General features: G+C 71.6%; 58 protein-coding genes (2 of these 58 running past the window's edge). 38 read left to right on the top strand and 20 right to left on the bottom strand.

The genetic code is table 11. The annotated features are described in order from the left end of the window. A protein-coding gene (locus H288_RS0119410; protein WP_020094244.1) for an MFS transporter crosses the window boundary here: on the bottom strand, positions 1–1294 show its 5' portion. 35 nt of this gene lie to the left of the window's left edge; the window shows 1294 of its 1329 coding nt (coding positions 1–1294); its start codon is at positions 1292–1294; its stop codon lies beyond the left edge, outside the window. Positions 1295–1513: 219 nt separating this feature from the next. Between H288_RS0119410 and dnaN the strand changes: the two genes are divergently transcribed. Next, complete coding sequence (dnaN, locus tag H288_RS0119405; RefSeq protein ID WP_012319207.1) at positions 1514–2635, top strand: DNA polymerase III subunit beta; 1122 nt, start codon at positions 1514–1516, stop codon at positions 2633–2635. A gap of 220 nt (positions 2636–2855) precedes the next feature. Next, complete coding sequence (gene recF / locus H288_RS0119400) at positions 2856–4010, top strand: DNA replication/repair protein RecF (RefSeq protein WP_020094243.1); 1155 nt, start codon at positions 2856–2858, stop codon at positions 4008–4010. A 6-nt stretch (positions 4011–4016) separates the two neighbouring features. On the opposite strand, the gene H288_RS0119395 is transcribed toward recF, so the two are convergent. Beyond that, positions 4017–5708, bottom strand: a complete 1692-nt coding sequence (locus H288_RS0119395) for a methyl-accepting chemotaxis protein (RefSeq protein WP_026605098.1) — start codon at positions 5706–5708, stop codon at positions 4017–4019. Between the two features lie 399 nt (positions 5709–6107). On the opposite strand from H288_RS0119395, the gene H288_RS0119390 reads away from it, so the two are divergent. After that, positions 6108–6503 carry a VOC family protein gene (locus H288_RS0119390; protein ID WP_020094241.1) on the top strand — a complete coding sequence of 132 codons (396 nt, stop codon included), beginning with the start codon at positions 6108–6110 and terminating at the stop codon, positions 6501–6503. Positions 6504–6547: 44 nt separating this feature from the next. Then, a complete protein-coding gene (locus H288_RS0119385) occupies positions 6548–7135 on the top strand; it encodes a histidine phosphatase family protein (protein ID WP_020094240.1) in 588 nt (195 codons plus the stop codon). On the opposite strand, the gene H288_RS0119380 is transcribed toward H288_RS0119385, so the two are convergent. From H288_RS0119380 to H288_RS0119360, 5 genes are all read right to left on the bottom strand, one after another. Further along, the gene (locus H288_RS0119380; protein ID WP_020094239.1) at positions 7136–7852 is read right to left on the bottom strand and encodes a hypothetical protein; all 717 of its coding nucleotides are present in this window, start codon (positions 7850–7852) and stop codon (positions 7136–7138) included. Between the two features lie 61 nt (positions 7853–7913). Then, positions 7914–8906, bottom strand: coding sequence for a nickel/cobalt transporter (locus H288_RS0119375; protein ID WP_026605097.1), 993 nt, complete (start codon positions 8904–8906; stop codon positions 7914–7916). Further along, a complete protein-coding gene (locus H288_RS0119370; RefSeq protein ID WP_020094237.1) occupies positions 8897–9571 on the bottom strand; it encodes a DUF1007 family protein in 675 nt (224 codons plus the stop codon). The genes H288_RS0119375 and H288_RS0119370 overlap by 10 nt, the downstream gene beginning before the upstream one ends. Before the next feature lie 111 nt (positions 9572–9682). Beyond that, positions 9683–10588: an amino acid ABC transporter substrate-binding protein gene (locus H288_RS0119365; protein WP_020094236.1), complete on the bottom strand. Its 906-nt coding sequence runs from the start codon at positions 10586–10588 to the stop codon at positions 9683–9685. A 124-nt stretch (positions 10589–10712) separates the two neighbouring features. Beyond that, entirely contained in the window at positions 10713–11993 is a 1281-nt protein-coding gene (locus tag H288_RS0119360; RefSeq protein ID WP_026605096.1) for a dicarboxylate/amino acid:cation symporter, read from the bottom strand. 242 nt (positions 11994–12235) lie between these two features. Here H288_RS0119360 and H288_RS0119355 point away from each other — a divergent pair, with 242 nt between their 5' ends. From H288_RS0119355 to H288_RS0119310, 10 genes are all read left to right on the top strand, one after another. Next, positions 12236–13153, top strand: coding sequence for a branched-chain amino acid ABC transporter permease (locus tag H288_RS0119355; RefSeq protein ID WP_020094234.1), 918 nt, complete (start codon positions 12236–12238; stop codon positions 13151–13153). Then, positions 13153–14547, top strand: coding sequence for a high-affinity branched-chain amino acid ABC transporter permease LivM (livM, locus tag H288_RS0119350; RefSeq protein ID WP_020094233.1), 1395 nt, complete (start codon positions 13153–13155; stop codon positions 14545–14547). Before H288_RS0119355 ends, livM begins: the two co-directional genes overlap by 1 nt. Further along, the gene (locus tag H288_RS0119345; protein ID WP_020094232.1) at positions 14547–15437 is read left to right on the top strand and encodes an ABC transporter ATP-binding protein; all 891 of its coding nucleotides are present in this window, start codon (positions 14547–14549) and stop codon (positions 15435–15437) included. The genes livM and H288_RS0119345 overlap by 1 nt, the downstream gene beginning before the upstream one ends. Beyond that, on the top strand, positions 15434–16231 hold the full coding sequence (locus H288_RS0119340; RefSeq protein WP_020094231.1) for an ABC transporter ATP-binding protein: 798 nt from the start codon (positions 15434–15436) through the stop codon (positions 16229–16231). Before H288_RS0119345 ends, H288_RS0119340 begins: the two co-directional genes overlap by 4 nt. Positions 16232–16403: 172 nt before the next feature. After that, positions 16404–16772, top strand: coding sequence for a DUF6867 family protein (locus H288_RS0119335; RefSeq protein ID WP_026605095.1), 369 nt, complete (start codon positions 16404–16406; stop codon positions 16770–16772). 49 nt (positions 16773–16821) lie between these two features. After that, positions 16822–17943 carry a branched-chain amino acid ABC transporter substrate-binding protein gene (locus H288_RS0119330; protein ID WP_020094229.1) on the top strand — a complete coding sequence of 374 codons (1122 nt, stop codon included), beginning with the start codon at positions 16822–16824 and terminating at the stop codon, positions 17941–17943. 391 nt (positions 17944–18334) lie between these two features. Continuing rightward, entirely contained in the window at positions 18335–19258 is a 924-nt protein-coding gene (locus H288_RS0119325; RefSeq protein WP_020094228.1) for an amino acid ABC transporter substrate-binding protein, read from the top strand. Positions 19259–19347: 89 nt separating this feature from the next. Then, complete coding sequence (locus H288_RS0119320; RefSeq protein WP_020094227.1) at positions 19348–20070, top strand: amino acid ABC transporter permease; 723 nt, start codon at positions 19348–19350, stop codon at positions 20068–20070. A gap of 56 nt (positions 20071–20126) precedes the next feature. Beyond that, positions 20127–20819, top strand: coding sequence for an ABC transporter permease subunit (locus H288_RS0119315; protein ID WP_020094226.1), 693 nt, complete (start codon positions 20127–20129; stop codon positions 20817–20819). Positions 20820–20971: 152 nt separating this feature from the next. After that, positions 20972–21700 carry an amino acid ABC transporter ATP-binding protein gene (locus H288_RS0119310; RefSeq protein ID WP_026605094.1) on the top strand — a complete coding sequence of 243 codons (729 nt, stop codon included), beginning with the start codon at positions 20972–20974 and terminating at the stop codon, positions 21698–21700. Between the two features lie 10 nt (positions 21701–21710). Here the strand turns inward: H288_RS0119310 and H288_RS0119305 are convergent, their stop codons facing one another. Next, positions 21711–22730, bottom strand: a complete 1020-nt coding sequence (locus H288_RS0119305; RefSeq protein WP_020094224.1) for a DapH/DapD/GlmU-related protein — start codon at positions 22728–22730, stop codon at positions 21711–21713. A gap of 167 nt (positions 22731–22897) precedes the next feature. On the opposite strand from H288_RS0119305, the gene H288_RS0119300 reads away from it, so the two are divergent. Both H288_RS0119300 and H288_RS0119290 read left to right on the top strand, forming a co-directional pair. Next, positions 22898–23365: a molybdenum cofactor biosynthesis protein MoaE gene (locus H288_RS0119300; RefSeq protein WP_020094223.1), complete on the top strand. Its 468-nt coding sequence runs from the start codon at positions 22898–22900 to the stop codon at positions 23363–23365. Between the two features lie 348 nt (positions 23366–23713). Continuing rightward, entirely contained in the window at positions 23714–24859 is a 1146-nt protein-coding gene (locus H288_RS0119290) for an AI-2E family transporter (RefSeq protein ID WP_020094221.1), read from the top strand. A 42-nt stretch (positions 24860–24901) separates the two neighbouring features. Here the strand turns inward: H288_RS0119290 and H288_RS0119285 are convergent, their stop codons facing one another. Next, a complete protein-coding gene (locus H288_RS0119285) occupies positions 24902–26134 on the bottom strand; it encodes an amidase (RefSeq protein ID WP_020094220.1) in 1233 nt (410 codons plus the stop codon). Between the two features lie 111 nt (positions 26135–26245). Here H288_RS0119285 and H288_RS0119280 point away from each other — a divergent pair, with 111 nt between their 5' ends. The 5 genes from H288_RS0119280 (at position 26246) to H288_RS0119260 (ending at position 30999) form a co-directional block, all read left to right on the top strand. Continuing rightward, positions 26246–27241 (top strand): extensin family protein, encoded by a 996-nt coding sequence (locus tag H288_RS0119280; protein ID WP_026605092.1) that lies wholly within the window; start codon positions 26246–26248, stop codon positions 27239–27241. A 203-nt stretch (positions 27242–27444) separates the two neighbouring features. Continuing rightward, positions 27445–27906 carry a hypothetical protein gene (locus tag H288_RS0119275; RefSeq protein WP_020094218.1) on the top strand — a complete coding sequence of 154 codons (462 nt, stop codon included), beginning with the start codon at positions 27445–27447 and terminating at the stop codon, positions 27904–27906. A 2-nt stretch (positions 27907–27908) separates the two neighbouring features. After that, positions 27909–28583 (top strand): ribonuclease T2, encoded by a 675-nt coding sequence (locus H288_RS0119270; protein WP_020094217.1) that lies wholly within the window; start codon positions 27909–27911, stop codon positions 28581–28583. Between the two features lie 66 nt (positions 28584–28649). Further along, positions 28650–29498: a 23S rRNA (adenine(2030)-N(6))-methyltransferase RlmJ gene (rlmJ, locus tag H288_RS0119265; protein WP_020094216.1), complete on the top strand. Its 849-nt coding sequence runs from the start codon at positions 28650–28652 to the stop codon at positions 29496–29498. A gap of 223 nt (positions 29499–29721) precedes the next feature. Next, positions 29722–30999, top strand: coding sequence for a porin (locus H288_RS0119260; RefSeq protein WP_020094215.1), 1278 nt, complete (start codon positions 29722–29724; stop codon positions 30997–30999). A 111-nt stretch (positions 31000–31110) separates the two neighbouring features. On the opposite strand, the gene H288_RS0119255 is transcribed toward H288_RS0119260, so the two are convergent. Then, on the bottom strand, positions 31111–31650 hold the full coding sequence (locus tag H288_RS0119255; RefSeq protein ID WP_020094214.1) for a GNAT family N-acetyltransferase: 540 nt from the start codon (positions 31648–31650) through the stop codon (positions 31111–31113). A gap of 191 nt (positions 31651–31841) precedes the next feature. Here H288_RS0119255 and H288_RS0119250 point away from each other — a divergent pair, with 191 nt between their 5' ends. Further along, on the top strand, positions 31842–33335 hold the full coding sequence (locus H288_RS0119250; RefSeq protein WP_026605091.1) for a peptidoglycan DD-metalloendopeptidase family protein: 1494 nt from the start codon (positions 31842–31844) through the stop codon (positions 33333–33335). 136 nt (positions 33336–33471) lie between these two features. Here H288_RS0119250 and H288_RS0119245 read toward each other — a convergent pair whose 3' ends face one another. After that, a complete protein-coding gene (locus tag H288_RS0119245; protein ID WP_020094212.1) occupies positions 33472–33813 on the bottom strand; it encodes a YidB family protein in 342 nt (113 codons plus the stop codon). A gap of 163 nt (positions 33814–33976) precedes the next feature. On the opposite strand from H288_RS0119245, the gene H288_RS0119240 reads away from it, so the two are divergent. Beyond that, positions 33977–34249, top strand: coding sequence for a hypothetical protein (locus H288_RS0119240; RefSeq protein WP_020094211.1), 273 nt, complete (start codon positions 33977–33979; stop codon positions 34247–34249). A gap of 9 nt (positions 34250–34258) precedes the next feature. Here the strand turns inward: H288_RS0119240 and H288_RS0119235 are convergent, their stop codons facing one another. Beyond that, on the bottom strand, positions 34259–34651 hold the full coding sequence (locus H288_RS0119235) for a YidB family protein (protein WP_020094210.1): 393 nt from the start codon (positions 34649–34651) through the stop codon (positions 34259–34261). 126 nt (positions 34652–34777) lie between these two features. On the opposite strand from H288_RS0119235, the gene H288_RS0119230 reads away from it, so the two are divergent. From H288_RS0119230 to H288_RS0119205, 6 genes are all read left to right on the top strand, one after another. Next, positions 34778–35659 carry an alpha/beta hydrolase gene (locus H288_RS0119230; RefSeq protein WP_020094209.1) on the top strand — a complete coding sequence of 294 codons (882 nt, stop codon included), beginning with the start codon at positions 34778–34780 and terminating at the stop codon, positions 35657–35659. Between the two features lie 131 nt (positions 35660–35790). After that, positions 35791–36123, top strand: coding sequence for a preprotein translocase subunit YajC (gene yajC / locus H288_RS0119225; protein ID WP_020094208.1), 333 nt, complete (start codon positions 35791–35793; stop codon positions 36121–36123). A gap of 56 nt (positions 36124–36179) precedes the next feature. Then, positions 36180–37784 (top strand): protein translocase subunit SecD, encoded by a 1605-nt coding sequence (gene secD, locus H288_RS0119220; RefSeq protein ID WP_020094207.1) that lies wholly within the window; start codon positions 36180–36182, stop codon positions 37782–37784. Positions 37785–37906: 122 nt separating this feature from the next. After that, a complete protein-coding gene (gene secF, locus H288_RS0119215) occupies positions 37907–38848 on the top strand; it encodes a protein translocase subunit SecF (RefSeq protein WP_020094206.1) in 942 nt (313 codons plus the stop codon). Positions 38849–38861: 13 nt separating this feature from the next. Beyond that, positions 38862–39260, top strand: coding sequence for an MTH938/NDUFAF3 family protein (locus H288_RS0119210; protein ID WP_020094205.1), 399 nt, complete (start codon positions 38862–38864; stop codon positions 39258–39260). After that, positions 39260–40138, top strand: coding sequence for a phytoene/squalene synthase family protein (locus tag H288_RS0119205; protein ID WP_020094204.1), 879 nt, complete (start codon positions 39260–39262; stop codon positions 40136–40138). The genes H288_RS0119210 and H288_RS0119205 overlap by 1 nt, the downstream gene beginning before the upstream one ends. A gap of 102 nt (positions 40139–40240) precedes the next feature. On the opposite strand, the gene H288_RS0119200 is transcribed toward H288_RS0119205, so the two are convergent. From H288_RS0119200 to H288_RS0119180, 5 genes are all read right to left on the bottom strand, one after another. Then, positions 40241–40888, bottom strand: a complete 648-nt coding sequence (locus H288_RS0119200) for a methyltransferase domain-containing protein (RefSeq protein WP_020094203.1) — start codon at positions 40886–40888, stop codon at positions 40241–40243. Continuing rightward, entirely contained in the window at positions 40885–41649 is a 765-nt protein-coding gene (surE, locus tag H288_RS0119195; protein WP_020094202.1) for a 5'/3'-nucleotidase SurE, read from the bottom strand. Before surE ends, H288_RS0119200 begins: the two co-directional genes overlap by 4 nt. Beyond that, on the bottom strand, positions 41649–42995 hold the full coding sequence (gene serS, locus H288_RS0119190) for a serine--tRNA ligase (RefSeq protein WP_026605089.1): 1347 nt from the start codon (positions 42993–42995) through the stop codon (positions 41649–41651). The genes surE and serS overlap by 1 nt, the downstream gene beginning before the upstream one ends. Positions 42996–43095: 100 nt before the next feature. Next, the gene (locus H288_RS0119185; RefSeq protein WP_020094200.1) at positions 43096–43461 is read right to left on the bottom strand and encodes a nuclear transport factor 2 family protein; all 366 of its coding nucleotides are present in this window, start codon (positions 43459–43461) and stop codon (positions 43096–43098) included. Between the two features lie 97 nt (positions 43462–43558). After that, positions 43559–44002: an OsmC family protein gene (locus H288_RS0119180; RefSeq protein WP_020094199.1), complete on the bottom strand. Its 444-nt coding sequence runs from the start codon at positions 44000–44002 to the stop codon at positions 43559–43561. A 167-nt stretch (positions 44003–44169) separates the two neighbouring features. On the opposite strand from H288_RS0119180, the gene H288_RS0119175 reads away from it, so the two are divergent. Further along, the gene (locus tag H288_RS0119175; RefSeq protein ID WP_020094198.1) at positions 44170–45045 is read left to right on the top strand and encodes an ATP-binding protein; all 876 of its coding nucleotides are present in this window, start codon (positions 44170–44172) and stop codon (positions 45043–45045) included. A 157-nt stretch (positions 45046–45202) separates the two neighbouring features. Here the strand turns inward: H288_RS0119175 and dut are convergent, their stop codons facing one another. Both dut and H288_RS0119165 read right to left on the bottom strand, forming a co-directional pair. Further along, a complete protein-coding gene (gene dut / locus H288_RS0119170) occupies positions 45203–45673 on the bottom strand; it encodes a dUTP diphosphatase (RefSeq protein WP_020094197.1) in 471 nt (156 codons plus the stop codon). Next, on the bottom strand, positions 45670–46551 hold the full coding sequence (locus tag H288_RS0119165) for a CoA ester lyase (protein WP_020094196.1): 882 nt from the start codon (positions 46549–46551) through the stop codon (positions 45670–45672). The genes dut and H288_RS0119165 overlap by 4 nt, the downstream gene beginning before the upstream one ends. A gap of 113 nt (positions 46552–46664) precedes the next feature. On the opposite strand from H288_RS0119165, the gene H288_RS0119160 reads away from it, so the two are divergent. The 3 genes from H288_RS0119160 (at position 46665) to H288_RS0119150 (ending at position 48746) form a co-directional block, all read left to right on the top strand. Further along, complete coding sequence (locus H288_RS0119160) at positions 46665–47408, top strand: DUF429 domain-containing protein (protein ID WP_020094195.1); 744 nt, start codon at positions 46665–46667, stop codon at positions 47406–47408. A 112-nt stretch (positions 47409–47520) separates the two neighbouring features. Further along, on the top strand, positions 47521–48036 hold the full coding sequence (locus H288_RS0119155; RefSeq protein ID WP_020094194.1) for an NUDIX domain-containing protein: 516 nt from the start codon (positions 47521–47523) through the stop codon (positions 48034–48036). 44 nt (positions 48037–48080) lie between these two features. Continuing rightward, on the top strand, positions 48081–48746 hold the full coding sequence (locus H288_RS0119150) for a carbonic anhydrase (protein ID WP_020094193.1): 666 nt from the start codon (positions 48081–48083) through the stop codon (positions 48744–48746). A gap of 219 nt (positions 48747–48965) precedes the next feature. Here H288_RS0119150 and H288_RS0119145 read toward each other — a convergent pair whose 3' ends face one another. Beyond that, a complete protein-coding gene (locus H288_RS0119145; RefSeq protein ID WP_020094192.1) occupies positions 48966–49667 on the bottom strand; it encodes a DUF4142 domain-containing protein in 702 nt (233 codons plus the stop codon). Between the two features lie 262 nt (positions 49668–49929). Between H288_RS0119145 and H288_RS0119140 the strand changes: the two genes are divergently transcribed. From H288_RS0119140 to nudC, 5 genes are all read left to right on the top strand, one after another. Continuing rightward, a complete protein-coding gene (locus H288_RS0119140; RefSeq protein ID WP_020094191.1) occupies positions 49930–51138 on the top strand; it encodes an acyltransferase in 1209 nt (402 codons plus the stop codon). A gap of 27 nt (positions 51139–51165) precedes the next feature. Further along, a complete protein-coding gene (locus H288_RS0119135; protein WP_020094190.1) occupies positions 51166–52029 on the top strand; it encodes a universal stress protein in 864 nt (287 codons plus the stop codon). Between the two features lie 133 nt (positions 52030–52162). Beyond that, the gene (locus tag H288_RS0119130; RefSeq protein ID WP_020094189.1) at positions 52163–52768 is read left to right on the top strand and encodes a hypothetical protein; all 606 of its coding nucleotides are present in this window, start codon (positions 52163–52165) and stop codon (positions 52766–52768) included. 77 nt (positions 52769–52845) lie between these two features. Further along, a complete protein-coding gene (locus tag H288_RS0119125) occupies positions 52846–53265 on the top strand; it encodes an HIT family protein (protein ID WP_020094188.1) in 420 nt (139 codons plus the stop codon). A gap of 7 nt (positions 53266–53272) precedes the next feature. Continuing rightward, positions 53273–53566, top strand: partial view of an NAD(+) diphosphatase gene (gene nudC / locus H288_RS0119120; protein WP_020094187.1) — the 5' portion only. It continues 609 nt past the right edge of the window; only the first 294 of its 903 coding nucleotides appear in the window; it begins with the start codon at positions 53273–53275; its stop codon lies beyond the right edge, outside the window.

Raw genomic sequence — 53566 nt, 5'->3', positions numbered from 1 at the left:
CGAGGAAGCTGAGGATCGCGGCCCCCGCTAGGTAGAACCCGACGAAGCCGATGCCGCCGTAGGCCGCGAGCTGCTGCGCGATGTAGGGCGCCCCCGAGGCCCCCAGGATCCCCGCGAGGTTGTAGGTCACCGAGGCGCCCGTGTAGCGCACCCGCGTCGGGAACAGCTCGGGCAGGACGGCGCCCATCGGTCCGAACACCCACCCCATTGTCAGGAGGCTGAGGCACAGGAAGCCGAGAACCGGCGGCCAGGTGCCGGTGCCGGCGGCGTGGCCCAGCATCGGCCCCATGAGGAAGCCCAGCAGGAACGTCACAGCCATGCCGGAGAGCAGCACAGGCCGGCGGCCGAAGCGGTCGGCTGCGGCCCCCGACACGACGGTGCCGAGCGCCATGAAGCAGACCGCGATGCACTCGAACAGCAGGAAGGTCGGCCGGCTGTAGCCGAGGGTGCCGGTGCCGTAGCCCAGGGCGAAGACGGTGGAGAGATAGAAGACCGCGTAGACCGCCACCATCGCGAAGGTGCCGACCAGGACGGCGTGTCCGTGCTGGGTCAGCATGGTGGCGAAGGGCACGCGCTCCGGCCGGGCCTGGCTGAGCGCCGCCTTGAAGGCCGGCGTCTCGGTGAGCTTCAGGCGCACGTAGAGCCCGACGCCGACGAGCGCCGCCGAGGCCAGGAACGGCAGGCGCCAGCCCCAGGCCTGGAAGCTCTCGGGCGTCAGGCCGAAGCTGAGGGCGAGGAAGCCGAGATTGGCCAGGACGAAGCCGACCGGCGCCCCGAGTTGCGGGAAGATGCCGTACCACGCGCGCCGGCCCGGCGGCGCGTTCTCGACCGCCAGCAGCGCCGCGCCGCCCCACTCGCCGCCGAACCCGATCCCCTGCCCGCAGCGCAGGATGCACAGCGCCGCCGGCGCCCACCAGCCGACCGACGCGTAGGTCGGCAGGCAGCCGATCAGCACCGTGGAGATGCCCATGATCAGCAGCGACGCCACCAGCGTCGCCTTGCGGCCGACCCGGTCGCCGAAATGCCCGAACAGGGCCGCGCCGACGGGCCGCGCGATGAACGCGATGGCGAAGGTCGCGAAGGCGCTGAGCTGCTGCACGCCGGGCGCGCCGGCGGGGAAGAAGACCGGGCCGATCACCAGGGCGGTGGCGGTGGCGTAGATGTAGAAGTCGAAGAACTCGATCGCCGTCCCGACGAAGCTCGCGGCGAGGATCCGCCGAGCACTCGGGGGGGCGCTCGGGGTGGCCTGCGAGGGGTCTGCGGTGTTGCCTGCGGGGTCGATGGTCTGCAGCATGATCGGGATGGGGGGATCCGGGTCGGTCGCGGCGCTTTCGCACGGGCCGCCGGGGGCCGATACCCCGCTCCGGACATGGGCATCCGCCCTGGACGCGGAGGTCGCTGTGCGGTGCACCGACGGCGGCCTTGCGTTCCCCTGTCCCCTTCGCCAAGCTGAACGGCCATATTCCGCGACGGTCGCCGGCCGCGGCGCCGTCCCTATCACTTGAGTATTGCGATGAGAGTCACTGTCGAGCGCGCGGCCCTGCTCAGGTCGCTCGGCCACGTGCACCGGGTCGTCGAGCGCCGCAACACGATCCCGATCCTGTCGAACGTGCTCCTGCGCGCGGAAGGGTCGGGTCTCCAGCTCCGGGCGACGGATCTCGACATCGAGGTGACCGAGAGCGTGCCGGCGGACGTGGCGGATGCGGGCGCCACGACCGTGCCGGCGCACGTGATCTACGACATCGTGCGCAAGCTCCCCGACGGCGCGCAGGTCTCCCTGGAGACCGGCGGCGAGTCCGGCCAGATGACGATCCGGTCCGGACGCTCGCGCTTCGCCCTGGGCGCCCTGCCGGAGGGCGACTTCCCGGACCTCGCCGCCGGCGAGATGCCGCACGGCTTCGAGATCGCCGCCGCCGACCTGAAGCGGCTGATCGAGAAGACCCAGTTCGCGATCTCCACCGAGGAGACCCGCTACTACCTGAACGGCATCTACCTGCACACGCTGGAGACCGAGAACGGCCCGGCGATGCGGGCGGTGGCAACGGACGGCCACCGGCTCGCCCGCGTCGAGATCCCGGCCCCGCAGGGCAGCGTCGGCATGCCGGGCGTGATCGTGCCCCGCAAGGCGGTCGCCGAGATCCAGAAGCTCCTCGACGACGGCGGCGAGACCGTCGCGGTCGACCTGTCGCCCGCGAAGATCCGCCTGCGCTTCGCCGGCGGCCTGACGCTGATCTCCAAGCTGATCGACGGCACCTTCCCGGATTACCAGCGGGTGATCCCGGCCAACAACGACAAGCGGCTGACCGTCGAGCGCGACGCCTTCGCGAAGGCCGTGGACCGGGTCTCGACGATCTCGTCGGAGCGCGGGCGCGCGGTGAAGCTCGGGCTCGCCGAAGGGCGCCTCGCGCTCTCGGTGAACAACCCGGATTCCGGTAGTGCCACCGAGGAACTCGACGTCGACTACGAGGCGGCCGGCCTCGATATCGGCTTCAACGCCCGCTACCTCCTCGACATCACCGCGCAGCTCGAGGGCGACACCGCCCTGTTCAAGCTCGCGGATCCCGGCTCGCCGACCCTGATCCAGGACCGCGAGGGCGCGCCGGCGCTGTACGTGCTGATGCCGATGCGGGTGTGAGGCGGCCGCGCGGATCCCGGTCCCGCCCTCGTCCCGAGGTGCCGGATCGCAGCGGGGGCCGCGCGGGAGGTCCCCGGACGGCGATGTGGTTTCTGGAGCCCGCCCGCGCGGCCCGCTGACGCGGGCGCCTCGGGGCGAGGTGGTTGGATGGGATGTCAGACAGCAAGGGACGGTTGAACGCGGCGCGTCTCGGCCCCTCGGTTCACCCCTCGGTTCACCGATGAGCGACATCCGCGATCCGCGGGACGAGCCCGACGGGTCGAGCCTGCGCGTCACCCGCCTGATCGCCCGCGATTTCCGCAACCACGCGGACCTCGAACTGACGCCCGAGGCCCGCTTCGTCGCGCTGGTCGGGGAGAACGGCGCGGGCAAGACCAACCTGCTCGAGGCGCTCTCGCTGTTCGTACCGGGCCGGGGCCTGCGCCGGGCGGAGTTCGCCGCCATGGCGCGCAGCGGCGGCCCGGGCGGATTCGCGGTCTCGCTCACCCTCGACCGCGACGGCGCCGAGCACCGGCTCGGCACCGGGCTCGAGCCGCCGGGTCCCGACGGGCGCGCGAGCCGGCTGTGCCGGATCGACGGCGCCACCGCGGCCTCGCCGGTGGCGTTCAGCGAGTTCCTGCGGGTCGTCTGGCTGACCCCCGACCTCGACGGCCTGTTCCGCGGGGCGGCCGGAGACCGGCGACGGTTCCTCGACCGTCTCGTGCTGGCGGTCGACGCCGCCCACGGCGCCCGGGTCTCCGCGCTGGAGCGGGCCCTGCGCTCGCGCAACCGCCTGCTGGAGGAGCGGCCCGACGACGACCGCTGGCTCGACGCGGTGGAGCGGGAGGTCGCGGAGCTGGGCGTCGCCGTGGCGCTCGCCCGGCGCGAGACCGCCGAGCGCCTCGACCGGCTGATCGCCGAGACCCGGGACGACGCGCAGCCCTTCCCCTGGGCGGCCATCCGCCTCGAGGGCGACCTCGACGATCTGGTCGCGGTCTGGCCGGCCCTCGAGGCCGAGGACCGCTACCGCATGGCGCTCCGCAACGGCCGCAACCGGGACCGGGCCGCCGGCCGCACGCTGATCGGGCCGCAGAGCAGCGACCTCGTGGTCCGCCACGGCCCGAAGGACGTGCCGGCCGGGACGGCGTCCACGGGCGAGCAGAAGGCGCTGCTCATCGGCCTCGTCCTCGCCCACGCGCGGCTGGTGCGGGCCATGAGCGGCATCGCCCCGCTGATCCTCCTGGACGAGGTGGCGGCCCACCTCGATCCCCGCCGCCGGGCCGGCCTGTTCGAGGCCCTCGAGGCCCTGCCGGGGCAGGTCTGGATGACCGGCGCCGACCCGGACGCCTTCGCGCAGGCCGGCACCCGGACGCAGGTCCTGCGGATCGGTGGCTGATCGGCCTCAGGCCGCCCGGACCGACCCGAGGAAGCGGGAGACCTCGACGCCCAGATGCTCGGACTGGCGCGACAGCTCGCCGGCCGCTCCCAGAACCTGGGCTGCCGCGGCGCCGGTCTCTTCCGAGGCCCGCGCCACGCCGGCGATGTTGCTCGTCACCTCGTCGGTGCCGGCCGCCGCCTGCGAGACGTTGCGGACGATCTCCTGCGTGGCCGCGCCCTGCTCCTCGACCGCCGCCGCGATGGTGGCGGCGACCGCGTCGATCTCGCGGATCCGGGCGGCGATCGTGTCGATGGCCGATACCGCCTGGCCGGTCACACCCTGGATCTGGCCGATCTGCTGGCTGATCTCCTCGGTGGCCCGGGCGGTCTGGCCGGCGAGCTCCTTGACCTCGGCGGCGACGACCGCGAATCCGCGGCCGGCCTCGCCGGCCCGCGCCGCCTCGATCGTGGCGTTCAGCGCCAGCAGGTTGGTCTGGCCGGCGATGTTCGCGATGAGCCCGACCATGTCGCCGATGCGCGTCGCCGCCTGGCTGAGCGCCTGAACGAGGTGCTGGGTCTCGTCCGCCTCGCCGACCGCCGCCTGCGCGAGGTTGGCCGAGCCGAGGACCTGCCGGCCGATCTCCTGCACGGAGGTGCCCAGCTCCTCGGCGGCGGCCGCCACGGTCTGGACGTTGGCGGAGGCCTGCTCGGCGGCGGCCGCCACCGTGGTGGACTGGCTGGCCGTCTCGGTCGCGCTCGACGTCATGGTCTGCGCCGTGGCCTGCAACTCGGTGGCCGAGGACGAGACCATCCCGACGATGTTCCCCACGGCCCGCTCGAACCCGTCCGCGAGTTCCACCATGGTCCGCCTGCGCGCGGCCGCTGCCGCCTCGTCGGCGCGGCGCTTCATCTCGGCTTCCTCGGCGGCCTTTCGGGCGACCATGACCTTGATGCCCTCGACGGCCTTGCCGACGGCGCCCACCTCGTCCCTTCGGGCGGCCTCGGTGATCTCGGCCTCGACCTCGCCCTGCGCCATCCGCTGCAGGACCTTGACCAGCCGGTCGAGCGGCCGCGTGATCCCGACCGTGGCGATGAACACCGCCGCCAGCAGCCCCGCCAGCATGCCGAGACCGCTGACGATCATCAGCGTCCGGCGGGTCTCGTTGGTCTGATCGGTCAGGTCGCCCGAGCCCCTCTGCATGTACGCATCGATGTCCTCGGCCATCCGGTTGCCGTCGGTCAGCAAGCCGGAGAACGTCGGATCGATCGCCGTGTGGATCAGCGCGATGGCTTGCTCGTTCTGATTGGCAGTGCCCAGCCGGCGGACCTCGCTCACGTCCCTGAGATAGCGCTCGATCCGCGCGGCCTGCTCATCGATGCGCGCGGCGAAGGTCGGCGCGTGCGATCGGAGGCTCGGAAGGAGCGCCCTCACCGCGGGCAGCGCGGCCTCGAAGCCCCTGTTGGCGGCCTGCATCTGGCCCTGATCGGTCTCCGCGATGATCCGGTAGACCCAGTAATTCAACTCGATCACCAGGCGGTTCAGCCTGCGTGCCTCCGCCACCGCCGTCGCCTCGCGGGCGAGGAACTCGCTGTAGCGGTCGTCGATAACCGTCATCCGCGCCTGAGCGCACCAGATACATCCGCCGACAATCACGCTTATCAGCGCGATGACGGCAGCAATTTTTGGAAGTATATTGATATTTGATAAGCGTATCACTGTCTTGAAATCCCTTCACTTGATCGATGATCGGCCTCATGATCTCATGGGATTCACTTTGGTCGTCGAGGGCGATAAAGCGTTGGAAGCGCGATTGTGTCAATGAGAAATATCATTTTGCGGTTTGATTTTGTGTCTCCGAGCCTTTTGCGATATCTTATATCAGCATGGCTCCTCATATATTGACTCCAATACACTGCTTGGAACGATTTAAAGAACAGATATTGATCTAGGATATGCAATATGGGATCGGTCTATAAGGGCCGGGTTCTTCGACAGCTCGTGGCCGACGTCCCGGGGCGCGACCCCGGCGCCGCGCCACCGGCCTTTTCGCGGCTGCGGATCGCGCCACATAGGGGGCGCTGCACGCCGCCGGCGTGCCCACGGAAATCCGCGCGCATGTCCAAGCCCGTCCACGCCATGATCCGCGTCCTCGAGGAAGAGCGCGCGCGCGACTACTATGCCCGTGCCTTCGGTCTCGCGGTGTCCGGCCGGTTCGACTTCCCGGACTTCACCCTCGTCTACATGCGGGATCCGGACTCGCCGTTCGAGCTGGAGCTCACGGTGAACAAGGGCCGCGACAAGCCCTACGATCTCGGCGACGGCTACGGGCACATCGCCTTCGTGGTCGACGACGTGGAGGCCGAGCACGCCCGGCACCGGCGCGAGGGCTTCACGGCCACCGACGTCAAGACCCTCAAGCACGGGGACGACGTGCTCGCGCGGTTCTTCTTCGCCACCGACCCGGACGGCTACAAGATCGAGGTCATCCAGCGCGGCGGCCGCTTCGCGTGACCGGTCCGGTCCGCCATTCCCTCTCCGGAACGTCTTCGAGATCCATGCAGGACAAGACCCGCATCGTCTGCATCCGCCACGGGCAGTCGACCTTCAACGCCGCCCACCGGCACGGGGGCGGCGATCCTGGCCTGCCCGACGCCCGCCTGACCGAGCTGGGCCAAGCCCAGGCCCGGGCGGCGCGGGAGCGGCTCCGGCCGATCCCTTTCGATCTCGTGGTGGTCTCGCCCCTGACCCGCGCCATCGAGACCGCGGCGATCCTGTTCGGCGAGCATCCGAGCCGGCCGCGGGTGCTGGTCGAGGTGCTGCACCGCGAGTGCCAGGAGAGCAGCTGCGATGTCGGCCGGGCCGCCTCGGAGATCGCCGCGGACTTCCCCCACCTCGATGTCGGGCACCTGCCCGAGGTCTGGTGGCACGCGGAGCCGGGCTGCGAGGTCGGCGGCTACCCTGTGGAGCCCCGCCCCCTGTTCGACGCCCGGGTCGCGGCGTTCCGCGACTGGCTGCGGGCCCGGCCGGAGACCACCATCGCGGTGGTCGGCCACGGGACGTTCTTCTACCACCTCACCGGCACGTTCCTGGAGAATTGCGGCACCATCGACTTCGATCTCGACGCCGCGCCCGCGGCGGCCTGATCAGGCCGGCACCCGGGCGCGCGCCGCGTCCATGCGCTGTCGGGCGCCGGCGACGGCGATCTCCGGCGCCTGCCGGCCGATGGCGAGGGTCTCCGCGAGGATCGTGCAGGCCTCGGCCCAGGTTCCGGTCAGGAACGGCGCCGCCCCCTCGGCCACCTCGGCGGCGCAGCGCGCGTCCTCGCCGGCGCGTTCCGCCGCCGTCGCGGTGCGGGACACCGCCGCGGTCAGCGCGCCTTCCCGCCAGCGCCGCGCCTGGGCCGCCGCCTGCGCGCGTGCCCCGCCCCGCCACGCGGCCGCGCGGGCCGCCGCCAGGGCCGCGGGCCAGTCCGGCGCGCCGGAGCAGGCTTCCGCGTCCTCGACCATCCCGGCGACCGCGCAGAGCGGCGCCAGGATGCGGCGGACGCTCTCCAGCGCCAGCTGCCGGGTGCGGGCGGCCTCGATCTCCGCCGTGTCGGCGCTGCCCGACAGGCGCAGGACGAAGGCCATCAGCTGCGGCCGCGCCTCGTCCGGCATGGCGTCGTTGAGCCCGAGGGCGTAGGCGGCGGCCGGCCGCGAGAAGCAGGGTGGGCAGTCCGCGCTGGAGCGGATCGCCCGGTAGGGCAGGCCCGCGGCCACCATCGCGGCCTCGTTGATGCAGGTCCCGCCGTCTGGCCCGGGGAAGGGATGCGATCCGGCGAGCAGACGCCAGTTCAGGATCGTCGCGAAGTCGGGATGCATCGGCGCGCGCTCCGTCTCGGTCGCGCAGCGTGGCACGCCGCGCCCCGGAAGGCGAGGCCCTTCAGCCGCCGAGGCCCGGGGCGAGGCCCGAGAGCATCGCGGCGCCCAGGACCAGCACGAAGGCGGCAGCGACGAGTTCGAGGCCACCGAGCGCCAGGAGGCCGGCCTGTCCCCGTCCGCCCGCGAGGCGCAGCGCCATCCGCTTGGCGAAGACCGCGAGGCAGGCCAGGGCCGTCGTGGTCAGCGCGGTGCCGAGCGCCATCGCCAGAACCGCCAGCACGCCCGCGCCGGGCACGCCCTGCGACACCGCGAAGACGAGGACCAGCACGGCGCCGGCGCAGGGTCGTGTCCCGGCCGCCAGCACCACCCCGGCCCGCTCGCGCCACGTGTCGAGGGTGTCGAGGGCCTGCGGTTCCGGCAGGTGGCTGCAGCCCGGGCCGCAGCCCGCGCCGAGATTGGCGAGGCGACCGGCTTTGCGCCACGTCAGGACCAGCCCGATCAGGGCGACGAGGGCGAAGCTCACGGTCTCGATCAGGGTGCCGGCCCGGGTGATGCCCGCCGCCGTGGCGTTGAGGACCAGCGTGCCGAGGCCGACGATCGCCCCGGCCACGCAGGCCTGGAGCAGCGCGGCGCACACGCTCAGCGCGGCGCCGCGCCGGAGCGCCCGCTCCCCCGCCAGGATGTAGCCGGCGATCACCGCCTTGCCGTGGCCCGGGCCGGCGGCGTGGAACACGCCGTACGCGAAGGCGAGGCCGATCAGAGGGGTCCAGCTGCCGCCGCCCCGCAGCGCGCTCACCGCGGCGTTGAGGCTGCGGGAGAAGCTCGCCTGCAGCGCCAGGATGACGCCGCCGAGACCCGTGGCGGCCGGCGCGGCCTCGCGGAAGCCGATCCCGAAGGGCGAGCGCGGCGGCGGCGCGGCGAGGCCGGGCGCGACCAGCCACGCGATCGCGGCCGCGAGAAGCGCGGCCAGCGCGATGGCCGCGGCCATGAGGCCGAGCCTCAGCCCCAGCCGTCCCGCCCCGGCGGGGGCGACGATCCCGATGCCTACGGACATGCCACGAGAACCCGGCTGGCGAACTGCACCCCGTAGGTCGAGGCGGCGGTGAGCGCCTCGAAGAAGGCCTCGGTCATGCCCGGCGACCCGGCATCGGCCGTCTTCGGCTGCTCGGTCTTCGGCCGGGTGACCGTGGCGGCGCAGCCCTGGGGCGCACCCGCGAGGGTGGCGGCGTCCGCGCCCTCGGCGAACGAGAAGGCGACGAAGTAGGTCGGGTCGTAGACCTCCAGCGCGGCGACCCCCCGCCCCTGCTGGACCGGGGTCTTCAGGGGCAGCAGGAAGGTCATGACCAGCGCCCGGTCGTCCATGTGCGCCGCCGGCTCCTTCGGATCGCCGAAGGCCTGCTCCTTGCCGCCGACCTTCAGCTTCGTGAAGTAGCCGAACTCGGCGAGGTTGGCGGTGTTCTCGGCGGCGAGCCCGGCGAGTTCCTCCGGGCTGAGCTTGCCGTCCTTGTTGGTGTCGAGGCCCTGCGTGACGAAGGCCGTGTACTCGGGATCGAAGCTCCACGTGTCGCGGACGCCGACGAGCTTGCCGTCCGCGTAGACGAGCTGCGCCTTGGCGGTCACCCAGACGTGCGGGTGGGCGGTGGCCGCCGAGGCGGCGCAGCCGAGGGCGGCGGCCAGCGCCAGGGCGAGCGGTTTCGGACAGGGCGCGGCGATCAGCATGGACGGTGGCACGCTCGCGGCGGGAGGGAAGCGATCAGGTCGCGTCTTCCTCGCGTGCCGGTTGGGCGAAAGCGAGGCGCCGTCCGGTCGTCGCGCCTGTCCCCGCGCCGGTCACTCGCCCCCGTCGAGGCCCATCAGCTGGAAGCTGACCCGCAGGTCGTTCGACATCGGGATGTCCAGGCGTTCGCCGTTGGGCAGGCGCTTGAGGAACCAGCGCTCGTAGGTCCAGCGCAGCGCCCGCGACTCGGCGAGCCGCGTGAAGGTCTGCTGCACGAGGCCGGCGAGTTCCGGATCGTCCTTGCGGAACATGATGCCGTAGGGCTCGTAGGAGAGCTTGTCGGGCAGCACCGTGTAGTTCGCCCCGTCCTTCGCGTCCGTGGCGATCAGCCCGTAGAGCAGCACGTCGTCGGTGGCGAAGGCGTCGGCCTTGCCGGCCTTGACCATCGCGTAGGAGGCGGCGTGGTCGGGCGCCGTCACCACCTGCGCGTCGATCTTCAGGCGGGCGAACTGGTCGCGCACGGCCTTCTCGTTGGTGGTGCCGGCCGTGACCACCACGGTCTTCCCGCCGAGATCCCGGTAGGAGGCGATGCCCGATCCGCGCTTCACCAGCAGCTGCGTCGCGCTGATGTAGTCCACGGGCGAGAACGCGACCTGCTTGCGGCGCTCGGCATTGGCGGTGGTCGAGCCGCACTCGAGGTCGATCTTGCCGGAGGTCACCGCCTCGATGCGGCTCTCGGCCGTGACCGGTGCGTAGCGGATCTTCACCGGCCGGCCGATCGCCGCCTGGATGTCGTCCGCGATCTCGCCGCAGAGGTCGATGGCGTAGCCGATCGGTCGGGGGCTCCCGTCCGACTGCTTGCCCTCCACGAAGGAGAACGGCACCGAGCTCTCCCGGTAGCCGAGGACGATCTCCCCGCGCTCGGCGACGCTCCTGAGCGTCCCGGTGAGCACCTCGACGGCGGAGGCGGGCGTCGCCGCCAGCGCCAGCGCCAGAACCGCGACGAGCCGCATCGTCATCACTCCGCCTCCGAAGGGCACCGAACAAGCCACGCCGCGATTCAGGGCACCCGTGAGAGCGCTCATGAGAGCGGCCGTCCTGCGCCCGCCATCGCGGCGCGCGCAGATTTCGCCGGACCGGCCCCTATTCCGCGGGCGAGGCCACCGTGCCGACATGGTCGAGGCGCTGGTCGGTGGTGCTGAGCTGGCCCTCCCACTTGGCGACCGCCACGGTGGCGACGCTGTTGCCGAGCACGTTGGTGGCCGACCGGCCCATGTCGAGGAACTGGTCGATCCCGATGATCAGCAGCAGCCCGGCCTCCGGGATGTTAAAGTGCGACAGCGTCGCCGAGATCACCACCAGCGAGGCGCGCGGCACGCCGGCCATGCCCTTCGAGGTCACCATCAGCAGGAGCAGCATCGTGAGCTGCTGGCCCCAGCTCAGCGGGATGTTGTAGGCCTGCGCGATGAACATCACCGCGAAGGTGCAGTACATCATCGAGCCGTCGAGATTGAACGAGTAGCCCATCGGAAGCACGAACGAGGTGATCCGGTTCGGCACCCCGAACTTCTCCAGGTTCGAGAGCATCTTGGGGTAGGCGGCCTCGCTCGACGCCGTCGAGAAGGCCAGCACGAAGGGCTCCTTGATCAGGTTGAACAGGCGCATGATGCCGCCGCCCCCGAGCAGCAGGAAGCCGACGCCCATCAGCAGCGTCCAGAGCACGCCGAGGCTGATGTAGAACTCCACGAGGAACTTGCCGTAGGTCACGAGCACGCCGATGCCCTGCGTGGTGATCGTCGCCGCGATGGCGGCGAACACCGCAACGGGGGCGAACATCATCACGTAGCCCGTCACCTTGAGCATGACGTCGGCGATGCCCTCGATGCCCTGCGCGAGCAGGCGGCCCTTCTCGCCGAGGGCGGCGAGGCCCACGCCGAAGAAGATCGAGAAGACCACGATCTGCAGGATCTCGTTGTTGGCCATCGCCTCGACAGCGCTCTTCGGGACGAGGTGCGTGACGAACTCCTTGAGCGAGAGCGAGGCCGCCTTGAGCCCGGTGCCGGCCCCGGCATCGGGCAGCGGCAGGTTCAGGTTGTGGCCGGGCTGCATCAGGTTGACCATGATGAGGCCGAGCATCAGAGAGCAGAACGAGGCGCCGACGAACCAGAGCAGCGCCTTGCCGCCGACCCGGCCGACGGAGGCGGTATCCCCGAGATGGGCGATGCCGACGACCAGCGTGGAGAAGACCAGCGGCGCGATGATCATCTTGATCAAGCGGAGGAACACGTCGGAGACCAGCGCGATGTAGCCGGCGATCTCCTTGGCGGTCTGCGGATCGGGCCAGGTGATGCTGCAGGCGTAGCCGACGGCGATGCCGAGGAGCATGCCGATGAAGATCATCGTCGTGAGTCGCGACCCTGCCATCGGTACTGCTCCTCGCCTGGGCCCGGGATGATCGAGCATTGCAATTCGTTAACGTGTCGCAGGAACTGCGCCACACGCAAGCCCGGCCAGGGGGCGTTACTGGCGTGGTCGACTGTTTTCACGCGACGCTCGGGCGGCGATGAAACCGGTGGCCGGTGTGCTACGGCTGCGGTACGAGACTTGCCCCGCCAAGCTGCCTGCGCTCTCCGTAGGCGGCCCAAGCAACCTGCGCGCGAGAGTTCATGGACGTCTTCGTACAGCAGCTCATCAACGGGCTGACGCTCGGCTCGATCTACGGCCTGATCGCGATCGGCTACACGATGGTGTTCGGCATCATCGGCATGGTGAACTTCGCCCACGGCGACGTCTTCATGGTCTCCTGCTTCATCGCGCTCATCACCTTCCTGCTGCTGACGGTCTGGCTCGGGGTCAGCTCCATCGCGCTGGCCTTCCTGGTGGTGCTGGTGGTCGCCATGGTGCTGACCGCCCTGTGGGGCTGGGCGATCGAGCGGGTGGCCTACCGGCCGCTGCGCGGCTCGTTCCGCCTCGCGCCGCTGATCTCGGCGATCGGCGTCTCGATCTTCCTGTCGAACTTCGTGCAGGTCGTGCAGGGCGCGCGCAACAAGCCGACCCCGCCGATGCTGTCGGGCGGCATCACGCTGTTCGAGCGCGACGGCTACGCGGTGTTCCTGGCCTGGAAGCAGGTGCTGATCATGGCGGTGACCGCCGTGCTGCTCACCGGCTTCTGGTACCTCGTGCAGCGCACGCCCTTCGGCCGGGCGCAGCGCGCCTGCGAGCAGGACCGCAAGATGGCGGCTTTGCTCGGCATCGACGTGGACCGCACGATCTCGCTGACCTTCGTGCTCGGCGCCGCGCTCGCGGCCGTCGCGGGAGTCCTCTACCTCATGTACTACGGCGTCGTGTCCTTCTCGGACGGGTTCGTGCCCGGCGTGAAGGCGTTCACGGCGGCGGTGCTCGGCGGCATCGGCTCGCTGCCCGGCGCCGTGCTCGGCGGCCTGATCATCGGCCTGATCGAGACCTTCTGGTCGGCCTATTTCTCCATCGAGTACAAGGACGTCGCCGCCTTCTCGATCCTGGCGATCGTGCTGATCTTCATGCCGTCGGGCATCCTGGGCCGGCCCGAGGTCGAGAAAGTCTGATGGCCGCCTCGCAGAACGCTCTCCCCGGCTCCGCGATGGCCGGCATCCTGCGCGACGCCGCCCTCTACGCCCTCGTCACCTTCGGCCTCTGCGTCCCGATCATCGCCTACCGGACCGATCCCGGGCCCGGGAGCGAGCTGGTGCTCGTGCCGCGCTGGGGGCTGGTGGCGGCGCTCTGCGCGGCGATCTTCGTGCTACGCCTCGTCCAGCGCCTCGTGCTGCTGCGCCGCGACGCGCGGCGGGCGCTGACCCCCTCCCCGGCCCAGGCCACCGAGGCGGTGCACGGCGAGCCCGACGCCGGGCAGAAGACCTCGAAGGTCGGTCTCTGGCTGTTCATCTTCGTCGCGCTGACCCTGCCGATGATCTCCGCGCTGGCGACCGGCGGCCTGTCCTCGGCCCGCTACTGGATCGACCTCGGCATCCTGATCCTGACCTACGTCATGCTCGGCTGGGGCCTGAACATCGTGGTCGGCCTCGCGGGCCTGCTCGACCTCGGCTACGTCGCCTTCTACGCGGTCGGGGCCTATTCCTACGCGCTGCTGTCGACGACCTTCGGCCTGTCGTTCTGGGTCTGCCTGCCGCTGGCGGGCCTGTTCGCCGGCCTGTGGGGCATGATCCTCGGCTTCCCGGTGCTGCGGCTGCGCGGCGACTACCTCGCCATCGTCACCCTGGCCTTCGGCGAGATCATCCGCCTGGTCCTGATCAACTGGACCGACGTCACCGGCGGCGGGGCCGGCATCTCGTCGATCCCGCGGGCGACCTTCTTCGGCATCCCGTTCACGGCGGGCGAGGGCGGGTTCGCCGCCACCTTCGGCATCCCGTACGACTCGATGCACCGGCTGATCTTCCTGTACTACCTGATCCTCGGGCTGGCCCTGATCACCAACTTCGTCACCCTGCGCCTGCGCCGCCTGCCGATCGGGCGGGCCTGGGAGGCCCTGCGCGAGGACGAGATCGCCTGCCGCTCGCTCGGCATCGACACCACCGCCACGAAGCTCACGGCCTTCGCGCTGGGCGCGGCCTTCGGGGGCTTCGCCGGCTCGTTCTTCGCCGTGCGCCAGGGCTTCATCAGCCCGGAGAGCTTCAACTTCTTGGAGAGCGCCATCATCCTGGCGATCGTCGTCCTCGGCGGCATGGGCAGCCAGGTCGGCGTCGCGATCGCCGCGGTGGCGATGGTCGGCGGGCCGGAGATGCTGCGCAATCTCGGGTTCCTGAAGGCCGTGTTCGGCGAGGGCTTCGACCCCAGCGAGTACCGGCTGCTGCTGTTCGGGCTCGCCATGGTCGCCATGATGGTCTGGCGGCCGCGCGGCCTGATCTCGGAGCGGATGCCGTCCGTGTCGCTCGGCCAGCGGCGCGCGGTCTCGGGCGCCCATGTCAGCGAGGGGCACGGCTGATGGCGACGTCCCCCCTCCCCCCGCCGGTGCTCACGGTCGAGCACCTGACCATGCGGTTCGGCGGGCTCACCGCCGTCTCCGACCTGTCCTTCGAGGCGCGCCGCGGCGACATCACCGCGCTGATCGGCCCGAACGGGGCCGGCAAGACCACGGTGTTCAACTGCATCACCGGCTTCTACAAGCCCACCGAGGGCATGCTGACGCTGGCGCACGCCGACGGCACGGCGCACCTGCTGGAGCGGCTTCCGAACCACAAGGTGAACCGCACCGCGCGGGTCGCCCGCACCTTCCAGAACATCCGCCTGTTCCAGGGCATGACCGTCCTGGAGAACCTGCTCGTCGCCCAGCACGCGCCGCTGATGCGGGCCTCGGGCTACACGATCCTCGGGCTGCTCGGCCTCAAGACCTACCGGGACGCGCAGGCCGCGGCGATCGAGCGGGCCAAGGCCTGGCTCGAGCGCATCGACCTGATGAAGCGGGCGGATGATCCGGCGGGCGCCCTGCCCTACGGCGCGCAGCGGCGCCTGGAGATCGCCCGGGCGATGTGCACCGACCCGGTCCTGCTCTGCCTCGACGAGCCGGCGGCCGGCCTCAACCCGCGGGAATCGGCTGAGCTGAACGGCCTCCTGCGCCACATCCGCGACGCGCACGACACCTCGGTGCTGCTGATCGAGCACGACATGTCGGTGGTGATGGAGATCTCCGACCACGTGGTCGTGCTCGATTACGGCGTGAAGATCGCCGACGGGTCCCCCGCCGATGTGCGGGCCGACCCGAAGGTGATCGCCGCCTATCTCGGCGTCGAGGACGAGGAGGTCGAGGCCGTGGAGGCCGAGGTCGGGATCACCGTGCCGCACGGGGACGCGGCGCACACGGGAGCGTCGGCATGAGCGTCGCCGGCATCAACGTCCTCGTCGAGGAGACGCGGGCGATCCAGGCGGGACGGAAGCCGCCGCTCCTCGCGGTGCGCGACGTCTCGACCTATTACGGCAGCGTCGCGGCCCTGCGCGGGGTCGATCTCGACGTGGCCGAGGGCGAGATCGTCACGCTGATCGGCGCCAACGGCGCCGGCAAGTCGACCCTGATGATGACGATCTTCGGCAGCCCCCAGGCGCGCTCGGGGACGATCACCTATGACGGGCGCGACATCACCCGGCTGCCGACCCACGCCATCGCCCGGCTCGGCATCGCCCAGTCGCCGGAGGGGCGCCGGGTCTTCCCGCGCATGACCGTCTACGAGAACCTCCAGATGGGCGCCGCGCTCCATGACGGGCGCTTCTTCGCCGAGGATCTGGAGAAGGTCTGCACCCTGTTCCCGCGGGTGAAGGAGCGCCTCAACCAGCGCGCCGGCACCATGTCGGGCGGCGAGCAGCAGATGCTGGCCATCGCCCGGGCGCTGATGAGCCGTCCGCGGCTGCTGCTGCTCGACGAGCCGTCGCTCGGCCTCGCGCCGCTCGTGGTGAAGGGCATCTTCGACGCGATCCGGGAGCTGAACCGGACCGACGGCATGACGATCTTCCTCGTCGAGCAGAACGCCTACCACGCCCTCAAGCTCGCCCATCGCGGCTACGTGCTGGTCAACGGTCGGGTCACGATGAGCGGGACGGGTCGGGCGCTGCTCGACGACCCGAACGTCCAGGCCGCCTACCTGGAGGGGGGCCATTCCGGCCCGGTCGGGGCATGATGCCGTTTTCGGTTGATGCCATTGGCATCCCCGTCTTTGCGAGCGGAGCGAAGCAATCCAGGGCGGCGCCCCACCTTTCGAGGTTGCGCTGCCCCAGGTCACCTCGCTGCGCTCGCGATGACGGCGAGGGGCGCGTTAACCGAAGCAATCGACCGGACATCACATGAGCATGCTGCAGGGGATCCTGTACGAGGAGCCGTCGGCTTGGCTGTTCCTGCTGGTGACCGTCGTGATGGGCGGGTGGGCCGGATGGATGGCCGCCCGCGGCATCGCCCGGGGCTGGCGGCCGTTCTGGCAATGCGCCCTGGCGCTGCTTCTGGTGGCAGCCGCCGTGCGCTTCATTCACTACGCCCTGTTTTCGGGCACCCTGCTGTCGCTGCACTACTATGCGGTCGACGCGGTCATCGTCATGATCATCGGCGCTGCGGGCTTCCGCTACACGCGGACGCGCCAGATGACGAGCCAGTACCGCTGGCTCTACGAGAAGACCTCACCGCTGACATGGCGCGCACGGGCGCCCGCGGCCGGCGAGGTCCGATGAGTGCGGCCGGATCCGCACGTGCGGTCCTGACACTTAGGGGAAGTACGCGATGAGATCGATTCTGCTGGCCGGGCTCGCCCTCGGCGCCATGGCGGCGGCCGCGCAGGCCGCCGAGGTCAAGCTCGGCGTCGCCGCGCCGATCACGGGCAACAGCGCCGCCATCGGCGCGCAGCTCAAGAACGGCGCGAGCCAGGCGGTCGAGGACCTCAACAAGGCCGGGACGCTGAAGGGCACGACGCTGACCGTGACGGTCGGCGACGACGCCTCCGACCCGAAGCAGGGCGTCTCGGTGGCCAACAAGTTCGCCAGCGACGGCGTGAAGATGGTCGTCGGCGACTACAATTCCGGCGTGTCGATCCCGGCCTCCGACGTCTACCTCGACGCCGGCATCATCCAGGTCACGCCGGCCTCCACGAACGTGAAGTTCACCGAGCGCGGGATGTGGAACACGTTCCGCACCTGCGGCCGCGACGACCAGCAGGGTGCCGTCGCCGGCAACTACCTGGCCGATCACTTCAAGGGCAAGAAGGTCGCCTTCGTCCACGACAAGACCCCCTACGGCAAGGGGCTGGCCGACGAGACGCTGAAGGCCTTCAAGGCCAAGGGCGGCAAGGAGGTCATGTCCGAGGGTATCAATCCGGGCGAGAAGGACTACTCGGCGCTCGTCTCCAAGCTGAAGTCCGCCAACGTCGACGTCGTCTATTTCGGCGGCTACTACACCGAGGCCGGGCTGATCCTGCGCCAGATGCGCGATCAGGGTCTGAAGGCGCCGATGATGGGCGGCGACGGCATGGTCGACCGCGAGCTGGTGGCGATCGCCGGTCCCGCGGCCGAGGGCACGCTGACCACCTTCCCGCCGGACGCCCGCAAGAACCCGAACGCCAAGGCGGCGCTCGCCGCCTTCAAGGCCAAGAACATCGATCCCGAGGGCTACACGCTCTACTCCTACGCGGCCGTGCAGGTCCTGGCCAAGGCGATGGCCGAGACCGGCTCCAGCGACGGCAAGAAGCTCGCCGAATGGCTGCACCAGGGCAAGCCGGTGGACACGGTGGTCGGCCCGATCGCCTACGACAAGAAGGGCGACATCACCCGGCCCGACTACGTCATGTACGAGTGGAAGAAGGGACCCGACGGCAAGATCGACTACAGCGGCAATGAGCTGACGAAGTAAGCCGCGGTCACGAACCGGGATTTCAGTCCGACGCCGCCTCCCGATACCGCGGGGGGCGGCGTCGTCGTTTTCTATACCGTGGATTCGTCAGCTTTCCGGGCGGATCCGTCCTCCGCACCGCGTGCGTACGCCTAAGAAGTGTGCATGATGCCGCCGGCGCGAGCGTGAGGCCGGCTCAGCGCTTGGGAGGAGGCCATGAGGACGGCAGGGACCGCATCTGCGGACGTGCGCAGAGGCTTGGCCGCAACTTGTCCGTACTCAGCCGCAGGCTCGCGCGGCGCATCGCGCTTTCTCCCGGCACCATCATTGCAAAGGCGTCGCCCGAGCGGGCGGGCCCGCGTACCCCGCCGCCGGCCGATGTCGTTCGGCCCGATCCAGGAGTTCCGTACCGATGCAGTCTGATATCGCTCGCCGCGGCGCCGCCGCGGCGCTGGGCCTGACCCTCGCCCTCGCTCCGATGAGCGTCGGGGCGCAGGAGCTGACCGGCACCCTCAAGAAGGTGAAGGACGCCAACGCCATCGTCATCGGCTACCGCGACGCCTCCGTGCCGTTCTCGTATCTCGGCGCCGATCAGAAGCCGATCGGTTACGCGATGGACATCTGCTACAAGATCGCCGACGCGGTGAAGGCCAAGCTCAACCTCCCGAACCTCGAGGTGAAGCTCAACCCGGTCACCTCCGCCACCCGCATCCCGCTGATGGCGAACGGCACGATCGATCTCGAGTGCGGCTCGACCACCAACAACGCCGAGCGCGAGAAGCAGGTGTGGTTCACCAACTCGCACTTCCTGACCGCGACCCGCTACGTCTCGAAGAAGTCGGCCAACCTGCACACGATCGAGGACCTGAAGGGCAAGACCGTCGTGTCGACCTCGGGCACCACGAACATCAAGCAGATCAACGAGGCCAACACGGAGCGCAAGCTCGGCCTGACGATCCTGCCGGCCAAGGACCACGCCGAGGCGTTCCTGATGGTCGAGACCGGCCGAGCCGCCGCCTTCGTGATGGATGACGTGCTGCTCGCCTCGCTCGCCGCCTCGTCGAAGGACCCCTCCGCCTACGAGATCTCCACCGAGGCCCTGTCGAAGCCCGAGCCCTACGGCATCATGCTCCGCAAGGACGACACGGAGTTCAAGAAGGTCGCGGACGACGCCACCGCCAAGCTCTACACGAGCCCCGAGGGCAAGGCCCTCTACGACAAGTGGTTCACCCAGCCGATCCCGCCGCGCAACATCAACCTCAACCTGCCGATGAGCGCGGAGATGAAGAAGCAGTTCACGACCCCGATCTCGAGCCCCGATCCGGCGGCCTACTGAGACCCGTTCGGTCCGGTTTCATGCCATGATGCGCACCGCGGGCTCCGGCCCGCGGTGCGTCTCTGTAAGTTCACAGTAGAAGCGGCGCGATGAACTACAACTGGAACTGGCGGATCTTCTTCGACGCCTCGCCTGAGGGCAACGGCACGTATCTCGACATGCTGCTCTCGGGGCTCATGTGGACGGTCACGACCGCGCTCTGCTCCTGGGTGATCGCCTTCTTCCTGGGCTCCCTGGTCGGCGTGATGCGCACCCTGCCGTCGAAGCCCGCGAACGCGATCGGCACGGCCTATGTCGAGCTGTTCCGCAACGTGCCGCTGCTGGTGCAGATGTTCCTCTGGTACTTCGTGCTGCCCGAAGTGGTCCCGACCCGGATCGGCGACGCGATCAAGCAATTGCCGGACGCGCCGTTCTACACGGCGGTGGTCTGCCTCGGCTTCTTCACCGCGTCCCGCGTGGCCGAGCAGGTCCGCGCCGGCATCCAGTCGCTGCCGCGGGGCCAGCGCATGGCCGGCACCGCCATGGGCTTCACCACCTATCAGACCTACCGCTACGTGCTGCTGCCCAACGCCTACCGGATCATCCTGCCGCCGATGACCTCGGAATTCCTCAACAATCTCAAGAACACGTCGGTGGCGCTGACCATAGGTCTGCTGGAGCTGACCGCCCGGGCCCGCTCGATGCAGGAATTCTCGTTCCAGGTGTTCGAGGCGTTCACGGCCGCGACGATCCTCTACGTGATCATCAACCTCGTGGTCGTCACGGCGGCGACCTTCCTGGAGAAGGCGGTCGCCATCCCCGGCCAGCGCTGAGGGCCGCCCGCTTCCGCTCCGCCACCCCGCCCGACGGCCACCGGTAACAGGCCCCGATGCTCTCGAATTTCGACTTCTCCGTCATCGTCTCCTCCCTGCCCTACCTGTTCGGTCAGGGCATGGTCTTCACCGTGACGCTCACCGCCATGGCCGCCGTGGGCGGCGTCATCATCGGCACGCTGCTGGCGATGGCGCGCCTGTCGGGCATTCCCGGCCTGTGGCACCTCGCCAAGGCCTACGTCGAGCTCTGCCGCTCGCTGCCGCTGGTTCTGGTGATCTTCTGGTTCTACTTCCTAGTGCCGTATATCGGCGCCTACCTGACCGGATCCTCGACGCCGATCCAGGTCGGCGCCTTCCCGTCGGCCCTGATCACGTTCATGGCCTTCGAGGCGGCCTACTTCTCGGAGATCATGCGCGCCGGCATCCAGTCGATCCCGAAGGGTCAGACGGCCGCCGCCCAGGCCCTCGGGATGAACTACTGGCAGACCATGGGCAACGTGATCCTGCCCCAGGCCTTCCGCAACATGCTGCCGCTGCTGCTGACCCAGACCATCATCCTGTTCCAGGACACGTCGCTGGTCTACGTGCTCTCGCTCACCGACTTCATGGGCGCCGCCTCGAAGGTCGCCCAGCGCGACGGCCGTCTCGTCGAGATGTATGTCTTCGCCGCCGTGGTCTATTTTGCGATCTGCTTCTCGGCCTCGTACCTCGTGCGCCGCCTGCAGCGCCGCGTGGCCATCATCCGCTGACCGACACTGGAGACCGTGTCATGACCTCGTCCCCGATGCCGGCCCCCACCGCCGCCGAACCCGTCGCCGATGCCAGCCACGCGCCGAAGGATGCGGGCCTGCAGCCGGGCAGCCTGATCTCCGGCGCCCAGGCGGTGGCCCCCGGCGAGACGATGATCGCCATCGACAACATCAGCAAATGGTACGGCGACTTCCAGGTGCTGACGAACTGCAGCACCCAGGTCGCCAAGGGCGAGGTCGTGGTCGTCTGCGGTCCCTCGGGCTCGGGCAAGTCGACCCTGATCAAGTGCGTCAACGCCCTGGAGCCCTTCCAGAAGGGCCAGATCACGGTGGCCGGCACGAAGGTCGCCGACAAGGCCACCAACCTGCCGAAGCTCCGCTCGCGGGTCGGCATGGTGTTCCAGCACTTCGAGCTGTTCCCGCACCTGTCGATCACCGAGAACCTCACCATCGCCCAGCGCAAGGTGCTCGGCCGCGGCGCCGAGGACGCGAAGAAGCGCGGCCTCGACCTGCTCGCCCGCGTCGGCCTGGGCGCCCACGCGAACAAGTTCCCGGGGCAGCTCTCGGGCGGGCAGCAGCAGCGCGTCGCCATCGCCCGGGCCCTCGCCATGAACCCGGTGGTGATGCTGTTCGACGAGCCGACCTCGGCGCTGGACCCCGAGATGGTCGGCGAGGTGCTCGACGTGATGGTGGAGCTCGCCAAGGAGGGCATGACCATGATGGTCGTGACCCACGAGATGGGCTTCGCCCGCAAGGTCGCCGACCGGGTGATCTTCATGGATCGCGGCGAGATCGTCGAGGACGCCCGGAAGGACGAGTTCTTCGGCAGCCCCCGCTCCGAGCGCGCGCAGACCTTCCTGTCGAAGATCCTGCAGCACTGACGGCGGGCCGTCAGGCCAGCGCCTCCTGCGCGGCCCGGTATTCCCGGCCGTGCCGGCAGTAGCCCTCGACGATGCGGATCATCATCGCCCGCTTCTCGGCGTCGAGGGGCCCCAGGATGCGGGCGGGGCGGCCGCCCCAGAGGTAGCCGGCCTCCAGGATCTGCCCGGGATCGGTGGTGGCCCCGGCCGCCAGCATGACGTCGTCGGCGATGAGGGTGCCGGCCGCGATCGTCGCGCCGATGCCGATCAGCGCCCGCGCCCCGATCCGGCAATCGGCGATCCGGACATTGTGGGCGATGGTCGTGTCCCGACCGATCACCACCCCGTCCGCCCGGGTGCGGATGACCGTGTTGTCCTGGATGTTGGTGTCCGCGCCGACCACGATCGGTCCGACTTCCGCGTTGAGGTCGCAGCAGAACAGCACGCTCGCGCCGGCGCCGAGGCTCACCCGTCCGCGCAGGCGGGCGGTGCGCGCCACGAAGACGCTGTCCTCGACCTCCAGCGCCTCCCCGGCCGGGAGCGCGGGCCCGTCGCCCATCCGCTCGCGCAACCGCTCGGCCCGCTCGGCGACCTCGTCGGATCCGATCGCGCGGCTGGGGCGGGCCGGGCTGCCCGCGTAGGCGAAGCCGCCGGGCAGCGTCGCCCGGGGGAAGACCGTCGCGCCGGCCTCGAGGACCGCGCCGTCGCCGACCTCGGCGCCGTCGAGGATCACCACGTCGTCCTCGACGACGACGTCGGAGCCGAGCGTGCAGGCGTGGACCACGCTGTTGCGCCCGACCGTGACCCGGTCGCCGCACCGGGTGCCGTGCGTCGCGGTGGCGATGTGCACCGTCGAGCGGTGGCCGAGCCAGAAGCGGTCGCCGAGGGTGACGGTCTGGCCGTCCGCGCGAATCACCGCCTCGTCGCCGATCCAGGCCTGCGCGCCGATCCGGGCGGCGCCGATCACCGTGCTGCCGCGGCCGCACCAGACGGGGCGACTGGCGAAGTCCGGCTGCTCGCCGTCGTAGGGCAGGATCAGGTCGGGGGTCACGCGGGTATCCTTCTCCAGCGCCGTCCGGAGCGCGCGGGGACATCCGGACGATGGCGGGCCGCGCGCCGGGCCGGCAGGGCGCGACGGACCGTGTCATATAGCGGCGGGACCGGGTGTGACAGGGACGGGGCTGGTCCGCGAAGCCGGGGCCTCCTATGGATCGGGCCATGAGCGCCCCCGTCCCGAGCGTCGGCATCCAGGCCGAGCCCTTCGACACCGCGGCCGAGATCGCCGGCCTGAGCGCCGCGCTGGGCGGCCGGGCCGGCGCCGTCGTGACCTTCACCGGCCTGTGCCGCGACGAGGGCGGGCGGCTGACCGCCCTCGAGCTGGAGCACTACCCCGGCATGGCCGAGGCCGAGATCCGGCGCGTCGCCGACGAGGCGATGGCGCGCTGGCCGCTCCAGGCCCTGCGGGTGATCCACCGGCACGGCCTGGTCCGTCCGGGCGACGGCATCGTGCTGGTGGTCACCGCCGCCAGCCACCGGGTCGCGGCGTTCGAGGCCGCGGACTTCCTGATGGACTACCTCAAGACCCGCGCCCCGTTCTGGAAGCGGGAGCACCTCGCCGACGGCACGACCGGCGGCTGGGTCGAGGCGGCGGCCCACGACGAGGCCGCGGCCGGCCGCTGGGCCTGATGGCCGTGCCCGGGGTCGCGCTCAGGCTGCCCCAGGGCGCTCGACGATCGGCGCGATGATCGGGGCCGCGCCCGCGGCACCGACGCGCGAGTCCGGGACGGACCACGCCGCCGGGCCGATGGCCGGTGTCGATGGGCCGGCCCGGGCCGAGGGGCGGACCCTGTCGGTCGCCGTCCGTGCCGACGGTGCGGCTCCCGGCGGCCGGAGCCTGCGGTCCGGCGACTTGCGCGGACGACGCGCGGACGACGCGCGGACGCGCATCCCCACCCCGGATTGCACAGAAGCCGGCCGCCGGACTTGACCCCTGAGAGCCCACGGCGTTCGTGAGCCCGCGGTTTAGGAGCGACGATGTCGGACAGCAGCCTTCAGGAACTGGACGGCCCCGTCGGGCCCTGGCGCGGGGCCGCACCGCTGGCGGCCTCGGGGATCGCCGTGGTGTGCTTCGTGGTGGCGCTGGCCCTGGCCTGGATGTCGGCCGGCACGCTCCTCTTGATCTTCGCCGGGGTGCTCCTCGGCGTGTTCCTCGACGGCCTGACCCGCGGGCTCGGCCGCGTCCTGCCCCTCCGGCGAGGATTGCGGCTGTCCATCGCCAGCCTCGCGGTCGCCGCCGCGGTGATCGGCTTCGGGAGCTACGGCGGCGCCACCATCGTCCAGCAGGGCCGCGACCTCGGGACGACGATCAAGGATCAGGCCGGAACCGTCACGGGCTGGCTGTCGGAGCGGGGCATCGACGTGCCGAGCCTCGCGCCGCAGGGCGGTGGCAAGGACGGCTCGACGGATGCGGGCCAGAGAGAGGGGGGGCTCGGCGGCCTCGCCAACGGCCTGCTGAAGGGCGGCAGCTCGATGGTGTCGGATGCCGGCAGCGTCCTGGGGCCGGCCGCGGCGGTGATCCTGGGCCTGTTCGACGCCCTCGGCAACGTGCTGGTGATCGCCTTCCTGGGGCTCGCCTTCGCGGCCGACCCGAAGGCCTACCGGGACGGGGTCGTCCGGTTCGTGCCGCCGGCGAAGCGCTGGCGGGCCAGCCAGGTCCTCGACGGGGCCGGCGAGACCCTCCGCCACTGGCTGTTCGGCCAGCTGATTATCATGGCGGTGATCTTCCTGTGCACCTGGGCCGGCCTCGCCTTCCTGGGTATCGGCGGCGCGCTGATCCTCGGCCTGCAGGCTGGCCTGCTCGCCTTCGTGCCCACGGTCGGGCCGCTGGTGGCGGGCCTCGTCATCGTCCTGGCCGCCCTGGCCTCGGGCACGAAGGCGGTGATCGGCGCGATCGGCGTCTATCTCGCGGTCCAGTGCCTGGAGAGCTACGGCCTGACGCCGTTCATCCAGAAGCGGGCGCTCGACATCCCGCCGGCCACGATCTTCGCCGGCCAGCTGATCCTGGGCGTGATCTTCGGGCTCTGGGGCATCGCCCTCGCCCTGCCGCTGATGGCGGTGATCAAGGTCCTGCTGGAGCAGCTCTACGTGGAGGACACGCTCCACGAGCAGCCGAGCAGCTGAGCGCCCCGGGCGCCCGCGCCGTCGACGGGCGCGGGCGGCCGGTCAGCCGCGCAGCGCGGCCTCGATCATCCGGGCGACCGCCAGGGCCCGGCCGTCGTCGCCGAAGCGGCCGATCACCTGGACGCCCACCGGCAGGCGGTGGCCGGGCACCGGCACGTTCACGCAGGGCACGCCCATCAGCGTCCACAGCTGGTTGAAGCGCGGGTCGCCCGTCGAGGCCAGGGTCGCGGGCGCCGGGCCCGGCGCCGAGAAGGTCAGGATCGCGTCGTAATCGGCGAAGAGGCCCTTCAGCACCCGGCGGGCGTGATGGCCGTGGCGGCGCCCGTCATCGTACTGGGCCGGGCTGATCGTCGCCCCGTCATCGAGATGGGCGCGGGTGCGCGGCGGCAGCGCGTCGACCTGCGTGTCGTACTCCCAGGCCAGCGCCAGCCGACCCTCGTAGTTCTGGATGAGGCGGTGGCGTTCCCAGGCCTGCGCCAGCTCGGTCGGCAGGGCGAGGTCGCTCACCCGCGCCCCGGACCGCTCGGCCGCCTGCCGGGCGCGGGTGAGCGCCGCCTCGGCCTCCGGCTCGGGGGTGCCGGCGAAATCCTGCCGCACCACGGCGATGCGCGGCGCCGAGCCCCCCTCCGCCCGCTCGATCTCCGGCCGCCCGGTGACGAGCGCGAGGGCGTGGGCGACGTCCGCGACCCCGGCGGCGAACAGCCCGACCGTGTCGAGGGCCCACGAGTAGGTCTTCACGCCGACCGTGGGGATCAGCCGGAACGACGGCTTCACCGCCGCGCAGCCGCAGAAGCTCGCTGGCCGGATCACCGAGCCTGCCGTCTGCGTGCCCAGGGCCAGCGGCAGCATCCCGGCGCCGACGGCGGCGGCCGAGCCCGCCGAGGAGCCCCCCGGCGTGTGGCCGGGATCGTGCGGGTTGACCGTCTCGGTCGGATCGCTGCTGGCGAAGGCCGTGGTGGTGGTCTTGGCGAGGGCGACGGCACCGAGCTGCTTCAGCCGGCTCACGACCGCGGCGTCGCCCCGGGGCTTCCAGCCCGCGTAGATCGGCGAGCCCATCTGGGTCGGCAGGCCCGCGCTGTCGATGATGTCCTTCACGCCGACCGCGATGCCGGCGAGCGGCCCGGTCTCGGGGATCGCCGGCGCCGCGTCGAGGGTGACCAGCGCGCGCAGGTCCGGCTCCCGCGCGGCGATCGCGGCGCGGCACAGGTCGATCGCGCCCGCGGGCGTCAGGGTGCCGGCTTCGATGCGGGCGCGGAGGTCGAGAAGCGAGAGCATAATGCATTCAGTCCGCGGTCCGCGGCGCTGTCAACCGAGACGCCACAGCCGACGGCATTCCCGAAACGCCGTTGACGAACGCTTTACGCGACCGTGCGCATCGTCCGGGTCATGTGGCGTGGCGTATCCCTGTTCTCGGCCCTTGCGCTGTTCGGTGCGGGCCTCACCGCGTGCTCGATCAATCATTTCGAGCGACGTGAACCGTGGCGCGATCAGGCGGAGCAGGTCTGCCTGGCCAAGAAGCTCGTCGAGCCCTCGGAGTACATCACGCCCATCGCGGCGATGGATGGCCCGGGGCCCTGCGGCATGCAGCAGCCCTTCCGGGTGACGCGGCTCGGCAGCGGCTCCGTCCTGCTGAAGCAGCGGATGACGCTGGGCTGCCCGGCGCTGGCCGAGGCCGAGGCGTGGCTCGCCGACACGATCCAGCCGGCCGCCAACCTCTACTTCGGCGTGCCGGTGGCCGAGATCAACGCCGGCTCCTATTCCTGCCGCGGCCGCAACAACCAGCCCGGCGCCAAGCTCTCCGAGCACGGTTTCGGGAACGCGATCGACGTCATGTCGATCAAGCTCGCCGACGGCCACGTGATCACCGTCAAGGGCGGCTGGCGCGGCACGGAGGCCGAGCAGGGCTTCCTGCGCGAGATCTTCCTGGGCGCCTGCCAGCGCTTCACCACCGTGCTGGCGCCCGGCTCGAACGTGTTCCACTACGATCACATCCACGTCGATCTCGCACGGCACGACCCGCGCGGTCTGCGCCGGATCTGCAAGCCGCTGATCAAGTTCACGCCGCAGCTCGGCACCGGGGCCGAGCGGCCGCTGAGCCGCCCGATCCCGCCGCAGCGCCAGCCCGCCGGCCCTCAGGCGCCGGTGGACGTCGAGGAGGACGATCCCTACGGCGTGTCGCCGATGTCGAAGGCCGGGAGCGCGACCCAGGTCGCCCGTGCGCCCGCCCGGCCCCTCGACCGTCCGGCCGCGGCCTCGGCCTACACCGCGACGGCGCCCGTGCGGCCGGCACCGCGGGTCGCCGCCGCCCACGACGAGCCCGCGCAGGAGTACGACGAGCCGCTGCAGCTCGGCGCGCCGCCGAGCGCGGAGCCGATCTACTGAGAGGCGGGCGCGACCCGCGGGGCTCGCGCCGGGCGCCGGATCCGGCCGGGCGCCGATCCCGCGCCGCGCCCCGACCGGTGACTGTAGCGGCCGCGCCGCACAGGCCGGCAAAGCGCCGGCGCGGGACTGCCGGAGCTTGACTGGCGGCGCGGCGAAGCCATCGTTCGCGGATGCAGGATCGCACATCCGTCGAGGCACGCGCCATGCGCCCGGTTCTTCACGGCTTCGCCCTCGGGCTGGCCCTTCTCGCCCTGGCCCAGCCGGCGCTCGCCCGGTCGGCCCGGGAGGACATCGAGCCCGCCGAGGAGCGGATCTTCCCGTTCGACGCGCAGATCCCGGGCTGCCAGGACCCGTCGGTGCTGGAGCGGGTCTCGACCAACTTCGCCGAGAAGGAGGCGAAGTTCTGGAACTCGTCGATGACGATCCTGTCCTTCGACACGATCGAGCGCACCGCGTGGCGGCCCTGGGGCCTCGACACCTATCCGCGCCGGTTCTGCACCGCGACCGTGACCACCTCCGACGGGGTCCGCCGCAAGGTCGACTACTCGGTGCGCGAGAGCCTCGGCATCATCGGCGCGACCTGGGGCGTCGAGTTCTGCATCCACGGCCTCGACCGGGACCTCTCCTACGCCTACGCCACCGCCTGCCGGATGGCGCGTCCCTGACCATGCGCGGGCGCGCCGCCGGCCTCGCGGGCCTGCTCCTCGCCGGGTCGGCCGCCGCCCCGGCCGCCGCCCAGGATTACGGCGGCTTCGCCCGGCGCGGCGCGCCCGGCGACTTCGACTTCTACGTCCTCGCCCTGTCGTGGTCGCCGACCTACTGCGCGGGGCCGGGCGCCCGCCGGGACGACGTCCAGTGCGCCCCCGGACGCGGCCTGGGCTTCGTCGTCCACGGCCTGTGGCCGCAATACGCGAGCGGGTATCCGCAGAACTGCTCGGCGGTGAACCGCGCCCCGACCCGGCAGGCCATGGAGGTCGCCGGACAGGTCTACCCGAGCGAGGGCCTCGCGCGGTACGAGTGGCGCAAGCACGGCACCTGCTCGGGTCTCGATCCCGCCGCCTATTTCGCGGCCGCCCGCACGGCGCGGCTCGCGGTGACGATCCCCGACGGGCTCAAGGGCGGCGCCCCGCCGCAGACCCTCGCGCCGATCGAGATCGCCCGGCAGTTCGTGGCGGCCAATCGCGGCCTGCGCCCCGACATGATGGCGGTCACCTGCACCCGCGGGCAGCTGCAGGAGGTCCGGATCTGCTTCGGCAAGGACCTGCGCGGCTTCACCCCCTGTCCCGAGGTCGCCCGCGGCAATTGCCGGGCGCCCGAGGTGAGCCTCGACGCCGCGCGCTGAGTTTTTTCCGCCTTTCGCACGCCGGCCCCTGGACCCGGCGCCCGGGATCGGCTTCAGCGCGCTGCCATGAACTATCGGCACGCCTTCCACGCCGGCAACCACGCCGACGTCCTCAAGCACCTCGTCCTGGCGCGGGTGCTCGACCACCTGCGCCGCAAGGACAAGCCGTTCCGGGCGCTGGACGCCTTCGCGGGCCTCGGCGTCTACGATCTCGAGGCCGACGAGGCGGCCCGGACCGGAGAGTGGCGGGACGGCTGGGGCCGGATGGGGGCGCCCTTCGCGCCGGAGGTGGAAGCGCTGCTGGAGCCCTACCGGGCCGCGGTGGCGGCGGTGCGCGCTCGACACGGCACCACCGCCTATCCGGGCTCGCCGGCCGTGATCCGCGAGGCGCTCCGCCCTGGCGACAAGGGCGTGTTCGTCGAGCTGCACCCGGCGGACGCCGCGACCCTGCAGGACCGCTACGCCCGCGATCCCCGCACCAAGGTGATGAACCTCGACGGCTGGACCGCGATCAACGCGCAGATCCCGCCGCCGGAGCGGCGCGGCCTCGTGCTGATCGACCCGCCCTACGAGGTGCCCGGCGAGATCGAGCGCCTCGGCGCCCATCTCGCCCGCGCGGTGGCGAAGTGGCCGACCGGCCTGTTCCTGGCCTGGTACCCGATCAAGGACGCCGCGGCCCTCGACCGGATGGTCCGCGACCTCGGGGCCGCCCTGCCCCGCCCCGCCCTGCGGCTCGACCTGCTGATCGACCGGCCGGACGACCCGACGCGGCTGACCGGCAGCGGCCTGATCGTCGTCAACCCGCCTTGGCGCCTCGCCGATGAGGCGATGCTGTTCCTGCCGGCGCTCGCAGAACGTCTGGCCCGGCAGGACTTCGGAGGATTTCGCTGCGATCCGATCGGCCCGGCCGCCTGACTCGGTAGAATTGGGGCGCCGCGCGGAAGACCTCCGGGCCTGCGCGGAAGGAAAGGGCCGGGGTTCCGATACAATTGTGGCGGCAAAGTCACATTTCCGCAACGAACGTGATCAGCGATACGGAACTGCCCAAAAATTATGCAACTGCTCTATGTTTGATTTTGTGTCAATCGCACCGCGATGTCAGCTTGGCCGTCGACGAACCCGAACGAGCTGCGACACCATGCTGAAGCGATCCACCCTGGCCGGACTGGCCACCGTGCTGCTGTCCTCGACCAGCATCCTCGCGGCCGACCTGTCGGCTCCGGCGCCGGTTCCGGTCGCGCCCCCCGCCGAGCCCTGCAAGGCCACGCTCCTCGGCCCGGCCTACGGCGGCGTGATCAAGGCCAACCCGAATCCGAGCTGCTTCTCGGCCGGACCGCTCGGCGACCTCTACGTGGGCGGCGCCATCACCGGCTACGGCTACACTCAGTCGAACCCGTTCGCGTCGTTCTCGACCCCGGCGGCGCCCAACGACCGCGACCGCGCGGCCCGGTTCGACTTCTCGAACGTGCAGGGCATCATCCAGAAGCCCGAGGGCGCGTTCCAGTTCTACATCCAGGCCGGCGGCTACTCGATCCCGCAGCTCGGCTTCCCCACCCTCAGCACCTTCACCCAGACCGACCTCCTGTTCGGCCCGGTCCCGGTCGCCTACGGCAAGATCCAGATCAACGATGAATGGTCGGTCCAGGGCGGCCGGATGTTCACCATGATCGGCACCGAGCTGCTGTTCACCTACCAGAACCTGAACATCAACCGCGGCCTCCTGTTCGTGCAGGAGAACTTCATCAACCAGGGCGTGCAGGTCAACTACAGCAGCGGGCCGCTCTCGGTGTCGGTCGCCGGCACGGACGGGTTCTTCTCCAACGAGATCTCGTGGTTCACCGGCAACGTCGCCTACAAGCTCGACGACTACAACACGATCGGCGTCAACGGCGGCCTGAACCTCGGCCGGACCAACGCCCTGGACCGCAGCCCGCGCTACCAGTTCGCGACGCCGAACCTCCAGCAGAACAGCGGCATCTTCAACATCAACTACACTTACGCGAACGGCCCGTGGATCATCTCGCCGTACTTCCAGTTCACCAACGTCGAGCGTGACCTGCGCGTCGGCATCGCCAACTCGGCCTCGACCTACGGCGGGGCGCTGCTGGCGGCCTACTCCTTCACCGACAACTTCGCCCTGGCCGGCCGCGTCGAGTACACCGAGCAGACGGGCGTCCGCGGGTCGGGCGGCACCAACCTGCTGGGCTTCGGCGCCGGCAGCAACGCCTTCTCGGTGACCGTCACGCCGACCTTCACCTTCGACCGCTACTTCTTCCGGGTGGAGTACGCCCACGTCGAGCTCGGCGGGATCACCCGCGGCAACCTCGCGGAAGGCACGCTCGGCACCGGCTTCGGCCGCACCGGCAACCGCACCTCGCAGGACCGCTACATGGTCGAGACCGGCATCACCTTCTGATCGGACCGCCCGGTCCGGCTCAGGACGCCTGTCAGCGAGCCCCCGGCCTCAGGCCGGGGGCTTTTTCGTGGCCGCGCGACACCGGTCCCGGCCCGGCACGCCTTCCCCGAGTTAGGCTCGCCTGAGCAGGCGCCGGCCCGGCCGGTGGCCTTCCTCGCCGGTGTCGCGGAAGCCGAGCTTCTCCAGCAGGCCCCAGGAGGCGACGTTGGCGGGGCGGCACTCCGCCACGACGACGCGCGCCGGGAAGCGCCCCCCGAGGAGATCGAGGATCGCCGAGACGGCCTCGTAGGCGTAGCCGCGCCCGCGGGCGGCGCCGCCGACCCAGTACCCGATCTCGATCGTGCCGGCGCCGCGCAGATGCGTGCCGAAGACGCCGACGAGCGCGCGCCCGGGCGGATCGGGCGCGCCGTCCCGCGTCCAGGCGCCGAGGAAGCAGTCCCGGCCCCGGGCGCAGCTGCGAATCAGGTCCTCGGCATCTTGCAGGGTGAACGGCGTCGGCAGGAAATCCACCGCCGCGGTGATGGCCGGATCGTCGGTGAGCGCGCGGACGGCCGGCGCGTCGGCAGGCCGGAGGGCGGCGATCGCGAGGCGCGCCGTCTCGAGCGCCGGCAGGTCGGCCAGGGTGTCGCGCGCGCCGCGGATGGTAAACATGGATGCGATGTGGGGTGCCGGCCGGTTACGAAAAGGGACGATCCCGCGAGCGGGAATCATCCTCTGGGCCGCGCGAAAACCTTGCACCTACCTTCGCTCCAGGGTCGCAGACCGCCGGAACGGGAACGGTTGCTTAACCTGAATCCGTCTTCATTGGCGCATCAGGTTGCGTCAGGCAAACGGGTGCGTCGATGCGGGTGCGCGGTACGGGTCAGATGTTGCGGACGCTGTCGCGCGTCGCGCTCATCGGCATCATCGGCGGTGCGGCTGCCGCCTGTTCGTCGGACGCGTCGCGTCTGACGAACCCGTTCTCGAACCCGTTCGACTCGGAACCCTCCGCGACCGGCAGCCTGCCGGACGGGAGCCTCAAGTCCGTCCCGCCGGTCCGGACGGGCCGCATCCAGTCGGAGGCGCTCGGCGCCCCCGCCGCCGCGCGGCCGTCCGCCGCCGCGACGCCGGTTCAGACCAACGCCGCCGCCCCCGCGACCCGCGTCGCCTCGACCGGCAAGGTCGGCTGGAGCGCCGAGGGTGGCACGCAGATCACCGTGTCGCGCAACGACAGCCTGAACCAGATGTCGACCCGCTTCGGCGTGCCCGCTTCGGCGATCCTGGCCGCCAACGGCCTGAGCAACGCGAACCAGATCACGCCCGGCCGCCAGATCGTGATCCCGGTCTACAACGCCTCCGGGCTGAACCCCGCCGCGTCCCCGATGACCGCCCGGCCGGCCCGGGCCGCCGAGGAGAAGCGCGAGGACGCCAAGCAGGTCGAGAACAAGATCGCGACCAAGCGAGAGGAGGCCAAGGAAGCCGCCAAGGAGGCCGCCCAGAAGCTGGCCGAGGCGAAGGCCGCCAAGGAGGCCGCGCAGAAGGCCGCCGCCGCCGAGAAGGAGGCGGAGCGCAAGGAGGCGCTCGCCCGCGACGCCGCCGCCCGCAAGGTCGCCGACGCCAAGACCCGCAAGGACGTCGCCCTGAAGGAGGGCGAGAAGCCGAAGCACGTGCGCCCGGGACAGGTCGCCAAGGCGGACGAGAAGAAGGCCGACGAGAAGAAGGCGGATCCGAAGGCCGAGGCCAAGGCGAAGGCCGAGGCGAAGGCTCAGGAGGCCAAGGCCGAGGCGAAGGCCGCCGCGAAGGCGGAGGCCGCCCAGAAGCTGGCCGAGGCGAAGGCCGCCAAGGAAGCCGCCCAGAAGGCCGCCAAGGAGGCTGCCGCCGCCGAGAAGGTCGAGAAGGTCGCCGCCAAGGAGGCGCCGAAGGCGGCCCCGGTCGCTGCCGCGCCGGCCAAGCCCGAGCCCGCCGCCACCGGCTCCGTGGCCGAGGCGACGGAGAACTTCCGCTGGCCCGCCAAGGGCCGGGTGATCTCCGGCTACGGCACCTCCGGCAACGAGGGCATCAACATCGCCGTGCCGGAGGGTACTCCGGTCAAGGCCGCCGAGGAGGGCACGGTCGCCTATGCCGGCTCCGACGTGAAGGGCTACGGCAAGCTGGTCCTCGTGCGCCACGCCAACGGCTACGTCTCGGCCTACGCCCATAACGGCGAGATCGACGTGAAGCCCGGCGAGAAGGTCAAGCGCGGCCAGACCATCGCGAAGTCCGGCGCCTCCGGAAACGTGACCTCGCCGCAGCTGCACTTCGAGATCCGCAAGGGCGGCGCGCCCGTGGATCCGATGTCCCAGCTCGCCAGCAACTGAGACGGACCGCGCGGGGCCGAGGCCGGCCCGCGCGGCACCGAACGAGAGGCAAGATGCGGCGGCGGTCCCGGACGGGGCCGCCGTTTCGCGTCGTCCGCCGTCCGGCCGCCCCGGCTCGCGACCCGCGCCGGCTGTCCTAAGCCTTCGGCGCCTGCAGCGTCCCCTCGGGGCTGTGACGGTCGACGGTCTCGGGCAGGGCCTGCGCCAGGGTCGGGAACAGCTGGTCCATCGGAACGCCGAGCTTCTCCGCCATCTGGCGCACCTGCTCGTTGTCGAGGACCTTGCGCAGATCCTCGGCTGTGATCGGCTCGTTCGGGCCGCGGCCGAGCCAGGAATTGACCTGGCTCTCGTAGCCGGAGCGCCGGAGCTGATCGAGCAGCGCGTTCAGTCCGCCGGGCAGCACCTGCTGGATCACGCCCGGCAGTGCCTTCAGCGCGATCTGCCCCAGCGAGCCGCCGAGAGTGTTGAGCAGACTCATGTGGACCCCCGTCGAATGGTCAGTGGCGCGAGTCTAGAGCAATCTCCGCGAAGCGGGAGAGGCCGGTGGTCCGCGACGCGCCGGTGTGAACCGCAATTTAGTCGACAGCGATCGGCCTTTGGTCCGGAATGCCGGCCGGGACATCGGTCCGCGGTCGGCTCTCATGAGATCCCTGGCGCTGTCATGCGTGCTCGCGGTCGCGTCCGTCTCCGCGGCCCTGCCGGACGCGGAAGCGACGCGTCCGGTGCAGGAGCGCTTTGCTCAAGAGCGCCCTCTAGCGGATGCCGTCTTCGTTCGGCCGCTCTATGGCACGTACCGCCATTGTGGCGGCTCCTGCCTGAAGAGCGGCGAACTGTCGTGGTTCTGCTTCGCCAGGCAGAGCTGCCACCTGAGCTGCGCGACCGCGCCGCCGCAGATGAAGTGCGCCGCCCCGTGAGGTGGGCGATCAGCGGACCTGGGTGCTGAAATTCGGCTGCGGCTTCAGCGTGCCGTTCTCGCTCTGGTCGGCGACCGCCGCGGGCAGGAACTCCGCCAGCACTGTGGGGACCCGCGCCTCCGGAACGCCGAGATCGTACGCGAGGCGCTCGGTCACGCCCTGCGGCAGGCAGGCCGCGATGGCGCTCTCCGGCACCGTCTGCCGCGCGCCCGAGCCGAGCCAGGATGCCACCGCCTCCCCGTGCCCGGTCTCCCGCAGGCGGTCGAGGAAGGACGGGAGGCCGCCGGGATAGAACTTCGCCAGCGACAGGGCGAGCTTGCCGCTGCCGGTCTCCTCGAGGGCCCGGTCGGCCGCCGCAACCACATCGCCGATCAGGGTCTTCGCACCGTCGAGCAGGCCCATGGTTCTCCACCGTCGCGCTTCTTCGTCGCAGGGTGAAGTCGGGCGCGAACCGGCGACGGCAAGCGCGTGCGGCAATTGCGCGGCGAACCGGCTAGGATCCCGGCGTCACGAACCCGGGAGCCATCGATGAAGCGCGTGCGGGCCGGCGTCCTGGAGGTCGCCTATCTCGAGTCCGGTCCGGCCGGCGGGCCGACGGCGGTGCTGCTCCACGGCTTCCCCTACGACGTCCACGCCTGCGCGGCCGCGGCCGCGCAGCTCGCCGCCGACGGCGTGCGCTGTCTCGTGCCGTACCTGCGCGGCTACGGGCCGACGCGCTTCCTGGATGCCGCCACGCCGCGCTCCGGCGAGCAGGCGGCGCTCGGGGCCGACCTGCTCGCCTTCCTCGACGCCCTCGGCGTCGGGAGCGCCGTGCTCGCCGGCTACGATTGGGGCGGCCGGGCCGCCTGCGTGGTGGCGGCGCTCTGGCCGGGCCGGGCCCGGGGCCTCGTCAGCTGCGGCGTCGGCTACAACATCCAGAACATCCCGGCCGCCGGGCGGCCGGCCGCGCCGGAAACCGAGTACCGCCTCTGGTACCAGTACTATCTCCACGGCGAGCGCGGCCGCGTTGGCCTCGCGGAGAACCGGGACGCCTTCTGCCGCCTGCTGTGGCAGCTGTGGTCGCCGACCTGGGCCTTCGACGCGGAGACTTTCGCGCGGACCGCCCGCGCCTTCGACAATCCCGACTTCGTCGACGTGGTGGTGCATTCCTACCGCCACCGCTTCGGCCTCGTTTCGAGCGATCCGGCGCTGGTGGCGATCGAGGGGCGGCTGGCGGCCCAGCCGGCGATCGCCGTGCCGTCGATCGTGCTGCTCGGCGCCGATGACGGCGTCGGGCCGCCGCCCGCCACGGATACCGACGCCCGCCATTTCACCGGGCCGTACCGGCGTGAGATCGTCGCGGGGGTCGGCCACAACTTTCCCCAGGAGGCGCCGGACGCCTTCGCGGCGGCGATACGCGCCCTGCTATGAGCGCGCCGCCGATGCCCGGCGGTTCGGCGTTGCTTTCGGGAAGCCCCTGGCTATAGTCCGCGCGCTTTTCGACAGGTCTGCGGGCGCCACATCCGGCGGCAGGCCTGCGCGCCATTCGCAGGAGACGCTCGTTGATCACCCCCGCCTTCGCGCAAGGGGCCGGTGCGGCCGCTGGCGGAGCGGAGATCGCCTTTCAGGTGGTCCCGTTCGTCCTGATTTTCGTGATCATGTACTTCCTGATCCTGCGACCGCAGCAGAAGCGGGTCAAGGACCACCAGGCGCTGCTCAAGTCCGTGCGCCGGGACGACACGGTCGTCACCAACGGCGGCCTCGTCGGCCGCGTGACCAAGGCTTCGGACGACCAGGCCGAGATCGAGGTCGAGATCGCCCCGAACGTGCGCGTGCGGGTGGTCCGGTCGATGATCTCCGAGGTCCGCGCCAAGGGCACGGTGAAGGCCGCCTGATTCCCGGTTGAACCGGCCGGCGCCGCGCGCCGGCCCAAAAGAGAAAAAGACGGCCGATGCTGCGCTTCTCCCGTGCGAAGATCATCGCGACACTGGGCCTGATCCTGGTGGGGCTGATGCTCGCCGTGCCGAGCTTCTTCTCGCCCGAGCAGCGCAAGAGCTTCGTCGCCAGCCTGCCCCCCTGGTTCCCCAGCTGGGTGGTGCCGACGCGCGCGATCGTGCTCGGCCTCGACCTGCAGGGCGGCTCGCAGCTGCTGCTCGAGGTGGACCAGAACGAACTGATCGCCTCGCAGGCGAAGGCCCTGCGCGACGACGTGCGCCGCGTGCTCCAGCAGGAGAACGTCCGCGCCGACGGCGGCATCGGCCTGCTGCCGCGCGGCGTGCAGGTGAAGATCGACGACGCCGCCGCCCGGGCCAAGGTCCTGCCGAAGCTCCAGGAGCTGTCGCAGCCGATCACCACCTCGATCGGCCAGACGGCGGCCCGCACCCTGGACATCGCCGAGCAGCCGGGCGGGGTGATCCGCTTGACCCTCACCGATGCCGGCATCACCGACCGCACCCGCCGGGCCGTGAGCCAGGGCATCGAGGTCATCCGGCGCCGCCTCGACTCGACCGGAACCACCGAGCCTTCGATCCAGCAGCAGGGCGCGGACCGGATCCTGATCCAGGTGCCCGGCGAGCAGAACCCGGAGCGGCTCGAGAAGCTGCTCGGCTCCACCGCCAAGCTCGAGTTCCGCATGCTCGCCGACAGCCCCTCGGGCGACGTCGACATGCTGCCCTCCAAGGACGAGAAGGGCGCCAAGGTCCCGGTGGAGCGCCGGGTCATGGCCGACGGCGGCGAGCTGACCGACGCGCAGCCGTCCTTCGACCAGCAGTCCCACGAGCCGATGGTGAGCTTCAAGTTCAACCTGCGCGGCGCGCAGCGCTTCGGACAGGCGACCTCGGAGAATATCGGCCGGCGCATGGCGATCGTGCTCGACAACGAGGTCGTGTCGGCCCCGGTGATCCGCTCGGCGATCACCGGCGGCTCGGGCCAGATCACCGGCAATTTCACCGTGCAGCAGGCCAACGATCTGGCGGTCCTGCTGCGCGCCGGCGCGCTGCCCGCGAAATTCACCGTGGTCGAGCGCCGCGTCGTCGGCCCGGGCCTCGGCCGCGACTCCATCGAGGCCGGCAAGCTCGCGACCCTGGTGGCGGCGGCCCTCGTCGTGACCTTCATGTTCGCGACCTACGGGACCTTCGGTTTCATCGCCAACATCGCCCTCATCGTCCACGTCGGGCTGATCCTCGGCCTGATGTCGGTGCTGGAGGCGACCATGACGCTCCCGGGCATCGCCGGCATCGTGCTCACCATCGGCACCGCGGTGGATTCGAACGTGCTGATCTACGAGCGCATGCGCGAGGAGCAGCGGGCCGGCCGCTCGCTGATCTCGGCGCTGCAGGCGGGCTTCGACCGGGCCTTCGCCACCATCATCGACTCGAACTCGACCATGGCGATCGCCGCCCTGATCCTGTTCTTCCTCGGCTCGGGCCCGGTGAAGGGCTTCGCCGTGGTCTTCATCCTCGGCATCCTCACCACGGTCATCACCGCGGTGACGCTGACCCGGATGATGATCGCGGTGTGGTACAATACGTTCCGGCCGAAGACCCTGCCGTTCTGATTAGTCTGGGAGGCCATCGAGGGAGCGCGGGCGGCGCGACGTGACCCCCCTGTCCCGCACGGGAGAGGGGACCCGCGCCTCGACCGTCCTCCATCGCGATGTCCGCGAATAGAGTACCGACCATGCGCCTGCTCCGCCTCTGGCCCGATGAATCGCATTTTGACTTCATGCGATTCCGGCGCTTCACCTTCCCGCTCTCGGCGGTGCTGTCGCTCGCGACCGTGGCGCTGTTCCTGACGATCGGCCTGAATTTCGGCATCGACTTCAAGGGCGGCACCCTGGTGGAGCTGCAGGCGAAGTCCGGCACCGCGGACGTGGCGTCGATCCGGCACACGGCCGCGGGCTTCGGCTTCGGCGAGCCGGAGGTTCAGGAACTCGGCAACCAGGGCACCGTGCTGGTCCGCCTGCCGCTCCAGCCCGGCGAGCAGGGCCAGACCGCGGTGATGAACAAGGCGCACGCCGCCTTTGACAAGGATTACGATTTCCGCCGCACCGAGACCGTCGGTCCGCGCGTCTCCGGCGAGCTCGTCCAGTCCGGCACGCTCGGCGTCGTGCTCTCCGTCGTGGCGGTGCTGCTCTACCTCTGGTTCCGGTTCGAGCGGGAGCTGGCGCTCGGCGCCATCGTGGGCACCCTCCACGACATCGTTCTGACCGTCGGCGTGTTCATCATCAGCCGGATCGAGTTCAACATGACCTCGATCGCCGCGATCCTGACGATCGTCGGTTACTCGCTGAACGAGACCGTGGTGGTGTTCGACCGGACCCGCGAGCTCATGCGCCGGTACAAGACCATTCCGACCGTCGACCTGCTCAACCTGTCGATCAACTCGACCATGTCGCGCACGGTGATGACGTCGATCTCGTCGGCGCTGTCGCTGCTGGCGCTGGTGCTGTTCGGCGGCGAGGCGATCAAGGGCTTCGCGGTGGTGATGCTCTGCGGCGTCCTGATCTGCACCTACTCGGCGATCTTCGTCTCGACGCCGGTGTTGATCTATCTGGGCCTGATGCTCTCGGGCGCCCGCGTGGCCTCGGAGCGGTCCGGCGTCCCGCAACCGGCGGAGTAGTCCCTTTCCCGAGATGGCCGATCAGCCAAGCCCGAAGAGCTTCGACTCCGGCTTCGTGCCGGGGCGGCACATCATCGACACCTACGGCAACGGCGGATTCCGCTTCGCCGGGATGTCGCATCGCGGCTCGATCCTGCTGCTGCCCTCCGGGGTCCGCGCCTGGGACGTGACGGAGCCGCGGGCCATCGACCGCACGGCCCTGCGCCCGGTTCAGGCCGAGGCCGACGGCATCGAGCTGCTGCTCGTCGGGACCGGCCTCGACATCGCGGCGATCGATCCCGCGCTCCGGGGCTGGCTGAAGGATCTCGGCGTCGGCCTCGACGTGATGCAGACCGGCGCCGCGGCCCGGACCTACAACATCCTGGTGGCCGAGAACCGCAAGGTCGCCGCCGCGCTGATCGCGGTGGCCTGATGCCGGAGGTCGACGGCCAGACCGCCGAGACCGGGCTCGCCTTCGCGCAGTCCCACTGCGAGGGCCTCGTGCGGGCCGGCGACCCGGACCGCTACTACGCGACCCTGTTCGCCCCGGCCGCCGCCCGCCCGCACCTCTTCGCCCTCTACGCCTTCTCGTTGACCATCGCGCGGGTGCGCGAGGCCGTCTCGAACCCGATGGCCGGCGAGATCCGCCTGCAATGGTGGCGCGACGCCCTGCAGGGCGAGGCGCGCGGCGACGTGCGCGCCAACCCGGTGGCGGCCGCCCTGGAGGAGGCGATCCGGGCGAACCGCCTCGGGCGCCAGCCCTTCGTCGACCTGATCGACGCCCGCGTCTTCGACCTCTACGAGGACCCGATGCCCCGGGTGAACGACCTCGAGGGCTATTGCGGCGAGACCGCCTCGGCGCTGTTCCGGCTGGCGAGCCTCGTGATCGGCAACGGCACCGAACCGGGCGGTGCGGGCGCGGCCGGGCATGCCGGCGTGGCGTACGGCATCACCGGGCTCCTGCGCGCCCTGCCCTGGCACGCCCGCGCGGGGCAAGTCTACCTGCCGGCCGACATCCTCGGCCGTTACGGCGTCACCCGCGAGGATATCGTGACGGGCCGCGGCGGTCCGGGCCTGCGCCGGGCCTGCGCCGACCTGCGCGCCCTCGCCCGGCAGCACCTGAAGGCCTTCGAGGCGGCCCGCCCAACCATCGCGCCCTCGGCGGGCGCCGCCTTCCTGCCCACGGCCCTGGTGGAGCCCTACCTCGCCGCCATGGAGCGGGCCTCCTACGACCCGCTCAACACGCCCGTCGAGCTGCCGCGCTGGCGCCGGCTGTGGCGCCTGTGGTGGGGGGCGCGGCGCGTCGGATAGCGGCGGCGTCTTTGCGAGCGGGGCGAAGCAATCCAGCGGCGCCACGCCTGCGGAGGGCGCGCGGCCACGGGTCGCTTCGCCGCGCGCGATGACGGAGGGTTGTCAGAGTACCTGCGCCAGTCCCGGCACCAGGGCCGCCAGACGCACCGGCGCGCCGAGCTCCGGCTCGGCCTCCGGCGTCGCCAGCACCGCCACCCGGCAGCCGCCGTCGCCGCGCAGGCCCGTCACCAGCCGTCCGCCCGGTTCCAGGGCCGCGCGCCAGTGCGATGGGATCGCGGGAACGCTGCCGTGGACGAGGATCCGGTCGAAGCCGCCGTCCGGCAGGTCCGGAGCCAAGCCGTCCGCCCGGACCACATGCACCTCGGACAGGGCCGCGAGCCGCCGCGTCGCCGCCCCGGCCAGCGAGGTGTAGCGCTCCAGGCTGAGCACCGCCCCGGCGCCCAGCTGGGCGAGCAGCGCGGTCACGTAGCCCGAGCCCGTGCCGATCTCCAGGACGCGCTGGCCGGGCTCGATCCGCAGCTGCGCCAGCATCAGCGCCACCGTCGACGGCGCCGTCATCGAGGCTCCGCACGACAGCGGCAGGGCGATGTCGCGCCGCGCGTGCTCCCGATGCGGCGGCGGCGCGAAGGTGTCCCGCGGGACCTGCTCCATGGCCCGCAGCACCGCGGTATCGCGCAGGCCGCGGCCCCGGAGCGCCATCACGAAGGCCGCGTTGCCGGCAGCCTCCTCCAGGCTGCCCAGATCGATCACTCGGCGAAAGCCTGCGCGAAGCGCGTCAGCGTCGGCTCGTCGGTGAGGTCGAGGCGCAGGGGCGTCACCGAGATCCGCTTCTCGGCGATGGCCTTGAGATCCGAGCCGTGGCCCGGCTCGAACCGGGCCTTGGCGAAGGCCAGCCAGAAATACGGGTTGCCGCGCCCGTCGACACGCGCGTCGATCGACAGCAGCGCCTGGTTGCGGAAGCCCTGCGCCGCCACCGCGACGCCCTGCACGTCGGCCGGCTCGCAGTCCGGGAAGTTCACGTTGACCAGGATGCCGGGCTCGATCCCGGTCTCCAGGATCTTCCGGACGACCTTCGCGCCGTGCGTCCGGGCGCAGTCCCACTTGAGCGCGCCGCGCCCGCCCGCGCCGTAGGCCTGGCTCATGGCGATGGAGCGGATGCCGAGGATCGTCCCCTCCATGGCGGCCGCGATCGTGCCCGAATAGGTCACGTCCTCGGCGACGTTCTGGCCGCGGTTGACCCCCGACAGGACGAGGTCCGGCCCGTGATCGCCCAGGATGTGGCGCACGCCCAGGATCACGCAGTCCGACGGCGTGCCCTTCACGGCGAAGCGCTGCTCCGAGACTTGCCGCAGCCGCAGCGGATCGTTGAGCGAGAGCGAGTGCGACACGCCGGACTGGTCGCTCTCCGGCGCCACGACCCAGACGTCGTCCGAGAGCTCGCGGGCGATCTCCTCCAGGGTACTGAGCCCCGGCGCGTGGATGCCGTCGTCGTTGGTGACCAGGATGCGCATCAGCGGGTGCCCTCGATCCGGTTGAGCCCGCCCATGTAGGGGTGGAGCACCGACGGGATGGTGATGCTCCCGTCCGGGTTCTGGTAGTTCTCCATCACGGCGATGAGCGCGCGGCCGACCGCGACGCCCGAGCCGTTGAGCGTGTGGACATAGGCCGGCTTGCCGTCCTTGCCCCGGTAGCGGGCATTCATCCGCCGGGCCTGGAAGTCGCCGCAGACCGAGCAGGACGAGATCTCGCGGTGGGTGCGCTGGCCGGGCACCCAGACCTCGATGTCGTAGGTCTTCTGGCTGGCGAAACCCATGTCGCCGGTGCAGAGCGTCATCACCCGGTAGGGCAGATCGAGCTTCTTCAGCACCGCCTCGGCGCTGGTCAGCATCCGCTCGTGCTCGTTGGCGGATTCCTCCGGCGTCGTGATCGAGACCAGTTCCACCTTGCTGAACTGGTGCTGGCGCAGCATGCCGCGGGTGTCCCGCCCCGCCGCCCCGGCCTCGGCCCGGAAGCAGGGCGTCAGGGCGGTGAAGCGCAGGGGCAGCTCCTCCTCGCGGAGGATCGCCTCGCGCACGAGGTTCGTCAGCGGCACCTCGGCGGTGGGCACGAGCCAGAAATGCTCGTCGCTGACCGGCGCGGCATCCGCGCCCGCCTGCCCCTGCAGCGACCTGACGTAATCGAGGCCCTTGAAGACCGAGAACTGGTCGTCCTCGAACTTCGGCAGCTGCGCGGTGCCGAACATGGCGGCGTCGCGCACCAGCACCGGCGGCGCCACCTCCAGGTAGCCGTGCTCCTGCGTGTGCAGGTCGAGCATGAACTGGCCGAGCGCCCGCTCCAGCCGCGCGAGCTGGCCCTTCAGCACCACGAAGCGCGAGCCGGACAGCTTGGCCGCCGCCTCGAAATCCATCAGGCCCGCGGCCTCGCCGAGCTCGAAATGCTCCTTGCCCTCGGTCAGCCGCTCGCGGGTCGCGGCGTGGCTGCGATAGAGGACGTTGCCGTGCTCGTCCGCGCCCTCCGGCACGTCGGACTTCGGCCGGTTCGGGATCGCGGCGAGGCGGTCTGCCAGGGTCTTGTCGGCCGCGTCCTGCGCCGCCTTCAGCTGCGGCTCGGCGCCCTTCAGGGCCGCGACCTCGGCCATCAGGGCGGCGGCGCGCTCCTCGTCCTTGGCCTTCTTGGCGCCGCCGATCTCCTTGGCCAGCGCGTTGCGCCGCTCTTGGTTGGCCTGCGCGGCCGAGACCGACGATTTCCGCGCCTCGTCGAGGGCGATCAGCTCGGCCGAGAGCGGCGCGAGGCCCCGGCGTTGGAGGTCGCGGTCGAAGGCGTCCGGGTTCTCCCGGATGGCGCGGATGTCGTGCATCGAGTCGGCTCGGGTCTTCTGCGCGGCGTCGAGCGCGCGGGTCCCGCTTTGCCGCATCGCGTCCGGTGGGACAAGCGCGCGGGAGCGTCCGAGCCGGCCGTCAGCCCTTCGGCGGCGCGAGCTTCAGCTGGTCGATCGCCCAGAGCCACGTGCCGTCCGCCTGCTCGCGGGCGACCTCCACCGAGAATGCGCCGTTGGGCAGCCGCGCGAAGGTCATGGCCAGCGCGCCGTTGCGCAGCGGCGGCGGCGTTTCCGGCGCCGGGAAGTCGGATTTGCGCGCCAGCAGGTCGGCGTAGAAGGTCCGGATCTCGGCGTGCCCCGTGGCGACGATGCGACCCGCCGCCAGCACCGCGTCGGGTTCGTAGAGGGCGACGAGGCCCTCGACGTCGCCGGCATTGGCGCGCTGATTGAACAGGGCGGCGAGCGCCTCGGGGGCGCGGGCGGGCTCTCGCGTCTGGTCCTGCATGGCGTCTCCTCACTCCGGGCATTGCGGCCATTGCGGCCATCGCGGCCGTTCGGTGCTGCGGCAATGCGCCGGGCGCCCGATCTTTCCCCGACGCGCGTCATTTCAGGCGCGTGCCGTGGCGGTCGGCCACCGACACGGCGACCGGAATCCCGGCCTTCACGCTCTCCGAGACGGTGCAGAACCGCTCGAACTGCTCCAGCACCCGGTCGATCCGCGGCATGTCGGCGGCGGCGGCGCCGAGCTGGATGTGGACGCCGATCCCGGTCAGGCGCAGCCGCCCTCCGGCGTTGCGCTCCACCCGGCAGGACGCCTCGGCCGCGACGCCGCGCGCGTCCTGGCGGAACTTGCCCAGGGCGAAGACGAGGCTGGCGCAGAGGCAGTTCGCGACGCCGGAGATCAGGAGCTGCTCGGGAAACGGCCCGGTCCCGTCGCCGATCGGGGGCGCCTCGTCGGTGCGCAGCGCCGGGAGGGCCGCGCTGAAATCGACCGTGAAGACGTAATCCGCGACCTGGGTGATCCGGATCGTCGGTTCCGCTTCCATCGATACTCCCCGGAGGACGTTTCGGCGCGACCGGCCGGGTATACCAACGCTCGATCCCGGTTCGCGTTCGGGAGGACCGCGCCATGCGTCCGGAAACGGATGATTTCCCCGGTTCTTCCCCGTAGAACCGGCCGCCTGACCTACCCGCACGCGAACCCCCCGATCCGATGACGAGCCCCGCCACCCTCGACACCCTGATGCCGCTCCTGGAGCGCATCGCCACCGCGCTGGAGCGGACCGCGCCCGCCGTCCCGCCAGCCTTCGACCCGAGCGCTGCCGACGCGTTCCTGTGGGGGCCCGAGCGCCGGCTGACCCCGGTGCCGCAGGTGGCCCGGGTGGAGATGGGCCTGCTCACCGGCATCGACCGGGCGCGCGACACCCTGGTGGAGAACACCGAGCGCTTCGCCCGCGGCCTGCCGGCCAACAACGCCCTGCTGTGGGGCGCCCGCGGCATGGGCAAGTCCTCGCTGGTCAAGGCGGCCCACGCCGAGATCAACGCCCGTCGGCCCGCCGGCAGCCTGCCGATGAAGCTCGTCGAGATCCACCGCGAGGACATCGAGGCGCTGCCCGACCTGATGGCCCTGCTGCGGCCGGACCCGCACCGCTGGCTCGTCTACTGCGACGACCTCTCCTTCGACGCCGACGACACCTCGTACAAGTCGCTCAAGACGGCGCTCGACGGCGGCATCGAGGGGCGGCCGGGGAACGTGCTATTCTACGCCACATCGAACCGCCGCCACCTGCTCGCCCGCGACATGGTGGAGAACGAGCGCTCGACCGCCATCAACCCCGGCGAGGCGGTGGAGGAGAAGGTCTCGCTCTCGGACCGGTTCGGCCTCTGGCTCGGTTTCCACAAGTGCAGCCAGGACGAGTACCTAGCGATGATCCGCGCCTACGCCGACCGCTACGGCCTCGCCGTGGCGCCGGACCAGCTGCGCGCCGAATCCCTGGAATGGGCCACCACCCGCGGCTCGCGCTCGGGACGGACCGCGTTCCAGTTCATCCAGGACCTAGCCGGGCGGCTCGGCAAGACGCTGGACTGAGGGGCGCCGCCGAGCTCCTGTCGTCATCCGCGTCCTGGTTGATGGCGTCGGCCGCGCCGTCTTTGCGAGCGGAGCGAAGCAATCCAGGCAGCGCCACGCCTGGCAATGTCGCGCTGCCCTGGGTCGCTTCGCTCCGCTCGTGATGACAGAGGGCGCGCTAGCGCCCGCTCGACCCGAACCCGCCCGCGCCCCGCTCCGAGCCGGGGCCGGGCGCGCCCTCCAGCACAGTCAGCGCCGGCCGCGTGATCCGCGTGAAGACGAGCTGCGCGATCCGCTCGCCCGGCTCGATCCGCACGGGCTCGGATGCGTCGCGATTCCAGGCGGAGACCAGCAGCGGACCCTCGTAATCCGCGTCGATCACACCGGTGCCGTTGCCGAGCACCAGTCCGTCCCGGTGTCCGCGGCCCGAGCGCGGGAAGATCAGCCCGCACCAGGCGGGATCGCGGATCAGCACGCTGACCCCCGCCGGGATCAGGACCGCCTTCCCCTGAGGCTGCAACTCCAGGGGCGCGTCGAGGCAGGCGTGCAGGTCGAGGCCGGCCGCGGCCGACGAACCCCAGCGCGGGAAGCCCCAGCCCGGCAGGCGCGGGTCGAGCAGCCGCAGCCCGACCTCCGGCAGGTCGCTCACGCGGTCATCCGCGCGATCGCCTCGGCCATGGCGAGCGTCCGCCGGGCGGCCTCGATGTGGAGGCGCTCGACCATCTTGCCGTCCACCGCGATGACCCCGCGCTCGCGGTTCTCCGGCGCGTCGAACACGTCCATCAGCCGGCGGGCCTGCGCGATCTCCTCGGCATCCGGCCCGAAGGCGGCGTTGGCCGGGCCGATCTGGCTCGGGTGGATCAGCATCTTGCCGTCGAAGCCGAGGTCGCGGCCCTGCGCGCACTCGGCCTCGAACCCGGTCGCGTCCTCGAGGTCGGTGAACACGCCGTCGATCGCCTCGATCTCGTAGGCCCGGGCGGCAGCCAGGACGTTCATCAGCCAGGGCAGCAGGGCGGCCCGCCCCGGCGGCCGGATCCGCGACGCCTTCAGCAGGTCGTTCGGGCCGATCACCAGGGCGCCGAGCCGGCCGTCCACGTCCCGGGCCGCGCCCGCGATCTCGGCGGCGTTCACCACCGCCATCGGCGTCTCGATCATCGCCCAGACCCGCGTCGCCAGGGGCGCGCCGAGGCGGCGCAGGCGGGAGCCCACGGCGATCAGCGCGTCGGAGGTCCGGACCTTCGGCACTAGGATCGCGTCCGGGGCGGCCGGCGCGAGCGCCACGAGGTCGGCCTCGCCGTCCTCGGTCTCCGGCGGGTTGATGCGGACCACGACCTCGCGCGGGCCGAAGCCCCGCGCGGCGACCGCGGTGGCGACCTGGGCGCGGGCCGCCGCCTTCGCGGCGGGGGCGGTGCCGTCCTCGAGGTCGATCAGGATCACGTCGGCGGGGAGCGACCGCGCCTTCTCCAGCGCCCGGGCGTTGGAGCCCGGCATCGCCAGCACGCTGCGACGGGGACGGATCTCGCTCATCACGCTTCTCCCGGGCCGGCGGCGCCCTCGGCGACGCGGATAGCTTTCCGCGCGCATCCCGGCAAGAACGCGGGCCGGAACGGCGGCCGCACGCACCGCGGCGGGGGAATGGCATGGCGCGCTGGATCGCGGGACTGGACGGCTGCCGCGGCGCCTGGGCGGGCGCGCTCCTCGACCTCGACGACCCCGACCGGCACCGCTGCGCCCTGTTCCCCGACGTCGCCGCGCTCCTCGACGCGCCGGAGCGGCCCGGCATCGTCGGGATCGACGTGCCGATCGGGCTGCCCGACCGGATCACCGGCGGCGGCCGCGGCGCCGACCGGGCCGCGCGCGCCCGGCTCGGGCCGGCGCGGGCCTCGGTGTTCCCGATGCCGCCGCGGAGCGCGGTCTACGCCCCCGACTACGCCGCCGCGAAGGCCGCCTCGCGGGCCGCGAGCGACCCGCCCTTCGCGCCGTCGATCCAGGGCTACAACATCTTCCGCTACGTCCGCGCGGTCGACACGCTCCTGCGGGAGCGCCCGGAGGCGCGCGCGCGGGTCCACGAGGTCCATCCCGAGGTGGCCTTCCACGCCCTCAACGGCGGCCGGCCGCTCGGCTTGCCCAAGAAGGGCAGGCGCGCCCGCGAGGGGCTGGACCTCCGGCGGGCGCTCCTCGCAGCGGCGGGCCTGCCGGACGCGCTGATCGGGTCCCGGGTCAAGGGCGTTCCGGAGGACGACCATCTCGACGCGCTGGCCGCCCTCGTGGTGGCCCGCGACATAAGCCTCGGACAGGCCGTGCCGCTGCCGGATCCGCCCGAGCGCGACGCCTTCCGGCTCCCCGTCGTGATCTGGGCACCGGCGCCCCGCCCGCCGTCCTGAACCGGCGCCCCGCACCTCCGCCGGGCGCGTCGGCGACCGCAACGTGCTGTTTTGCACGCAGGCGCGCGCGCGGCCGGTGTCCGTCCCCGACGCGCGCTCTAGCTCTGGCTGCATGAGCGCCGCGAACCCCCTGCCCGTCCGACACATCGCCCGCGCGATCGTCCTCGATCCGCGGGACCGGATCCTGCTCATCGCCTACACGTCGGTCCACGCGAGGGGGCCGGACGGGGCGCCGCTCCGGTTCTGGTTCATGCCCGGCGGCGGCCTTGAGCCCGGCGAGGACCACGTCACCGCCTGCCGGCGGGAACTCGAGGAGGAGATCGGCCGGGGCGACGCCGCGATCGGCCCGCAGGTCGCGGCCTGCGACGGCCCGTTCCACCTGTTCCGTCAGGCACGGGACGCCCGGGAGCGCTACTTCCTCGTCCGCCTGCCCGACGACCGGGTCGACACGAGCCGGCTCGCCGAGACCGAGGACAACCCGCTGATCGGGACGCGCTGGTGGCCGCTCGACGAGTTGCGCGCTAGCGGTGAGCACGTCGAGCCGGCCGGTCTCGCGGATCTGGCGTCGGACCTCGCGCGCGGGACTATTCCGGCCCAGCCGCGCGTTCTTGCTTGGCGAGGACTTTGATTTCACTCCCGCTGTCGCGGATTTGTCTAACTGGAGACGACTTTATGTTCCCCGTCTACCTGACCGAAGGCTACCGGTCCTTCCTCCTCGACCGCTTCCCGACCGAGCGTCGGCGCTTCGCGCAGCTCGCCTCGACGCAGAATCCGGAGATCCTTGTCATCAGCTGCTGCGACAGCCGGGTCTCGCCCAGCGCGATCTTCAATGCCGGCCCGGGCGAGCTGTTCACGATCCGCAACGTCGCCAACCTCGTGCCGGTCTACCAGCCGGACGGCCAGTATCACGGCACCTCGGCGGCCCTGGAATTCGCCGTCCAGGCCCTGGAGGTGAAGCATATCGTCGTCCTCGGGCATGCCACCTGCGGCGGCATCAAGGCCTGGGCCAACAAGGCGAAGCCGCTCTCGCCCGGCGACTTCATCGGCAAGTGGGTCTCGCTCGTGGGTCAGGCCGAGGACAAGGCCGGCGATCCCGCCGCGCCGAACTACCTGACCAAGCTGGAACATGCCGTGGTCGTCCAGAGCATGGAGAACCTGCTGACCTTCCCGTTCGTGAAGGAGCGGGTCGACGACGGCCGCCTCGAGATCCACGGCGCGCATTTCGGCGTGGCCAGCGGCTCCCTGCTGGTGCGCGATCCGCAGTCCGGCGAGTTCAAGCCGCCGATCGACACGACCGGCCAGTCGGTCCGTTCCGTCGCCGCCATCGCGTGCGAGTGAGCGCACGGCGCGGGCGCTGAGATTCGGGACCGGTCGGCCGGTCCCGGATCCGATGATGCTGGGACGCGCCGGCGCGGCGCGTCCGCGAAGGTCGTTCGCCGCGGTCGGCCGGCGATCATCCTGGCTCGAACAGCCATCGACATGAGAAAGGCGGCGGGCTCGCGCCCGCCGCCTTCTCGTTCGGCCCGGCCGAGGCCGGGCCGTCGAAGTCCGTGCCGCTTACATGGCGCCCGGGAGACGCTCGGCCTGCTGCAGGTGCATCTGCAGGGCCGGCAGGGCCTGCTGGGCGTAGTTGCGCAGGGCCGGGTTCGGGCCGCCCTGAGCGTAGGCCTGGGTCATCGCGATGGTCATCTGATGGGCCTGGATCTGCTGCGACGCGTACAGGCGGTCGAAGCGGGCGCCGGCCGGGGCGGCCGAGAGCTGGGCCAGCATCGCCTGCTGCTCCGGGTTCGGCGGGACGATCGTCGAGGCGCCGGTCGCCATCACGTCGCCGCGGCCGATCTGGCCACCCGCGGCGGCGCCGCGCGCCGCGCCGGCACCCGCGCCCTCGAGGCCGCCGACCGGGCCGCCCGCCAGGGTGCCGCCGACCACGCCGGTCGCCGCGCCGACGCCGGCGCCCACGGCGCTGCCCGCCACCGCGATCGGGGCGGTGACCAGGCCACCGAGGCCCGGATCGCCGGCGACGCCGTTCATCTGGCCGCCGGCCAGGGCGACGTTGGCGGCGCGGTGGTCACGGAGCACCTCCTGGGCGTAGGAGCGGATGCGCGGGTTGCGCGACTTGGACAGGGCGATCTGCGAGGACTGGATCTCGAAGGCGTTCGCCTGCATCGACTGCATGCGGAAGTCGTTGGCGCTCTGGGCCATGGCCGGGGTCGACAGCGCCAGGACGAGCGCGGACGCGGCAGCGTAGTTCTTCAGCATCGGGACCTCTGTTCGAGATGGGCACGCGAACCGCGGAAGGACGCCGCATGTGCAGCACGGACGCCTCGGCAGACGACGTCGCAGGCAACTCGGAGCCGGCGGGTTCGCGAATTGGTCCGTCAACGAGGCTATCGGCTTATGGTTCCTGCCGTTTTCGCATCGGACAATACGGTTCCCGAGCGGATCTAATCCGGCGCGCGTGCCCTCTCGGTGGATCCCGCAGGATGCCGATCGCGCTCGTCCGGGACGGTGGCCTCGGCGGGTGGGTCCTTCCGGCCGCACCTCCGGGCAGGGCTCGAAGCGCGACGCGCGCGGGCAGCCCGTGATCGTCGTCGCCGTCCAGATCCTCCGCGCCGCCGCCGCCCTCATGGTGGCATGGCATCACGCGCGGCACGAGGCGGGCCTCCTCGCTGACCGGGGCGCCGGCCCGGCGCTCGATCCCGCGACGCTGCTGCCCTGGTGGGGCGGAGTCGACCTGTTCTTCGTGATCTCCGGCTTCGTCATCGTCCATGCCGGCGGCCGGCTCGCGGGCCGGTCGGGCGGCCGCGCCCGCTTCCTCGCCCACCGGGTCGCCCGGGTGGTGCCCCTCTACTGGCTGGTGAGCCTGCTCTACCTCGTCCTGGCGCTCGCGCGGCCGGACCTTCTGGGCGAGGCCGCCGCGCTGGTGCGCGACCCGGTCGCCCTCGCGGCGAGCTTCCTGTTCTGGCCGGCGGCCCGCCCCGACGGCACCGTCCAGCCGCTCTACGGCCTCGGCTGGACCCTGAACTACGAGGCGGCCTTCTACGCACTCTTCGCCGCGGGTCTCGGCTTCGGGCGGCGCGGCGCCGTCGCGTGGCTGTGCGGGAGCTTGGCCGTCCTCGTGGCGGTCGGCGCCCTCGTGCCGGGCCTGCCGGTGCCGCTGCGCTTCTGGTCGGATCCGATCGTACTCGAATTCGCCGCCGGCGCCGGTCTCGCCCTCGCCTGGGGCGCGGGGTTCCGGCCGGCCCTCCCCCTGCGGGTCGGGCTCGCGGTGCTGGGCGTGCTGGGGCTGATCCTGGCCGCGCGGGTGCTCGCGGGTCTCGGCGAGGCCGACGGGTTCCTGCGCCCGCTCCTCGTCGGCGGGCCGGCCGTCCTGCTGGTGGCGGCCGCCCTCGGGCCACCCCGCGACGCGGCCGCGGTCGCGCGGCTGCCGTCCCCCGTGCGCGGGCTCGTCGCGCTCGGCGACGCGTCCTACGCCCTCTACCTCGTGCACCCGTTCGCGCTGCGCCTCGTGCGCGAGGCGCTGCTCCGGCTCGGCCTTGCCCCCGCCCTGCATCCCTGGGCCGGCATGGCGCTGATGCTCGCGGGCAGCGCCGCGGCCGCGCTCGTGGTCCACCGCCTCGTCGAGCGGCCCCTGACCCGGGCCCTCCGGAGGCGGCTCGATCCGGGCGCGCCGCAAAACCGTGTGCGCGCCGTGCCGGCCCCGGTTCCACCGCGCGGCCGGGAGGATTAGCCTCGCCTGCCCGAGGAGAAGGCCAGCATGAAGACCCTGCTCGTTCCCGTCGCGATGCACGACGCCCTGCCCTCCGTCTTCGAGACGACCCGGCTGGCGGCCACGCGCTTCGGCAGTCTGATCGAGGGCGTGTCTCTGCGCCCGGCGCTGGCCGAGTACGTGCCGGTCGACATGGTCGGCGGCATGACGTGGCTGCGCGACGAGGAGGCCGACCGGGCCGAGGCCGAGGAGGCGGGCGGCCGCTTCGTGGCCTTCATGGACGGCGCCGGCATCCCGCGGCACGCCCGCGACGGGCTCTGCATACCGGACCGGGTGCCGGATGCCGGACCGCGCTACCGCTGGCGACAGGACGTCCCCACCGGCGACGCGTTCCTCGGGCAGTACGCGCGGCTGTTCTCGGCAACGGTGGTCGGGCGTCCCGGCACCACCGACAACGCCCCGCGCATGACCACGTTCGAGACGGCCCTGTTCGAGAGCGGCCGCCCGATCCTGCTGGCGCCGCCTACGGCACCGGCCAGCCTCGGTGACGCCGTGGTCATCGCCTGGAACGGGTCGACCGAGACCGCCCGGGCGGTGGCTTTCGCGATGCCGTTCCTGCGGCGGGCCGAGCGGGTGCTCGTGCTCAGCGTCGAGGGCGGCATGGTGCCGGGCCCGACCGCGCAGGATCTCGCCCAGGCCCTGGCCTGCGAGGGTGTGGACGCGTCGCACCGGGCCCTGCCGGCCGGCCGGCGCGTGCCCGGCGAGACCTTTCTGGCGGAGGCGAAGGCGTTCGGCTGCGATCTTCTCATCAAGGGCGCCTACACCCAGAGCCGCCTGCGCCAGATGATCTTCGGCGGCGTCACCAGCCACGTTCTCGCCCACGCCGACATGCCGGTGCTGATGGCGCATTGAGCGCTCCGCGAGCCCGGCCGACGGATTGCGGCACCGCATGTCCTTCGGCGCCGGGAACCCTGCCCGGTGACCAGCGTTCGGGTCCCGCGGCCGGACGGCACGCCCATTGTCCACACGCTCGGAAAGGAGCCCCGTGAAGAGCCCCGTCAGACGTCTCTTCCTCGCCGGCCTTCTGGCGATCGCGACCATCCCCGCCGCACGCGCTGAGCCGGCGACCGTCCGGTTCCGCGGCACCGTGGTCCAGGCCGATTCGGAGCGCGTGGAGATCCGCCGCACCAGCGGCAGCACCCTGGCCGTGCGGATGGGCCCCCGGACCCGCATCTACGCGGTGAACGGCGCCAGCCTGCGGGCGATCAAGCCGGAGAGCTACGTCAGCGTCCTCGGTGCGTCCGATTCCGAGCCGCGGCAGGCGACCGCCGTGACCCTGTACTCTCCGTCCGAGCGCGGGTTCGAGGCCGGCAGCCAGACCTGGGACACCGCGCAGGGCGCGCGCCTCACCGCCGGCTGGGTGGCCGACGTGCAGCGGGGCGCGCCGATGCGTCTGACCCTCGCCTATAACGGCGGCCAATCGTCCTTCGCGATCCCCGACGACACGCCGGTGACGCAGTTCTCGCCTGGTGAGAAGGCGATGCTCCAGCGGGGCGCCGCCGTGACGATCTTCGCGCGCCCGGACGAGGACGGCGGGCTGATGGCGGGGACGATCGCGGTGGGCCGCCAGGGCGTCGTGCCGGGTCTCTGAGCCGATCGGGCCGCTGCGTCACCGACGGCGCAGCAAACCCGCGCGCCGACGCGGAAGCTGCGCTACACCGGTCGGCGATGACCGAGCCCGCCTTCACCCTCGACCCGCGCCTGTCGGCTGACACCGCCGAAGTGGGCGACCTCGCCCTGTGCCGCGTGCTGCTGATGGACGATGCCCGGTTCCCGTGGCTGATCCTAGTGCCGCGCCGCCCGAACCTCACCGAGATCACCGACCTCTCCGAGACCGATGCCGCGGCGCTCTGGAAGGAGATCCGCCTCACCACGGGGGTGATGCAGGCCCTATCCAAGCCCGACAAGGTGAATGTCGGCGCCCTGGGCAACGTGGTGTCGCAGCTCCACGTCCACGTGGTCGGCCGCTTCCGGTCGGATCCCGCCTGGCCGGGGCCGGTCTGGGGGTTCGAGACCCGCAAGCCCTACCCGCCCCACGCCCGCGCCCAGCTCCTCGAGCGCGCCGGCGCCCTCTTCTCCGCGGCCTGACCCTCGCATGACCGATCCCCGCGACACCCTCGGCTTCGTCCGAAACCGCCTCGACCGGCACTCGGCCGAGCAGCCCGAGGAGGCGGTGCCCGCCTTCGACACGCCCGAGGCCCGCCTCGTGCTGATCTGCGGCGACCGGATCGTGCTACGCGGGGAGACCGCGCTGATCGCGGTCGCGGAGGCGGCGGACCTCGCGGGCGGGACGCGCATCTTCCTCGGGCACCGGGACGGGCAGCCCGTCTTCGCCGCCGCCGCGCCGGCCGAGGCCGCGGAGCGCTTCTCCGAGGGGCCGACCCGTACC

Source organism: Methylobacterium sp. 285MFTsu5.1 (assembly GCF_000383455.1).
Lineage (GTDB): Bacteria > Pseudomonadota > Alphaproteobacteria > Rhizobiales > Beijerinckiaceae > Methylobacterium.
The sequence above is the reverse complement of the archived record's forward strand: the minus strand, read 5'-3'. Positions and strand labels throughout refer to the sequence as shown.

Bases quoted from the DNA above. Each gene is read 5' to 3' on its own strand.
- dnaN (WP_012319207.1), top strand. From the start codon at position 1,514: ATGAGAGTCACTGTCGAGCGCGCGGCCCTGCTCAGGTCGCTCGGCCAC.
- recF (WP_020094243.1), top strand. From the start codon at position 2,856: ATGAGCGACATCCGCGATCCGCGGGACGAGCCCGACGGGTCGAGCCTG.
- H288_RS0119390 (WP_020094241.1), top strand. From the start codon at position 6,108: ATGTCCAAGCCCGTCCACGCCATGATCCGCGTCCTCGAGGAAGAGCGC.
- H288_RS0119385 (WP_020094240.1), top strand. From the start codon at position 6,548: ATGCAGGACAAGACCCGCATCGTCTGCATCCGCCACGGGCAGTCGACC.
- H288_RS0119380 (WP_020094239.1), bottom strand. From the start codon at position 7,852: ATGCATCCCGACTTCGCGACGATCCTGAACTGGCGTCTGCTCGCCGGA.
- H288_RS0119375 (WP_026605097.1), bottom strand. From the start codon at position 8,906: ATGTCCGTAGGCATCGGGATCGTCGCCCCCGCCGGGGCGGGACGGCTG.
- H288_RS0119370 (WP_020094237.1), bottom strand. From the start codon at position 9,571: ATGCTGATCGCCGCGCCCTGTCCGAAACCGCTCGCCCTGGCGCTGGCC.
- H288_RS0119365 (WP_020094236.1), bottom strand. From the start codon at position 10,588: ATGACGATGCGGCTCGTCGCGGTTCTGGCGCTGGCGCTGGCGGCGACG.
- H288_RS0119360 (WP_026605096.1), bottom strand. From the start codon at position 11,993: ATGGCAGGGTCGCGACTCACGACGATGATCTTCATCGGCATGCTCCTC.
- H288_RS0119355 (WP_020094234.1), top strand. From the start codon at position 12,236: ATGGACGTCTTCGTACAGCAGCTCATCAACGGGCTGACGCTCGGCTCG.
- livM (WP_020094233.1), top strand. From the start codon at position 13,153: ATGGCCGCCTCGCAGAACGCTCTCCCCGGCTCCGCGATGGCCGGCATC.
- H288_RS0119345 (WP_020094232.1), top strand. From the start codon at position 14,547: ATGGCGACGTCCCCCCTCCCCCCGCCGGTGCTCACGGTCGAGCACCTG.
- H288_RS0119340 (WP_020094231.1), top strand. From the start codon at position 15,434: ATGAGCGTCGCCGGCATCAACGTCCTCGTCGAGGAGACGCGGGCGATC.
- H288_RS0119330 (WP_020094229.1), top strand. From the start codon at position 16,822: ATGAGATCGATTCTGCTGGCCGGGCTCGCCCTCGGCGCCATGGCGGCG.
- H288_RS0119325 (WP_020094228.1), top strand. From the start codon at position 18,335: ATGCAGTCTGATATCGCTCGCCGCGGCGCCGCCGCGGCGCTGGGCCTG.
- H288_RS0119320 (WP_020094227.1), top strand. From the start codon at position 19,348: ATGAACTACAACTGGAACTGGCGGATCTTCTTCGACGCCTCGCCTGAG.
- H288_RS0119315 (WP_020094226.1), top strand. From the start codon at position 20,127: ATGCTCTCGAATTTCGACTTCTCCGTCATCGTCTCCTCCCTGCCCTAC.
- H288_RS0119310 (WP_026605094.1), top strand. From the start codon at position 20,972: ATGATCGCCATCGACAACATCAGCAAATGGTACGGCGACTTCCAGGTG.
- H288_RS0119300 (WP_020094223.1), top strand. From the start codon at position 22,898: ATGAGCGCCCCCGTCCCGAGCGTCGGCATCCAGGCCGAGCCCTTCGAC.
- H288_RS0119290 (WP_020094221.1), top strand. From the start codon at position 23,714: ATGTCGGACAGCAGCCTTCAGGAACTGGACGGCCCCGTCGGGCCCTGG.
- H288_RS0119285 (WP_020094220.1), bottom strand. From the start codon at position 26,134: ATGCTCTCGCTTCTCGACCTCCGCGCCCGCATCGAAGCCGGCACCCTG.
- H288_RS0119280 (WP_026605092.1), top strand. From the start codon at position 26,246: ATGTGGCGTGGCGTATCCCTGTTCTCGGCCCTTGCGCTGTTCGGTGCG.
- H288_RS0119275 (WP_020094218.1), top strand. From the start codon at position 27,445: ATGCGCCCGGTTCTTCACGGCTTCGCCCTCGGGCTGGCCCTTCTCGCC.
- H288_RS0119270 (WP_020094217.1), top strand. From the start codon at position 27,909: ATGCGCGGGCGCGCCGCCGGCCTCGCGGGCCTGCTCCTCGCCGGGTCG.
- rlmJ (WP_020094216.1), top strand. From the start codon at position 28,650: ATGAACTATCGGCACGCCTTCCACGCCGGCAACCACGCCGACGTCCTC.
- H288_RS0119260 (WP_020094215.1), top strand. From the start codon at position 29,722: ATGCTGAAGCGATCCACCCTGGCCGGACTGGCCACCGTGCTGCTGTCC.
- H288_RS0119255 (WP_020094214.1), bottom strand. From the start codon at position 31,650: ATGTTTACCATCCGCGGCGCGCGCGACACCCTGGCCGACCTGCCGGCG.
- H288_RS0119250 (WP_026605091.1), top strand. From the start codon at position 31,842: ATGCGGGTGCGCGGTACGGGTCAGATGTTGCGGACGCTGTCGCGCGTC.
- H288_RS0119245 (WP_020094212.1), bottom strand. From the start codon at position 33,813: ATGAGTCTGCTCAACACTCTCGGCGGCTCGCTGGGGCAGATCGCGCTG.
- H288_RS0119240 (WP_020094211.1), top strand. From the start codon at position 33,977: ATGAGATCCCTGGCGCTGTCATGCGTGCTCGCGGTCGCGTCCGTCTCC.
- H288_RS0119235 (WP_020094210.1), bottom strand. From the start codon at position 34,651: ATGGGCCTGCTCGACGGTGCGAAGACCCTGATCGGCGATGTGGTTGCG.
- H288_RS0119230 (WP_020094209.1), top strand. From the start codon at position 34,778: ATGAAGCGCGTGCGGGCCGGCGTCCTGGAGGTCGCCTATCTCGAGTCC.
- secD (WP_020094207.1), top strand. From the start codon at position 36,180: ATGCTGCGCTTCTCCCGTGCGAAGATCATCGCGACACTGGGCCTGATC.
- secF (WP_020094206.1), top strand. From the start codon at position 37,907: ATGCGCCTGCTCCGCCTCTGGCCCGATGAATCGCATTTTGACTTCATG.
- H288_RS0119210 (WP_020094205.1), top strand. From the start codon at position 38,862: ATGGCCGATCAGCCAAGCCCGAAGAGCTTCGACTCCGGCTTCGTGCCG.
- H288_RS0119205 (WP_020094204.1), top strand. From the start codon at position 39,260: ATGCCGGAGGTCGACGGCCAGACCGCCGAGACCGGGCTCGCCTTCGCG.
- surE (WP_020094202.1), bottom strand. From the start codon at position 41,649: ATGCGCATCCTGGTCACCAACGACGACGGCATCCACGCGCCGGGGCTC.
- serS (WP_026605089.1), bottom strand. From the start codon at position 42,995: ATGCACGACATCCGCGCCATCCGGGAGAACCCGGACGCCTTCGACCGC.
- H288_RS0119185 (WP_020094200.1), bottom strand. From the start codon at position 43,461: ATGCAGGACCAGACGCGAGAGCCCGCCCGCGCCCCCGAGGCGCTCGCC.
- H288_RS0119180 (WP_020094199.1), bottom strand. From the start codon at position 44,002: ATGGAAGCGGAACCGACGATCCGGATCACCCAGGTCGCGGATTACGTC.
- H288_RS0119175 (WP_020094198.1), top strand. From the start codon at position 44,170: ATGACGAGCCCCGCCACCCTCGACACCCTGATGCCGCTCCTGGAGCGC.
- H288_RS0119165 (WP_020094196.1), bottom strand. From the start codon at position 46,551: ATGAGCGAGATCCGTCCCCGTCGCAGCGTGCTGGCGATGCCGGGCTCC.
- H288_RS0119160 (WP_020094195.1), top strand. From the start codon at position 46,665: ATGGCGCGCTGGATCGCGGGACTGGACGGCTGCCGCGGCGCCTGGGCG.
- H288_RS0119155 (WP_020094194.1), top strand. From the start codon at position 47,521: ATGAGCGCCGCGAACCCCCTGCCCGTCCGACACATCGCCCGCGCGATC.
- H288_RS0119150 (WP_020094193.1), top strand. From the start codon at position 48,081: ATGTTCCCCGTCTACCTGACCGAAGGCTACCGGTCCTTCCTCCTCGAC.
- H288_RS0119145 (WP_020094192.1), bottom strand. From the start codon at position 49,667: ATGCTGAAGAACTACGCTGCCGCGTCCGCGCTCGTCCTGGCGCTGTCG.
- H288_RS0119135 (WP_020094190.1), top strand. From the start codon at position 51,166: ATGAAGACCCTGCTCGTTCCCGTCGCGATGCACGACGCCCTGCCCTCC.
- H288_RS0119125 (WP_020094188.1), top strand. From the start codon at position 52,846: ATGACCGAGCCCGCCTTCACCCTCGACCCGCGCCTGTCGGCTGACACC.